Origin of the sequence: Candidatus Uabimicrobium amorphum, assembly GCF_009002475.1 — a bacterium.
GTDB lineage: Bacteria > Planctomycetota > Uabimicrobiia > Uabimicrobiales > Uabimicrobiaceae > Uabimicrobium > Uabimicrobium amorphum.
This window is the reverse complement of sequence record NZ_AP019860.1, coordinates 5,280,172-5,337,842: the sequence shown is the minus strand read 5'-3', so window position 1 is coordinate 5,337,842 and position 57,671 is coordinate 5,280,172. Positions and strand designations below refer to the sequence as shown.

Sequence of the window (57,671 nt, the reverse complement as noted above, 5' to 3'; positions counted from 1 at the left end):
AAATTATGTATCGCCAAGGACAATTCATCTTTTGATTTCTCCGAAGAATTTTTTTCTTCCGTAGTAGAGTTTTGCTGTGTATCTTCGGAGACACTACTATTGCCATTAAAGAAAACTTGCCAACAAACGAAAAATAGCAGCATAAAAACCGCGCCACTCATTAGGAAAAAAAAGTTATTTATTTTGACTCTATTACGTGCAATTTTATGGGAAAGGCTTTGGCTCATCAACTGGGTTTGTGAAAGTTTATTGCGGCGTGCACCATATACCTTGCCAAGGTCTATTGCCATGCGCTTCGCAGAGCTATAGCGATTTTCTTTCTTTTTTTCGATCGCTTTTAAGCATACGTATTCTAAATCTGCCGATATGTCTTTATTCATCTCTCGTGGGTTTTGCGGAATTTTATGGACAATGTTGTATATCATATCCACAGATTCGCCTTCAAAAGCGTTACGCCCGGTAATCATTTCATAGAGCATAATTCCTAAAGAATAAACATCAGAACGAGCATCAACTTCTTTGGCCCTACCTGTTGCCTGTTCCGGAGACATATAGCGAAGTGTTCCCAGTATTACACCCGTCTTGGAAAGTTCTTTTTGCGTATCCAAAACCTTGGCAATACCAAAGTCCATGATAAGTGGTTCATTCCTGTCGTCCACAAATATATTATTCGGTTTTAAATCACGATGAATAACACCACGAGAATGCGCAAAATGAATTGCGCGACATATTTTGTCTATTAGTTTTACAACGACGCGTAGGGAAGGTTGCGCTTCGCGAAACCAATCATTTAAGGGTTGTCCCTTCAACATGGGCATTGTGTAGTAAAGAAAGCGCGTTGTCTGTCCGGCCTCATATATTTCGACAATATTTGGATGTTTCAATCGGTATGTGGTTTTAATTTCGCGGATAAAACGTTGTATCTCTACCTCAGAGGAAGTACCTTTGACAATACACTTCAATGCAACAGCTTGTCCATCTTTCGTAAAGGCACGAAAGACTTGTCCCATGCCACCTTGCCCGAGAAGACCGGTAATACGGTAAGGACCTATATAATCACTAAAATTTTGCTGCGTTGGTGCATTTGAATACTCCATTTCACGCTCCTAATGGCTTTGATTTCAAACATATTTTTCGTCATTGACATACAGTATCAAATACCCACGTGATGTATATTTTTTGCAAGAATTTACGGGATACCCGCTTTCTGCAAGTAGTGCAATACTCTTTTGAAAAATTTGCCGTTCGCCCCAATTTCTCAAGTACAGGCTCTGTCGATATGCTTCTTTCCAACCACAAAAAAAGTCATGCATTTTTTCACCAGCAACAACACACTCTATATAATTTTTAGGGAGTACTGTTTGAAAATTTTGAGGGTGAAATTCACAGCGGAAATTTGTCGAAAACACTACTGCTTCTTGTTGTAAACAAACATGATGCTTACGAAATAAGTTGGCTACCCAGATACGTCCTAGAGGATCAGAAGTTCCTTCAATGAGAATACCACCTTCGGTAAGATACGGTAACATCGCGCTGTAAGCTTTCGTCACCTGTTTCTTTTCATATTGGCGTAGAACGTTAAAAGCGCGTATGACACTCGCACGCTCACTTTGTTCACAGAGCGGAAGATTAAAACCCCCATGGCGAAAATCAACGTGTTCTTTTTGGAAAGAAGAGGCTTTTAAAACGCGTTCTTTGTCTATTTCGACACCTACGATATATAAGTCTTTATTCACCCCGTGAAAGCGTTGTGCACTTTCTATTGTGGTGAAAGGATATTCTCCATACCCCACGTCAACAAAAACATTGCGATATTTAGAAAATCGTTTTTGCAACAAACTTTTTGTGTACATGAGAACAAAGTTGTCTACACGCCGTAAACGGTTGCGTGCGGTTTTCCCTCTTGTTTCATGTCCTTGAGGACGTGTAAATTGATAATGTCTTTTGTCTACCATATTGTAATAATTCACTTGTGATGTGCAAATATTTTCTATAGATGTGTCGTTATTTATCATTTGTTATTGATATTTATTTATTCGATTACGGTTTACGGTTACGGTTTACGGTTACGGCTACGGTTTACGGTTACGGCTACGGTCACGGTCATGGTCACGGTCACGGTCACGGTGTTAGAACGTATACTTTACGACACTTTGAGACGCAAGCGTTTTATTGTACTATGCAGTGTTGTCGGCGGAATACCCAATATTTCGGCTGCTCCCCCTTTGCCTGAAATTTTTTCATCACTTTCCGCCAATGCTAGCATAATCTCGTTTGCCATGGCTCTCTCTAAACGATTTAAATCTTCGGGAACATTAAAGTTTTCTAGATTTACAGATGGCGCAGTATTCATTAAAGTCTTTTTATCACCAAGTTGTAAATACTGTGGCGTTATGTGTTTCCCGCGCGCTAGGATTGCTGCTCGTTCGAGAACATTGCTTAACTCCCTTACGTTACCCGGCCACGAATACGTTTCAAGAGTGTGCAGCGCTGCCGTGGATAGTTGTAAATTTGGCATTGACCAACTTTCTTTTAACTTTGCCAAAAAATACTCGGAGAGTAAAGCAATATCTTCCATACGTTCACTCAAATTTGGTAAATGAATGGGGAAGGTGTTCAAACGGTAGAATAGGTCTTCGCGAAATCTTCCTGCCGCAACTTCTTGTTCTAAATTTTTGTGTGATGCTGCCACTAAACGTACATCGGTACGCAAAGTGGTGCTTCCGCCAACACGTTCGAATGTTTTTTCTTGGATAACTCGCAGTAATTGTGCTTGCGCTTGTGCGGGCAAATCGGCAATTTCATCGAGAAACAAAGTTCCACCATGAGCGAGTTCAAAGCGCCCTTCTCTGCGACGATTTGCTCCGGTAAACGATCCTTTTTCGTGCCCAAATAATTCGCTCAGTGCTAACTCTGGTACAATCGCAGAGCAGTTAAGTGCAATAAATGATTTTCCTGAGCGCGTTGACCATTGATGGATGGCATGTGCTACTTGCTCTTTTCCTGTTCCTGTTTCTCCAGAAATAAGAACATTTGCGGGCGTAGGCGCAACTAAACGTACTTGGTTGACGACATTTAACCATGGTGTAGATTGTCCTACTAGAGCAACTCCCTTTAGCGTGCTACGTAAATTGGCGTTTTCTACAGCGAACTTTTCGAGATTACGCGACAAGTCATTTGCACGTTCCTCTTCGTACACAACTTTTGCGGCAAGATGGGCGAACCCCTCGATAGATTTGATGAGATCTTCACTAAAAGCGTCACACGTAACAACATCGATGGTCAGCGCACCTAGAAGTTTTTGATCAATGCGCAAGGGAGCTACCATACATGAATGATCTATGGGCAACGCCATAACATCAGAATATGTATCTTTGTCATTGTTTTCGTGCTCTTTATGAACCAGTACACTTGGTTCTTTTAGAAGAAGAGCTTTGCTTAGGCTAATGCGGTCGTGTAAGGAAACGCGCTTATTTTTTAACTTTGGTGCGTTTAACGGCCCAGAAGAGGCTAAGACAACTAAAGTGTCTTCGCTCTCTAATTTTAAAATAGCGGTTAAATCGGCGCGGATCACTTTGTTTAGTGCTTCTAAAATTTCGTTTAATGTTGTTATATTCATTCATTTGTCCTCACCTGTCATACTTACGATATTTAGCACTATACGATATATAGTCAATTATATGGCGATATATCGTTAAAAGCGAATATTAAAAAAAATTTCATCGCATATATGGCGAAATGTCATTAGACTTTTTAGTCGAAAAATCGAGGCAAGTACACGCGTATTGCGCATGCAAAGACAAATCATCTTTACAATTAAATTGTCACACACAACATTGGCACGACATATGCACATAGTGTACCGAAGTTAACGAAAAGAAATTTCCCATCCTAATTTTTTTGGTGGTCTGTACTTTTGTCGATTGAATGCTGACCACCAAATCTATTAGAGATAAAAAAATTTCACCTATAGAATACTTATATGTACTAAGCGAGGATTAAAGATGCAAAGATACTTAGTTTCATTCATGGTTTTTTGCCTGTTGATCGGATGTGGCAATCAAGAAGAAACACCAAAAACAGATACAGGAAAAAAAACAGCGGCGAAAAAAACAGATCCACGAGCCAAAAAACTTCAACAAGAAGCGCTGTCCTTGTTTGGTGTTTTACCAGACAAAATGCCCGGTAGTGAAAACGACACACCAGAACTCGTCGCACTGGGAGAAAAATTATACCATGATAAAAGACTTTCAGAAAACGACACCAAGTCTTGCAATAGTTGCCATCGTATAGATAACAACTTAGCAGGTGTAGACAACCTTCCGACCTCACCGGGAACAGAAGGGAAAAATGGAGATCGCAACTCTCCGACAGTTTACAACGCGGGTTTTCATATATCACAGTTCTGGGACGGCCGTGCAAAAGATTTGAAAGAACAGGCCAAAGGACCAGTACTAAACCCTGTAGAAATGGCCATGCCCAGCGAGGAAGCTGTCATCGAGAAATTCAGTAAATTAGAAGAGTACAAGGAACCATTTAAGAAGGCTTTTCCTAAAGAAGAAAAGCCACTTACCTATGACAACATGGCTCACGCCATAGCTGCATTCGAAAGAACTTTGATCACCCGAGATCGTTTTGATGACTTTCAAAAGGGAGATCTTACAGCTTTGAGTAAAGATGAGCTAACAGGCTTGACTAAATTCATCAAGGTTGGATGTGCAACTTGCCACAAGGGACCTTTGATGGGCGGTGATTCTTACAACAAAACAGGTTTGTTAAATCCATATGAAAACACCACAGATATGGGTCGTTTTAATGAAACCAAAAAAGAAGAAGATAAGTTTCTTTTTAAAGTTCCATCGATGCGCAATGTAGCACTGACAGCTCCTTATTTCCACGATGGCGCCTCCGCGACTTTGGAAGAAGCTGTGAAAAAAATTGCATACATGCAGTTGAACAAAAAACTGAATCCCATCGATACAAAATATATTGTTAAATTTTTAAACACTCTATCTGGTAAAAATTTGGTTGCTGGACCAAAACCGGAAAGCGAAGAAACCAGCAAAAAATCTAGATAACAAAAATATAACAAGTAAGGTAACAAAAATTAAGTTAACAAAATTAAAAAATACACACTTCTCCACAACGATGAGAAGTCTACATTTGCGAAATAGAAAAACCTGTCAAATAAACTTTCGTTTTATGACAAACTCTCTCTTTTTTGTTTTTTCTTTGTTTTTTCTTTGTTTATTTCTATTGCCAATGTAGATTCCAACATCGAGAGTGAAACGTAAATTTTTAGATCAAACTATGCAAAAAAAAACGGACTCTAAAATAAGAGTCCGTTTTTGATATCATAAAAGTTTTATGTTGTGCGATTTTCAGCGTCAACAAATTCTCTTAAATTTGGACCAGTATATATCTGGCGAGGTCTTGCAATTTTTCGTCCTGGATTTTTTAGCATTTCACGCCACTGAGCAATCCACCCAGGTAAACGTCCGATTGCAAATAAAACGGTGAACATATTGGTAGGGAAACCAATCGCTCGATAAATAATACCGCTATAGAAATCCACATTTGGATATAGCTTTCGGCTTGCAAAATATTCATCGCTTAGTGCGGCTTCTTCTAATTCTTTTGCTATCTTCAAAAGAGGATCATTCACCCCAATATTGTTTAGAATTTCATCGCAGCTTGCTTTAATAATTTTAGCACGAGGATCAAAGTTTTTGTATACGCGGTGTCCAAAACCCATTAAGCGGAATGGATCACTCTTGTCTTTGGCTTTTGCTAAATATTTTTGAGAGTCGCCACCATCGCGCTGTATATTCATCAACATTTCAATAACCTTTTGGTTCGCCCCACCGTGAAGAGGTCCCCAAAGAGCACAGATACCAGCAGCAATACAAGCGAATAAGTTCGCCTCGCTACTTCCCACAACACGTACAGTCGTCGCGGAACAGTTTTGTTCGTGGTCTGCATGCAGAATAAAAAGTTGATCGAGGGCTTTGGCAATGGCAGGTTGAACTTCATACGATTCACAAGGAACTGAAAACAACATATGCATGAAATTGGAAGCATAATCAAGACTATTGTCCGGGTAAACAAAAGGTTGACCAATAGATTTTTTGTATGCATATGCCGCAAGTGTCGTAATCTTTGATATCAAGCGTACAATTGTCATATACACAGCATCTTCATCATTTATGTCTAATTCATCCTGGTAATATGTAGACAAGGAGCATATTACAGATGAGAGAAGAGCCATAGGGTGTGCTGTACGAGGAAAAGCCTCGTAAAATTTACGGATATCTTCGTCCACCATGGAGTGTCTAACAATATCAGAAACAAATTTATCGCGTTGATCTTTAGAAGGTAGTTCACCATAAATCAATAACCATGCCACCTCTAAAAAGCTAGATTTTTGGCACAATTCTTCGATAGCGTAACCGCGATAACGCAAAATACCTTCTTCCCCATTGATAAACGTAATCGAGCTTTGGCACCCTCCGGTGTTTGCAAAACCTTCATCTAAAGCGATAAGACCTGAACCAGCACGAAACTTTCTAATATCAATCGCCTTTTCGCCTTCACTTCCTTCAATCATAGGAAGTTCATAAACCTTATCGCCAACTTTTAACTCGGCATTGTTTGACATACTCGTTGCCTTCCGTAAATGCTTTTGTATTTCCCATTAGAGTATTGTAGATTCATCAGTATTTACAGCGTAGATATCGCTAACAAAGAGTAACAAAATTGTTACATATCTGTTTTTGATTGATGACACCTAAGACAAATACAAAATAACCGTGTTCTGCCTAAAGGAGATTGTGTAATATCTACACAATTCGCAAAGCTAACATGATAGCTTTTTCTTACAGTAGTGTCAAGTAAGGTTATTTCCGTGTAGAAATTATTAGAAAATGGTCAGCAAAATCGTTTATAATAACGGCGAATCATATTTTTTTTCCATCCTCATTGCAGGATATGCTTTGATAACTCATAATTCATATAACTCGTAAAATACAAGGTTTAATCAGTTAACTTACGTTTTCTCTCTCCACCTTAAACAAAATTTAATTGATAACACCTAACTTTCTCTCCAAAAAATTTAACAAAGGATAATGTGATGAATTTCAAACACATTTCATACTGCATTTTGTTTTTTTGTAGTGCTTTTATTGCAGCAGATGTCGACATCTATTTTGCTCCTAATGGAGGCTTTGCCGAAAAAAATAACACGCGCAAAATTACAATGGTAGACGGCAAAGAAGTCAATGCCAACTTGAACAATGCTCTACTTGACATGATCCAACGCGCTCCCAAAAACGGGCAAATCAAAATCGCCATGTACGCTTTTAGCCATAAGGAAACACAAGAAGCGCTCATCGCAGCAGCACGCGATCGTGGTATTAAAGTAAAATTAATTTTAGATGCCTGCGCTTCTTGGACAGTCGAAATTCGCGATGCATTTAAAAAAATGATTTCTGCGGAAATGGAAGCAGCCAAAAAAGAAAAACGCAGTTTCGACTTTCAGTTAAAAGAAATCTATCCCGATGTCATCAAAAGACGCGAAAGAACACGTGTGTTAGAAGATGGAACCGTCATTTATGGTACCATGCATGAAAAATTTGGTATATTTTATAACCCGGCAAGTAAATTACCTCTCCACGCATTTTGCGGTAGTGCAAACGTCTCATGGGGTGCGGGACACATGTTCGCGGAAAATCGCGTCATTTTTCGCAACGAACCTTACATCGGTCTGCAACTAGCAGAAGAGTTTTCGCGCTTATGGAACGAGTATGGAACGGACGTCACCAAAAACTGCGAAAGCGAACGCCACCTACCTATTGATTCGCAGTGGAGTGCCGTACAAATTGTTTCCAACTCAAAGCCTATCGACATCGAACACTATCAAAGAATAGATGACACTCTCAATAATATACTACGCCAAGTCGAGTCCGATGGTGGAACCATTGATGTTGCAATGTTTAGTTTTACCCATTACAATCTAGCAAATACTCTTTTGTACATCGCACAGAGAAATCCTAAAATTAAAGTACGTATCCTTCTAGACCAAACGCAAATAGAAGATGATGAAAACCATCGTGGCGTGATGGGTCCTTTTATGGAAAAACGTGCCTACATGCGTAAACTCAAGAATTTTGAAATTCGCTACAAATGGCGCTCCAATGCATTTGGTTGGGACAAGGACAGTAAAACAGCCATGCTGATGCACCAACGCAACTTGCTACTACATCACAAGTGTGTTGTTGTCAATGGAAAATTAATGGGTTTGGGAAGCTATAACTGGTCAGAATCCGCAGAAGTCCGCAATTTCGAAAACATTATGGTTTTTGATGGGTCTACCCCCGAAGCACAACAGGTTATCGACCGTTTTATGGCAGAATTCAATTTTATGTGGGACCGTGTACGTCCAAAAGAACCCGGAAAACAAACCTTGAAAAATCCTCAAGTGATCGAAGGATACCGTGGGCGTTACTTAAAAGAAAAAATTATCAAAGCGTACAACAATCCGGTGTGCCGTAAAGTCATGAATGTAATGCATGATAGTCGTTATGGCTGTGACCTGGAAAGACTGACAACAAAAACCAATATTAGCGAAGAAAAGATTCTTCCCATACTAAAATGGTTAGAAGACGTAACTTTGATATATGGCGCAGAAAAAGACGGAAAAATGACATATCATCTTTCTGACTAGTACTTTGGAACATTAATTTGTGAAAGTTGCTTAAGTATAGATATTCCCTGTACTTGGTACCCCTACAGCCGGCGATTAGCCGGCAGGAGGGCACCAAGTACCATTGAAAATACTATACTTTAGAAAAGTCTCAAAACTTAGTTTTTTAGTTCAAAAAAACAAACGTTAAGATAAAAAATATGAACAATAAAGAAGATATACTCATCGGAAAAACGGCCGTGGCTTTTGGGTATATAAACCCTGTGCAACTTGCCACATGTATTCAACAACTCCAAAAAATACGACAGCAAAATACCAACTGCTCGCTAAGCCAAATTTTTCTTCGCGAAGGACTACTCAGCCAGGCACAACTACAGGCTATTGAAAAGCAAAGTTTTGGTCGCTATCGTATTGAAAAAGAAATCGGACGTGGAGGGATGGGACGCGTTTATCGGGCCTATGACCCACAGCTTGACAGAGTTGTGGCTTTAAAAACGCTTCTCTCACAAGAACAAGGCAACGCCGTAGATCGATTTTTGCGCGAAGCAAAAACAACTGCCAAACTAGAACACCCCAACATCATCAAAGTTTTTGACATCGGGACAGAAAGTGGCATGAACTTCTTTGCCATGGAATTCATCAACGGTGTTACTTTAAAAAAAGCGATCCAAAATAAAATGTCGACGCGCTCATTGATTGAGCTTATGATCAAAATATGCCGCGCAGTAGATTATGCACATCAAAACGGTGTGGTGCATCGCGACATAAAATCAGTAAACATAATGCTTGACGCCAATAATATTCCCTATGTTATGGACTTTGGTTTGGCGAAAGTAACTCAGGTGAGTAAAGAACTGTCTCGTAGTGGCACCATCGTCGGCACGTTAGAGTATATGGCTCCGGAGCAAGCTTCAGGAAATACACGCGAAGTAGACGCGAAAAGTGATATCTATTCACTGGGAGTAGTCCTTTATGAAATATGCACAGGACAAACACCCTTTCGCGGCAAATCATTCGCTAATTTAATCCGCCAAATCAACGAAGATGAACCACGCTCCGTGACAGAAATAAAACCACGTCTGTCGAAACACCTCGATGCTATTTGTAAGAAAGCAATGGCCAAAGACAAAAAACGTCGTTACAAGTCGGCACAACTCTTGGCCCAAGATTTGGAAAAATTCTTGAGTGGTGAAAAGATAAAAATAAAAAAAATGTCACCTTTTCATACTCTGGCGCTACAAATCAAAAAACGTAAGTTTACCTTCGCGCTTACCTCCGCCATGCTCATAGTGTTTTCATTTACAATATATCTACAAAATGACCAACTTCAAAAATGGAAGAATACCGCGATACGCTATAAAAACCAAGCTCATCAGTATGAAGAGAAATACAAAAACTTTACTCGTTCACGTATGAATAAAAAGCAGATAGTCAAAACCTTACGGGCTTACCCACAACTTCCAAAATTTGAACAAGATTTACGCACATCGGAAATTTTGCGTATGGCCTCACCGCAAGACCTTACGGCAATTATGCAAGAATTCCCAAAGTTTAAAATGTTATTGATTAACCTGCTTGGACAAATGTCGCCTGACAATGACAATCCTTTGCTTATTGATGAATTGCAAAAGGTCGACGCCGTTACCAACCCCAAACTTGCAGAAACCATTATTTTAGCATTATCGCGTTGGTTACACCCTAAGGCATACCCACTTATCAACAACCTGCGTAATCGTTTCCCAACTATGCATCCCCTACGTTGGCGAACAAAAAACGCTTTTAACTATCTAGCAAAAAATACCGGCAAACCACAAGATAGGGATGCCATCACAAATATGCGACTTACCAATATCACCGATAGTGCTCTTCTCGCAACGGCTATGCCTAAAAACAAGGTACGTATTGAACTGAGTGTTACTTTCCGGGGTGATGGAACTATTCTCGACACCGTTGGTGTGGCCTCTGCGGCAGAAGGCGCTTGGAACTTACGTGTTTCCGAAGAAAAGATTATTTTATCTGTTTATTTTGCACAAAGTGGCCCACGTGATGTACGCGGTTGGACCAATATTGGCCTGTATGCTAGGAAAAACAGAGAACACCATGTAGTTATCGACGTAAAAAACAGCGTCTACCAATTAACTGTTGACGGTGAAAAAAGTAAGGAGTACCAACGTGGTCCTCTAGCACAACTACCTGTTTATCTCGGAGATTATCCTCGTGATAACAGCAACACGTATGGAGCGATCATTGGTAACGTACAAGTTTTATACATAGGACAATAGCATGGATACACCGCAAGTTTTAACAAAAGAACAGGTGGCAGATTTTCTCCAAGAAATCCAACAGAAATCATTTCCACAATTAAAAACATCACTTTTATGTGTGGCGATCACTGTTGTCTACATAGCTAGTTTTTTTATGCCACTATTTATAGGTGTCATTACCTTATCTTTTACCATGACAATGTTTATTGTTGTTACTCACGAATGCGCGCATCTTTCTCTATTCCGTAAACGCATCGTCAACGTCGTAATCGGGCATATTGCGGGTATCTTTTGTTTTATGCCTTTTCCGACCTATCAACGCGGTCATCGTGCGCACCACAATTGGGTAGGGTCAAACCTTGATAAAGATCCGACACCTAGTCCCAAAGAACAAGTTCCCCCTAGTTTGTATTTAGATGTTTTGTTCAAATTACGCATTCCCGTACTTTATTGGTATGGCGTTTTTTTTCCATATTTATTTTACGATATAAACCCCACCGCCAATAAACGCAACGTCAAACACATCTTACAATTCACGACGAGTTTAGTATTTACAATCGTGTTGCATTGTCTGGCAGCACGCTATGTCGGAACAAGTCATTACCTAATAGTTATTGGCTGTGGATTTTTCGGGAGTGGAATTATTTACGAACATCTATTCACGATGACACAACACCTTGGTTTACAATCGTTACCAGAAGACAAAGAGCGCTATTCTTACCGTGAACAAGTAAACTTTTCACGTTCCGTACGTCTTCCCGCGTCTACGTTATTTTTTCATTTTAATCTTCACAAAGAACATCACCTCGCTCCAGGACTCAATTATCAATATCTCCCCGCCCTACACAAAAAAATACTCTCTTCGCGTCCTGATATTTTTCAATTTACCAGTAGTGAAATACACCCTTTTGCTACACGCAAAAAACCTGTTCACGAAGTTTTGTCAGCCCACAAAGGAGATGACGTTGAAGTTTGATGTCGTATTATCTTCACCAAAATCGCTACCTCAAGACAGTAAGTATAATTCCATCATAGATATGATTTTTTCTACGCCAAACAGTGAAAATACGTCTATCATTGTCGGAGCAAATGCCGTTCATGACAATCCCATTCACCTTCACGATATACAAAATGCCGTGTACCGCACATACAACTGGTGCCGTGCAAAACAAATTCATCCCGGAGATACCGTCGCCATTCTTCACTTTCCTCATACATCGGAAATTCCACTGGCGATGTGTTTATTGGCCTTCCTAGCATGCAGAGTACGTGTATATCTTCCACAACATAATCACCATGTAGACTTTGCCCTTACCGCGACAAAAGCTATCATTGGCGTTTTGCATGAATATACACCGCAACAGCGACAACAACTGAAAGACCGTTACGATGTAGATTTATATTGTGCTCATCGCGATTTAGATATATTTTCGCCAACAAATCGCATCACTATTCCGCCCAACGATAATGATGACGAAGCTATTGTGTTCTCTACTTCAGGAACGACCAAACGTCCTAAACTAGTCTGTTACACACACCGTGCATTAATCAACAGCTGTAAAGCCTGGGAAGCTGCGGGGCTCTTCGCAGAACAGACCACCGGAGGAAATTCATTTTGCCCTACATTGAGTCACACCATGGGCGTTCGCAATTTACTCGGAGCGCTGTGGACCCGAAAACATACGCTATTCATTTACCGCGAATGGTTACAAAACCCAGATAAAATCGAAAAATGGTTGCTTGAGTTCCCCCCACAACACATTACTTGCGGCAGTGCACTATTCTTAATGTTACATAAACTAAAAGAGCAAAGTTCTGCTCTGCGTAGTACACTCAACATTCATTTGCGTTGTATTGTCGCCAGTGGCTGTGATATTGCCACAAACCTAGAAAAGTTATTCCCCAATGCACGCGTCGCCAATGCTTTTGGGACAACAGAAACCCAACAAGTGATGAACACCCTTTTACAAAATGATGCCGACAACAAATCATTGGGAGAAATTCTTCCCGGAGTACAAATCGCCATTCGTCATACAAAGAACAACAACGGCCAACTTTTTGTGAATAGTCCATTTGCCGCCAAAAAATACCTAGGTAGTAAACTTTTTTCGCCATGGATTGCCACAGGGGACATTGTTGAACACAATGAAAAGAAGGTATATTTTGTTTCACGTGAAAACGACACGGTCGTCAACAGTGGCCTGGGAGTGAAATTACCTTTGGCAACTATTGAAAGTGAATATAGTAATATTCTGGCACAATATCCTAAAATATTTTATACCCATCCCAAAAATATTGGTATTCTGGCTCTTGTTTTCACCACGGCAAAAAATATCGAAAAACTCAAGCGTCAAGCCCAAAGTGAACTACTGGCCTGCTACCAGAAAAATGAATTTTTACGGGCAAATACACCTTTGCGTGCCATAGGCATTATCGATGACGATGTACCTCTTAGTGGCGTAGGTAAAATAGATCGTTCACAAATACAAAATCGTTTTGTTGATTTTTGTGACCTTGTTGCCGATGAGGAGCGACATTCTCCTTGTAAAATATATTTACAAGACGAACAACATGCATATAACACCCACATTCCTTACCTGGGTAATCTATTGCACACGCTGCGTTTAAATCGCGTTTATCAAAGTGCACAAGGCAATTATTTGTACACCCACAACGAAAAAATTCTCGACTTTGTCGGTGGGTTTTCGTGCAACCTTTTGGGCTATCATCACGAAATCATAAGTAAGCTCTTACAAAATTCACCACCATTTTTTTTTGATCAAGGAAACATACGCCACCACGCCACGTTACTCTCTCAAGAACTCACAAAAATTATGGCGCACATTACCGGAAAAACTTACGTCGCGTGCTGGGCATCCACAGGTTCTGAAGCTGTCGAAATCGCCCTCAAACATGCCTGGTTTGAGCAGCAAAACACTTGGCAACATATTCAAAAAAAAATCCAACAACTCTTTGTTCCACAACACATAAAACGCAAATGCCTACAAAGCTATGAACAAATAAAACAACCTCCGGTGCTCATTGCCCTCAAAGGATCTTTTCACGGAAGAACACTTGGGGCCATGCAAGTTTTACACGAAGAGAAACAAGGCGTATTTTCCAACCTCTTTGCCACAAAAACGATATTTATCGATGAGACAACTGACCTACCGCAAATAAAAAAACAACACGAAATGGAACTCCTTTATCCCAAATTTTCCCAAAACGGCTGGACATGTGCGCCATTTATCACAAGCCGCATTTTTGCCATCGTTGTAGAGCCCATCCAAGGCGAAGGAGGGATTCGCGAAATCTCCACGCAATTACTCAACGATTTGCAACAGTTCACCGCACCACTCATCATCGATGAAATTCAAAGTGGACTAGGACGTAGTGGAAGTTTTCTCGCATCTAGTCCCGTTGTTGCCGATTACTACATACTCGGAAAGGCTTTAGGGGCCTCTGCCGCCAAAATTTCCGTAACTCTCATCGAGAAGTCACACTACCAAGAGAAATTTGACCTACAGCGCACATCCACATTTTATGAAGATGCTTTTTCGTGTTCCATCGCTTTGAAAGTACTACAAATTATACAACAAGACAACATAGCCCAGCGCTGTCTTACCATTGGAAAAATTCTGCGCGAAAAACTACAAGTACTACACAATCGTTACCCAAACGTTCTTTGTGAAATTCGCGGCCGTGGTTGCATTATGGGAATCAAACTTCAATATAGTGGAAATCACTATTTATTTAAACAACTTATCGCGCAACAAATAGGCTACTTTGCCTCTTCTTATCTGTTACATCATCACTCGATACGGGTATTACCCACCTCTTCTGCCCCTGATGTACTGCGCATACAGCCCAGTGCTTACACAAGTGAAGATGAACTCGATCAACTGATAAACGCTTTAGAGAACTTGTGTGAAATTTTACAACAAAGCGCCGTAACAAAACTCGTCGGTCACCTCGCGGACCTTCCACAATATTCACTTGAAGTAAATTCACCTTCCATACAACACGAAGTAGCCGCAGAAAATAGCCAACGTATTGCCTTTATCCACCACCCTTTAAGTATAGTGCGCGAACTGTTAGCTCAATTCCCACAATGTTCCAAACTTAAAGCACAAGAAAAACGCCAGCTGAGCACAAAACTATGTGAATTGTTCCAGTTACGGCCACTAGAGACCTTTCGCAAAAATATTCACAATAGTAAACTATGGCTAACAGGCATTGCTTTACCAGCACCACCAGCGTTTTTCAAGCACTCCCTACTCAACAATGAAATACAACTCATTGAAGAGCGCCTACAACAAGCAATAGATTTAGCAGTAAAAAACGAGTGCCGCACTCTTATTCTCGGAGCATATACCAGTATTATTGCCCAAAGAAGTGACAAAATTCACGTTCCGCAACACGTACAAATTTCTTCGGGGAATACCTACACGCTGTCTTTGGCATGGAATGACTTAAATATTGCCCTTGATAAAAGCAAAAAAGTTTTACAAGAAAGTACAATAGGTATTGTCGGTGCTTTGGGTAATATTGGTCGTGGCTATTGTAAACTTTTATATAAAAATAATTGTGCAGACTTACTTCTGATAGGAAGTCCCTATTCCGCAACACGTTTAGAAAAGTTTCGCGACGAACTCGGCAGTGGCCAGATCACGACCGACTTATACGCTCTGCGCGATTGTGATATCATCATTGTTGTGAGCAACCACAATGCTCCTATTGTATTTCCACAACATATCGCCACAGATAAACAAGTTTTACTACAAGATTTATCACAACCAGCCAACAGCGACCGCAGTATTCGTAAGTGCGTTAATGTAAATTTTCTTTCCCCCGGCCTAGTTCGTTTACCACACGATAAAAATTTTCGCTTGAGTTTGTCTTTACCTCGCGGTGTTTGCTTCGCATGTTGTGCAGAAGGAATATTACTTGCTCTCTCTGGTCATAAACTAAAACCTTCCTGGGAAATTGATCCTCAGGATGCTGTAAAGCTATTAGAAGAAGGTAAAAAACAACAACTGACGACAACAGTGCCTTCTTTTTTCTAGCGGAAAGGATTCGTATGTTGGTTTTTGAACTAAATGAAAACGGAACTACAGTAAAAAGTGAAGTTTTTGCCGGCCTCACCACATTCCTGACCAAGGAATTGTTTGGAGTTTTGTATGCTACACCTTACTTAAAGTAGTTTCGGGAAAGTATCGCGAACTGCATCCCATGATGTATATCATTACTCTTCTGTCTGCGGTCATTATTTTCATGGAATATTCACATTAAGGTATCCCGATGTTTGAAAAAAAAATATTTACCCACACTCTACTGGACAAAGATTATTTGTTGTGGGAAGCGATGTTACCTAAAGATTTACAATTTGATACGGACAAATTTCAAAAATTATGGCAGATGCATCCGCAAAACTACCACGAAATAAAAATGCATGGTCGCGTCGTAAAAACACCGCGTTGGCAACAAGCATATGGAAAAAATTACAAATACACCGGTAGCGTCAACAACGCGCTTCCCATCCCTCCACTGCTACAAGACATTATGTCGTGGTGTCAAAAGACCATAGATCACCGCCTAAACAGTATGTTGCTCAACTGGTATGACGCAAAACTTGGGCATTACATTGGAAAGCATCGCGATAGTACTCATGACATGATTCCCAATACTCCGATTGTCACCGTTTCCTTTGGAGAGGAACGCGTTTTTCGTTTACGTCCTTGGAAGCAAAAAGGTTATCGTGATTTTTTAGCAAAAAATAACGGTATTTTCATCATACCATACAATACCAACGAAAACTGGACGCACGAAATTCCCAAAAGTAGCAAATATAGTCAAAAGCGAATTTCGGTAACTCTCCGGGCATTTCACACCACAGCGAAAGGTGTCACCGATGACGGCTAAACAAAAACTATTTTCTTTTTTGTTCGTATACAGCGTACTACAAATTATTTTACGTGTCGCCATTTCCGATTCACTGTTACCTGACGAGGCAGAACAAATCATCAACGCACATAGTGGATTTGAATGGGGCTATGGATCAGAGCCACCGCTTTACACATGGGTGCAATTGATATTTCTGTATCTCATTCCACATAAGATACTCGCACTATCTTTGTGCAAACATTTATTTTTAATTACCGCCTATATATTTATGTTTCTTGCCGCCAAAAAAGTGGTAGAGGACGACCTTCTCGCAATAGCAATCACTTGTTCATTGTTCTTCATGCCAGTAATCGTTTATGAAGCGCAACGCGACTTAAGTCATTCGGTGCTACTTTTTACAATATCCTCCCTCACTCTATATCTGTTCTTAGAATTGATTGCCCATCCACAAACAAAAATATACCTATTTATCGGTATTTGCGTTGGTTTAGGATTTTTGTCCAAATATAGCTACATACTTTTTATCTCCGTACTCATTATTTCGTGGCTATACGACCGCGATTTCCGTCGCGTTTTTCTCGACAAAAGAACAATACTTGCGATACTTATTAGTTTGGTCATTGCTTGTGGACATATAGTATGGGCTTACCAATTTTTAGGAGACTCCAATTTTACACGTAAAATACAAACGGTGAAAGAGTTCTCTTTTCTCGTCTCTTTTGGCAGAACAATAGTCACTTTCCTGTCTTTCACTGCCATCTTTATCGCTGTATTTTTGCTATTTTTTTTCAAAGAACTACGCCATAGTCGCGAAATAAAGTGGAATAAATTTTTGAGTTTCCATCTCGTATCTTTTGCCGTTTTGCTATTGATTGTATTTGTTTTTGAACTCAAAAAAATCAAGACACGCTGGTATCTGCCATTTTACTTCTGTTTACCACTCTATACCTTCATCCTAATACAAAAAGATCTTCTGCGCAAAAAGTTAAAATGTTACATCGCCGCAGCGATTTTGGCGGCCATTTCTATTCTATTTGTGTTTATTTTACGCACCGCCATTCCAGATATTACCGGAAGGTATAGGCGTTTAAATCTACCCATGCGTAACATGGCAGAGTTTTTTCTACAAAAAAAATATGATAACTTTTTAATTATTGTTGAAAATCGCTCTATGGCGGGTACATTACAAATGTATATGCCCAACAGTAGGGTTATTACACCAGAAATTCAGTGGAAAAACCTACCAAAGCACGGCGGAGTTTTAGCTATTTGGGAAAAGGACGAAAAAATCGATATTGAAGGATTTTTAAAAAAATTACCACCACATATTTCTCAAAAAGTAAATGCTAGTTTAAAAACAAAAGTACAACAATTTTCCGCGAATTATAAGTATAGTGAAAAAAAAGCACATTATGAATACAGTGTTGCTTTTCTTGGCAAACAAAAGCAACAAAATGAAAAATAACTACTTCGACAATAATGATTTATAAATTCATTCTTGACAATCTTCATAGGAAAGTTAAACTAAACAATCTTATAGAGTTTAGAATGGGAATTTATGCCCTGTAGGGATGTACAGAAAAGTAATTTATAAAATTAAATCGTAAAGTTGTAAATTGCTTTCCTGGACATCCCTTGAGGTTTTCTTGTAATTTTGTTTTTTACACAATTCTCATTGTAATATGTAGATCCTTATAGAAAGGTAGGTTTTTAGTATTGGCACTTATCTCAGTTAAGAGCTTACTTGAAGCAGGAGTACATTTTGGGCACCGTGCAAGTCGCTGGAACCCCAAAATGGCACCTTACATCTTTGGAAAACGCAATTTAATCCATATCATCAATCTAAGAGAGACTGTAAGAGGCCTGGTTCGCTCGTATCATTTTTTAAATAAATTAACTGCAGAGGGACATCAGATTCTCTTCGTGGGAACGAAGAAACAAGCGAAATCAGTAATCAAAGAAGAAGCAAGCAAGTGTGGCATGCACTATGTTTCTGAAAGATGGTTAGGCGGAACTTTGACAAACTTCACAACCATCCGCAAAAGACTTGCGCGTTTAGAAGAATTAGAACGCATGGAAGAAGACGGTTCGATGGGTAAATTGAGTAAAAAACTCGCCTCTTCACTACGTCGTGAAAAGAAAAAAATCCACCGTAACCTCGAAGGTATTCGCAAAATGAATCGCCATCCTGGCGCAATAGTAGTAGTTGATCCTCAAAGAGAGAGAATAGCGGTATTAGAAGCAGCAAAGCTAAACATACCTGTTATTGCTCTAATGGACACCGATAGTGATCCAAGTATTATAGATATACCTATCCCTGGTAATGATGACGCAATGAGATCTATTGAAGTCGTTTTGACAAAGCTTACAGAAGCCATCCAATCCGGTAGAGCTAAATGGGAAGAAAACAAAAAAATACAAAGTAAGCAGTCAAGAGAAGCAAAAGGCGACGACAAAAAAGATGACAGAGCCAAAAGAAGAAAACGTGGTGGAAGAAGACGTCGTAAGCCAGAAGGTTCAGAGGATTCTCAAGCAAAAACAACTGCTCCTAAAGAACAACCAAAAGCAGAAAAAACAAACGCTGCCCCTCAAGAAGATAAAAAATCTAAAGAATAATCAACACATGAAAACTGTATAGTGATATACAGTTTTCCGTTCTCCCAAAAGTCCCTCCTCGGTAAAAATTTCAATTATTTTTTTCTATTTATATTTGCAATTAATGTTGCGCTTTACCATTTTTTTATTAAAATTAGGGACAAATCGCTGCGCAATAATTGTGGGTTTGCGAATTAGGGACATCCCCTAAATTTAACTTCAAAAAGCGTTTTACATATTTGCTTTAAAAACGTATCCATCTTGCTAAATACCATGTAAGTATTTAGTCATGTGTTTTTTTTGGAAACGTATCATTTTCATCAAAAATTTTAAGGAAAGTTTTATGAGTGTAACAGCTTCGCAAGTTGCTCAACTAAGAAAAATGACAGACTGTGGAATGAGAGACTGCAAAAAAGCATTAGATGAATGCGGTGGTGACATCGACAAAGCAGTTGAGTGGCTAAGAAAAAAAGGTTTATCTTCTGCAGCTTCCAAAAGTAATCGTAGCACCAACGCTGGTCGAGTGTTCTCTTACATCCATTCAACTGGAACAGTAGGGGTTTTGCTTGAGTTGGCTTGTGAAACCGACTTTGTAGCAAATACAGAGCAATTCCAAGAGCTAGGTAAAAACCTATGCATGCACGTTTGCGCAACATCTCCTGCAGCTTTAAAACGCGAAGATATTCCTGCTGAGTTGGTTGAAAAAGAAAAAGAAATTATGCGCGAGCAAATGAAAGATAGCCTTGAAGGCAAATCTGAAGAGATGCAAGAAAAAATCATCACTGGTAAGATGAACAGATTCTACAAAGAAAATGCTCTAATGGAACAAATGTATGTAAAAGACGATAAAAAGAGCATCGAAGATGTTATCAAAGAAGGTATCGCTACCTTAAAAGAAAACATTACTTTAAATCGCTTCCAACGTTTTCAAATAGGAGCATAACATGGAAGGTTCCTCCTCCAATAAACCGTATCAAAGAATTTTGCTAAAAATTAGTGGTGAGAGTTTTGGAAAAAACAATCCCTTTGAAATGACATGGATCCATAACATAGCAGAGGAAATAAAACAAGCCCATCTTGCCAACAAAGAAATAGGTATAGTTGTTGGAGGGGGGAACATCGTGAGAGGCTCCGAACTCATAAAACATGGAATAAAGCGTCCTATTGGTGATTATATGGGCATGTTGGCAACCGTAATCAACGCTCTCGCATTGCAAGATATTTTGAGCGATTTAGATGTAGAAGCGGTGATCATGACAGCACGTGAAATAGAAGGGGTGGGCGAAGCATACCACTACCAAAACTGCCTACAGCACTTAAACAGTGGTAAAGTTCTTATTTTTGCAGAAGGAACGGGAAGCCCTTACTTTACGACAGACACTGCCGCAGCCTTAAAGGCAGCAGAAATTGGCGCTGAAGTCTTCTTTAAAGCCACAAAAGTAGATGGAGTCTTCGATAAAGACCCCGTAACCAATCCGGAAGCACGTAAATTTGAATCTTTGTCTTACGAAGATGTGCTTCTCAATCGTTATAGAGTAATGGATTCTACGGCAATTGCTTTTTGCTTAGACAACAACTTACCCATTTTAATTTTCAACCTCACCAAAAAAGGAAATTTTTTGCGAGCTTCTTTGGGTGAAAATGTTGGAACTGTGATAAAAGGTTCAGAGGCGTAAAACAAGTTTTACCTATATCAACTATAAAATATTGATAGGATCAAAAAATGTCATACGAAGAAATACTACTAGAAACAGAAGAGAAAATGGAAAAAGCAGCCACTGTTTTTTCTGATGAGTTAAAAGGAATTAGAACTGGTAGAGCAACACCAGGGCTCATAGAGAATATTCGCGCCGATTACTATGGTTCACCTACACCTCTAAAGCAAATGGCGAGTATTTCGGTTCCTGAGCCAAGAATGCTGGTTGTAAAACCTTTTGATGTTTCCGTCATTAAAAGTATCGAAAAAGCGATTCTCAAAAGCGATTTGGGTATGACACCAAACAGCGACGGCAAGATATTGCGTTTACAAGTACCTGCTTTGTCAGAAGAAAGACGTAAACAAATTGTCAATCAAGTAAAAGATCTTGCCGAAAAAGCGAAGATTTCTATACGAAATATCCGCCGAGATTCAAATCGTCAGGCCGATCAGCTAGAAAAAAAATCAGAAATTTCTGAAGACGACTGCAAATCCCTAAAAGACGAAATACAAGAACTTACGAAGAAATTTGAAGACAAAGTCAATGAGTATTTCGACAAAAAACAGAAAGAAATTTTAGAAAAATAAAAAAAAGGTATTGACTTTCAAAAAATAAGTATTATACTCTTAAAACACAACTGGGGGGCGTAGCTCAGTTGGTAGAGCAACAGCCTTTTAAGCTGGTGGTCGAAGGTTCAAATCCTTCCGCCCTCACAAATTAGCTCCACATCTAATGTGGAGCTTTTTTTATGTCAATTTAAATTCTCTTATATTCCATTTGAATGAAGAGTAAATTCATCCTCCTGTTGGAGGCTTATCATGCCAAAAACAATACCACTAATAGTATTTATCACCATCTTTATGACAAGTTGTTGTGTAAAGCGCTATATCAGCGTCAAATCCGACCCACCTAATGCCATCGTCTTTCTCGACGGAAAGAAGCACGGAAAAACTCCCACAAAAATTCCTTTTGATTTTTATGGCACGCGCGAAATTACCTTGATAAAAAAAGGTTATCACATCGCAACGCATCTGGAGAATATCCCAACACCACTTTATCAAAGATTTCCGATAGACCTTTTTGTCGAGTTTCTCGTACCAGTTCCTGTAATAGATCAACACGATTTTTTCTACACTCTAAAACCATATACTCCCGCAAATACACAACAAAAACAATTATTGCTTGAAAGAGCTCAACAACACGAAAAACAATGAGGGTAGTTTTATGAAATTAAAAATGAGTTGCTGGCTGACAATCATCATGTGCTTCACATTTTCCGACACCCATGAAAACTGGTTGGCCCAAGGGAAAAAATACATCACAAACAAACAATACACGAAGGCTGTGGAGTGTTTTCGAGAAATTACACAACAAACGCCCGATCACTTCGATGCAAACTATCACTTGTTTGAGTGCTACGTACAGCTGTCACAAAATAAAAAGGCCATTCTCCATCTGCAAAAAGCTTGTGCAAAACAACCGAGTTACAACCTTTACTGGAAGCTCGGCAATTTTGCCGAAAAATCTCGCGATGACATAAGTGCTGAAAAAGCTTATCGAAATTGTTTGCTGTACGGCAACAACCCTTTGGCATATCGTCGTCTATCGATCGTTTTAGATGCACAGGGTAAACAACAAGAGGCGTGGAAGTACCGCGTCCAAGGTGTAGAGTTGGAACTTCCCAAGGTCAGAGGTTTTTCTTTTAAGAAACACACGCCCGCAGGCGTAAAAAACCGTCAACAGCTGCAAAAGTTTTTAATGACAGAATTGGATAAGGAGCTATCAGCAAAAGATGCGGAAACATACATGCTCACCTTGTTGGCTTTTGATATGATTCCAAAACCTCTCGACATAAAATCTTTGTACATATCTCTCCTTACCGAGCAGGTAGGTGGATTTTACAATCCCGAAACAAAAAAACTTTATTTGATCGCGGAAAACAAACAACCTTCTATTTGGGAACAGTGGTTTCCATTAACGCGAAACGATGCCAACGACCGTATGGTCCTGGCTCACGAAATGACGCACGCCATCCAGGATCAGTACTTTGACCTTATTGCTTTACAAAAAAAAGCCAAAAGCGATGATGATATGAGCCTAGCTCTCACCTCTCTCATCGAAGGTGATGCCACTATTGCGATGCTAGACTACAATCAATGGCCAAAAAGAGTAAAACCCGAGGACGGACCTGCTTTTCGCGCTACTTTTCAATTTATGACGTTTCTCATGCCATTTATGGGCGGTGATCAACTATCTAAGTGTCCACGAATTATGCGCGAAGGTTTGATGTTTCCCTACATGGACGGTTTCTTCTTTTGTTTGCACCTACGACAATCTTCGTTGTGGAAACAAATTGATGCGGCGTATTTAAATCCACCAAAGTCCAGCGAACAGATACTACACCCTCGTAAATACGGTATTGATGAGCCACTGGATTTCGTTATTGACCACAGCGAACTCGAAACTTCGCATTGGAAAGTTCGCGCCAGCAATGTCATGGGAGAGTTCGGCATCCGTTGTTTTCTTCAAGACTTGAAGATAGATAACTACGAAAAAGTTGCTGCAGGATGGGGTGGAGACCGCTATTTTCTCATGCAAAATTCGCAAGACAAAACAACAGCTCTCGTATGGCTTACCGTCTGGGACCACGACAACGATGCCGTAGAATTTTTACAAGCATTCGAGAAAATAAATAGCAAAAGCCAAAAATTTGCTACAATATATAGAGAGAAGTTTGTTTTTGTCACAAAAAATATCACACCACAAATACAAGCTTCGCTGCAAAAAATAATACAAAAACAAAATAATACAAAAACAAAATAATACAAAACGAGAAAGTGTTCTCTAGAACTACAAAACTCCTTTAACTGTGTCATCCCTGACTTGATCAGGGATCCAGGCGTCTCCGAGTCAATTTTCTATTGTGGATTCCTGCTTTCGCAGGAATGACACTTCGAGTATAAACGGTTATTCTAGTACATAACACAAAATACCAACTCAAAAATGATGGATAAAAAAACTATGTCTAGATTTACACACATTTCACTCTTAATTCTGTTAATTCTGTGTGTTGCCTGTACCGAGCAAACATCTAATCCCGAGAAGGACAACACACAACAACAAAAACAAGAACAGCCAGTGGAGGTAGGACAACCTGTACATATAGATCCAGTAAAAACGGGAACCATATCTTCCTATTTAATTTCTAGCGGTACAATAGAATCAAATAAAACTGTAGAAATTTTTCCCAAAGTATCTGGGTATGTCACCGAGGTCTTGTGTAAAGAAGGTGAATTTGTCAAAAAAGGCCAGCCACTAGTGAAACTCGATCCACGTGAATGGGAAATCGTCGTCTTACAGGCGCGAATGGATATAACAGAGTTAAAACAGCAACAAAAACAAGAGAAACTCAACATCGAGACGTTGCGCAAAAAAATACAGCAGGCACAGCTCAATATCTCGGAATTAGAAGAACAAATGAAACAGGTCAAGCTTGATCAAACAAAAACGAAAAAAGATCTAGATCGCGGCAAAGAAAGTTATCAGCAAAATATTATCTCTGAAGGAGATTTGGAAAATAACCGTTACAATTACCAAAAAAGTCTCCTAGCGGAAAACTCATTGACAGTGCAAATTAAACGTTCCAAAGTGGCAAAGGAAGAAGCCGAATTAGAATTGACCAAAGCAAACAGTGCTATTCAAAATATCCAAGTAAGTATTCGCAAAGCAGAAAAAGTAACTCTACGCGATGCTCTTTTAAAGCTAAGCTACGCGACAATTACCGCTCCTTTTTCCGGGGTACTTATTGAGCAGGCCGTTACCGAAGGACAACTCATTGGAACGTCAGCAAAAATATTCACCCTAGTCGACTTGAAAAAACTGATACTGGTGTTAAACATACCAGAACGCGAGTTGACCTTACTCAAGGAAAAGCAAAAAGTAATTCTCCGCAGTGAAAACTTTCCCGATATGGTTGCAGAAGGACGCGTAGAGTCGATTTCTCCCGTCGTCAATAACCAAACAGGCACCGTGGCTGTAAAAGTCGCTGTACGTCCAGACAAGAGCATTCTACGTCCAGGTATTTTTGTACAGGCATCCATTGTTCTACAACACAAAACATCTGTCGTCGTTATTCCGCGTGCTCCCATACTCTACGACAATAACCGTTCATTTGTATATGTTGTTAATGATGAAAACAAAGCACAAAAGAAATTTGTCGAACTTGGTATTCGCGAAGGAGATCAAGTGGAAGTACTCTCAGGAGTAGAGCAAGACGAAAAACTTATTGTAAGCGGTCACCACATCGTAGAAGATAAACAACTTGTAGAAATCATTGAACGTGAAGAAAATCTAGAAAGTAACTAGGGTGTATCATCATTTAGTGTATGGGAATAATAGATATCACTAAAATATGGCTCCAAAAAAAATTTCGAGCCCGAAGCTCTTGTTTTTGAGTTTTTATCTACTTGATGAACATCAGATGTTCACAATTGAAGTTGTTCATCTTATCTCTTTTAGAAGATTTTTGGAAACGGGCTCGGGCTCGAAAAAACTTTGAATGATGACAGGCCTAAACACATGAAAAAAATTCTCAAGAGTATCGCAGCAATCCTACTGTGCATTTTTTTTATACTCAGCATAGTGGGATTCACGAAATTAAATCTAAACACCAACGTTTTCGCCTTACTTCCTGAAACTCCAGGAATCAAAAATCTAAAAAAATACAATGCGGTATTTGCCTCTTTAGAAAAATTCTCTTTTTCTGTGGTGAGTCAACAACACGACTTAGAAACTTTGTTTAGCGCATCAGAATACGCCGCTGCCGCTCTCAACAAACACCCTTTTTTCCGTGGAGCATCTCACCAATTTAGTTTACTATCGGCATCAGAAGTAAAAGAATTTTATGACAAACAATTGCCCAATCTCTTGTCTGAAGACGATTTACAAAAAATAGATACCTCCTCACAATTTATCAACTCTCGCATAGAGCAAATTTTCGAGCAGCTCGTAGAAATAGGTCCTGCGCCAGCGGAAATTCGCAGCGATCCATTACAATTTTCGCATGTATTCTGGCGTAAATTACAACTTGGTAATTTAAATAGCAAAATAGTACGTGGTGCTGTGGTTGCAAAAGATGAAAAAGCATTGCTGCTAAATGTTCCCAGTAGCGAAATGCGCATTTCAAATGAGAAAGCGCAACAACTGTGGACATTTCTCTACGATTTACAACAAAGCGTCGCCACAAAATTTTCGGGAATTTCATTAGTGATTATCGGTGGCAAACGCGTCATGCTAGACAACACATCCGCGATCTGGCGCGACGCGCAACTCACCTCTTCTCTAGCCACGGCGGCTCTGGCTATTCTGATGCTGCTTACATTGAAAAATTTTATATTATTTCCCCTACTGTTTATCCCTGTTGTCTTCGGTATCTTTGTGGGCATTGGCATCAGCAGTCTGTTTGCTCCACAACTTTCTTTAATCACATTAGGGCTCGGCGCAGTGCTTATTGGTGTCAGTGTCGACTACGTCATTCACTATTTAGTGCATTTTGAAAATGCCCCGCAACAATTTAAAATATTTAAGCCCATGAGTTTCGCAGCTTTTTCCACATGCGGTGCTCTTTCTTTTCTATTTTTTTCCGACTTCCCCGTACATCAAGAAACGGCATGGTTCGTCGCCACGGGTATTTTCAGCAGCTTTTTGTTTGTGGTCATTGTATTTCCCACAATGTGCAACAAACTTCGCAAAACAAAACGCGAGCGCTCAATAGTGGACCTTCCAAAAATTTTGCACCGTAAGGAGAGTTTGCTCACCAGTATTGCATGTGTATTGCTTTCCCTATTTTTCACAATCGCTGCGCTGTATTACATTTTCGAATTACAATTTGTCGCCAACTTAGAACAATTCAACTACACAAAACCGCAAACGAAACAAAACGAAGACACCTTTTTCTCGATTTGGGGAAATCAAAAAGGAAAAATTGCCGTCGTGGTACATGCTCCCACGTTAGAGGAAGCGCTCCTCAAAAACGATGCACTACACAACAATCTCCATAAAGTTCGTGAAGTGAGTGTCTTGACCAAAACTTTTCATCTACTGCCTTCTCTCGCACGCATGCAAAAAAATCACGAAGCATGGAAACGTCACTGGACAGACGAAAAACAACAAAGACTCTCGCGTTTATTTACAGAGACTTGTAAAGAGTACGGTTTTTCTCAGAGAGCTTTTTCGCCATTTTTTGAATCTCTACATAAACCAAATGCGCCACAACAAATCGCACCACTACTCGAAAACAAGGTATTTGCTCAATTTCTTGCGCATGGTGTACAGCAACATAATAACAAGTGGTACATACAAAACATCGTACAGATGACCTCGGATGAGGCTTTAAAAAAATTGCAACAGCACCTAAATGATCCCGCGATTTTTATTGTACACCGACGACAGATACTTAGTGAAGTAAGTGAAATTCTACTGAATTGGGCGTGGACAGCGATCATTGTCATTGGTATATACATTTGCGTATTATTTTTCGCCTATTTTGTTCACATTGAACTTGTGATCATTGGGCTAATGCCTCTGGCTCTCAGCCTGTTGTGGATTTTTGGGGCCATGGGATATTTTGGCATACCGCTCAACTTGTTCAGCGTACTGCTCATCGTTTTTGTACTTGGTCTTGGTGTTGACTACTCTACTTTCTTGGTGACGTCTTATGTGGAGGAAATTGGAACACAAAACGCCCTCCTTCCCACGACGCGAAGTGCCATTTTACTATCGGCAATGACAACGCTAATTGCCTTTGGCGTACTCATTATCGCCGAACATCCCGCATTAAAGAGTCTAGGTTTTTGCGTATTATTTGCGATGAGTGCCGTACTGTTTAACACCGCGTTTCTCGCACCTATTGTTCTGCGTTATTTTATTCCACCACAACGCAAGTCACACCCAGTGCGTCTGATTACCGCCCTCAATAGCCTCTTTTGTTTTATTCTGTATTTTGGCGGCATTTTACTCCTTACATTGGTAATTTTTCCGGTAGTTGCCGTAGTAGAAAAGATCTTTCGCTACGACACACGACGCTTTTGTCTATATCTCATTGAAATCATTAACCGCAATATTATGTATTTGTCTATTGGTAGCAAGATACATTTTGACAATTTCCCCAAAGATATGCGCGGTTACATTGTGGTGGTCAATCACACCAATACAGTAGATATTCCACTGTTTAACGGCATGCCATTTACCAAGGTAACGATGGTCAAGTGGTTTTGGAAATACCCACTTGTCAATTTCATGCTCAAAAAAGCTGGTTTCTTGCGTGCCCCTTCGCCACAAGATAAATTTCATGCCCATGAGTGGGAACAAGAATGCCGCGAATTACTAAACCAGGGATACAATATTTTATTTTTTCCCGAAGGAACACGTGCAAAAAGTTTTAAAATGAGTCGTTTCCGCATGGGAGCATTCCGCTTGGCGACATCGACAAAAGCCCCGGTTTTACCCGTGTGTTTCCATGGAACAAGATGGGTGATGGACCGCAAGAGATTCGTAGTTCGCGACTGCACTCTCTATGCCAGTGCACTTCCCGCCATTACCGCAGAAACGGAAATATACCAACAAGGACCACGTCCTCTGGCGCGCCATGTGAAAAAATTGCTGCTCGAAGAATACGAACGTTTGTCAGAAAAAGAGTTTGCCAGTAAAGTACAAATAAATCTCATCCGCGATTGTTACCGCTATATAGACTCGTTCTTTGATGTATATTTGAATTTCAAATTAAAACTTGATCGCAACTATACACAAGTTGTCACTCATATTCCACGTAGTGGCAAAATACTAGATCTTGGGTGTGGCATAGGCTTTTTAAGTCAACTAATGGTATACTCTGCGGAAAATCGTCAAGTTTGGGGGGTGGATTACTCCGCCAAAAAAATCGACATCGCCAATAGAAGTCGCATTAGTTACACCAAAGATTCACTAAACTTCATCCAAGCAGACATCAGCAAAAATCTCCACGAGCATTTTTCCCACAACTTTTTTGATGCGGTGTTATGCTGTGATGTCTTACATTATTTAAATGAAAAAAATCAGCGGCAACTCATCGTTTCCATTTTTGACTACTTACAACCCAAAGGGACGTTAGTCATTCGCCAAGATATCAGTGAAAAAGGCATTTGCCGACGCGCCAAATTTGAAAAATGGGCAAAAAAAATCGGTTTCAATCACTTCAGTGAAAGTGTACTTTTTTATCCGCAACAAAGTGATTTACAGGAAATGTTACAGCAAGCAGGCTTTCAATTGGTGGAATCAAAATGTCAAATACCCGGACAAATAACCATTACCGCACAAAAAACATAGTATACGTTTCTCGCGAGCAGCAAATTTGGACAGGTCAACGCGGCGAAAACGCACGCGTAGAGTGTCTCGCGATTGATCCCCAAGGAAAAGTTTGTTTTTGTGGAACGCAACAAAGCTACACCGAAAAATTTGCTTCTCCTGCAGAAATACACGAAGTACAAGGAAGTATAACTGCAGGAGGCATTGATGCGCACAACCATTTTTGGTTTGCCTTACTCGGTGATATCCCCTGTGTTTCCCACTTGCAAAATGCACAACAACTAGGTGAATTTCTACAAACCTACGCGCAAACTTGCCCACACGACATCGTTTTCATTTGCAACGTTAACAATACTCACGAAATATCGCAAACACTACTCGATTCATGTCCCAAACCCGTCGTAGCAATACACCGTTCTTTTCATAAAGCGTATTTAAACAAAAAAGCACAGCGACTTTCGCAAATAACGCAAATTCCACAACAAGATATCATCAACAACTGGCAGGTAAAAAACTGTGCGATGCACTTACTGCGCAGTGAAGTATTTGCCGAAGAGTATTTGCAAAAAGCGATCGTCAACTTTGCCAAGAAATTACTACAGCAAGGTATTGTGTGTATACACGACATGTTTATCTACGACGTAAACTTTCTGCCGATGATACAAAAGATCCCCATACCTTATCGTTTGTATGCGTCGCGCAACGAACTACAAAAACGTCCTGACGTACAACAATATTTTACGGGAGTGAAGTCATTCATCGATGGTGCCATAGGAACACAAACCGCTAAATTTCACGACAACTATGCCAACACGTCACAAAACGGTATTTTTTACTCTAGTATAGAACAGTTATTAGAGGACATAGATTTTGCCATAGAAAACAGCCTCCAAACCTCATGCCACGGTATAGGATCTTTGGGTATAGAGAGAATTCTCGACGTTTATGAAATGCGCAAAGATAGTTTAATAAAGCCACGGCTCGAACACTTTGAGTGTCCCACAGAAAGAGATATAGACCGTTTACACCACATAGGTGGAATTGCTTGTCTACAACCCAACTTTTCACAGGATAGTTATGATTACGCTACGATACTAGGAGAGCGTCGAAAAATCATCAACCCATTTCGTCAGCTAATCGACAAACAAGTGCCTTTCGCTACCGGATCAGATGGCATGCCGAGTGGATTGCGCGAATGCTTGCTGTGGTCTATTAAACCACGCTATGAAGAGCAAAGAATGACATTACAAGAAGCCATGCACTATTCCACGGTGGCCACAACGCAATTGGCGGATCATGAAGCGGGTTTATGTGTCGGTAATGACGCCAATTTTGTGTACTTCTCTAAGCCTTTAGATGAGCTACATAACTACCCGAATGAACGCATTACTTCAAACTGGACAGAATTACGACAGCAGTTAGATGAATTGCTACCCATCTCAGGCATTTATTTACAAGGAAAATGTGTGGGAGATAACGATGAATAAAAGCGTCACAAAATGCTTTTTTGATATGGCGGAAGGTAATAGCAACCGCGTATTGAGTGTTCCACCGCGGTATCGCTGGGAAATAATCGATGCGAAAAAAACACTGATCGCCGACTTTCCCGCTTATCGTGATTTATTTAACGGTGGGTATAATTTACCGTTAGCCCACGCGACTTTTTGCCCATTAAAGGAAAGCGAAAGCGTAACGCCTTTGATCGTAAAGCCTGCGGTTACTGCTTTGGTCACCAATGCGTCACAAACAAAATTTGTTCTCACCAAACGCAGCAATAAATTGCGGTTATTCCCCAATATGTGGGTGTTTCCCGGTGGAAAAATAGATGATGGCGAGAACTGGCGCGAAGGTGTTTTACGTGAGATGCAAGAAGAGATAGGTTTAACAAGCGATATGATCGGAAAAATAACACCTATCGGCTTTTGGGAATCGATATTTCCGATACATCGCCGTTTAGGAGAGCCACAAGCGTGTAATGTGGTGTTATATGTTAAATTACAACTACAAAGCGATTGGAAACCAACACTACAAGCGACAGAAGTTTCCGGGATGAGCTGGATGGAGTTAGACCATCTACAAGAACTATTGTCCCAAGATGCAAATCGTAGTGAAATTCAAATGGAAAAGTTTTGTGGTGGGAAAATCAGCGTACCTTTAGATGAATTTGAATGCAAATTGACAGAGCATCATGGTATTACGGAAGGAACATTGTTTGCCTTGGTCGAGGCCTTTTCTTTACAGAAAGAGTTATCATGATGAACGATAAAAAAAGCAATACACAGCAAACATTGGTGGGATTTTCCAGCATATTTAGCTCACTGAATGCCACCGTGACAAACGAAAGTTTTGAACGTGAAACACAACTCCACGAGGATCGCTATGAGGTTATTGAAAAAATTGGTAGTGGTGGCATGGGCAGTGTATGGAAAATTTATGATCGCGACCTACAACGCCATGTCGCGGTAAAGCAAGTCGGCAACCACAAAGAAGGCGACAACTACACTGCACGACTACTCAAAGAGGCACAACTCACCGCACAACTAGAACACCCCAATATTGTTCCCATATACGATGTCGAGGTAAATGAAGACCAACAACTTTTGTATACCATGCGCCTTGTCGAAGGTGTTTCCTTAAAAAAAATACTCGATGGTTTACGCAACAAAGATCTGGAAATTTCCAAGGCATGGTCATTAACGCGTTTACTGCGTGTTTTTATCAATGTGGCCCAAGGAGTTTCTCTTGCGCATACACGCGAAATTTTACACCGCGACCTCAAACCAGACAATATTATGCTCGGAAAATTTGGACAAGTCCTTGTCGTGGATTGGGGACTTGCCATTTATTTGCAGCAACAAAACGAAAAAAAAGATAATGATATTTCGGGAACGCTGCATTATATGTCACCAGAGCAACTCGACGGCGAACAAAACCTACAACCACAATCCGACATTTATTCATTGGGCGTCATATTATACGAAATGGTAGCTTTAGAGCGCCCCATAGAAAGCAATCAACCTGCAGAAATTATGTTTAAAACCATTCAAGGTAACTTACGCCCCATAGAAGAGATCGTTCCATGTGTTCCTGCGGAACTCAAAGCAATTATCGACAAATGTTTGCAGCTTTCCGCAAGCGAACGCTACAAAAACGCACAACAACTAGTAGAAGATATAGAGCTATTTCTAGATGATCAAAATCTAAAATACGCTCAGGTTCCCTTTTGCGACAAAATTTTAGGGATTTACACAAAGAAGGGTTTTAACATTCAACAATTGGTGGTGATAGATTTGAAATTCATGTGCTGGGGCGCTTCGATGTTGGCGATATTTGTGTGCATGCTGTTTCCCGTGATTACGCGTTTTGGTTGGTTGGCTCTGACATTGGCAATCATATTTTTTATGCGCCCTATGTTCAAAATGCTGACGGCGCAAAAGACACAAAGATATAGTTGGCATGGGAATAATATTTCCCAAGAGAAAAATGCATAGTAGTATGAACAATGCCGCGATCAACCTAAAGGAAATGGAACAATACGAAAAGTCTATCGACTACTCTAACAGGCGTGTGAAATGGCAGAAAAATAAATGATTCACTTGAAACAGCTCGTACTTTGAATAATTTAGGCAACATCGCCAAAGAACAACAACAATTTTATGAGGCAAAAGAATACTACCAACAAGCGCAAGAGTTTGCGGAGTCAGCGTATAATTCAAAGTTTCTTGCAGCTGGATACCCTCAATCGAGCACAAACTCGTTCTAGCGCAAGAAATTTTAACGGAGTATAAAACTCTCATCGCAATGAGAGTTTCACAAAAAAAACTTAAAGTAACAACCAGAAAAGACTTAAAAACAAAAATGCAAAAAAAAATACACCTTTAATACCCATTAATTTCACCCTGTTATATTACCCCTTTTTATTTTTTCCATTAAAAATTGATAATATTTATCAAAAAATCATTATTCACGTTTAGAGCAGAAATATTGTGGAAACGTTTATCTATCTGAATTTGAGGGAACGGGCTGACACTAGGTCAGCCCCTACAACGCACTTTGTGATAGATTTATGTCCATTATGCGATTTTTTTGTGGGTGTCCTTGTCATTGATTCAAATTCGTTTCAATATTTCTATAAGTTGTGTTATTCTTAAGGGCAATTTATGCGTTGTGGAGTGACGTTAATCAAAGCCTCCACCAAATGTAACATAAAAACATAAAGGACAATCCATGAATGTAATCAAATTTTTATGTTTCTCCATTATTTTTCTACATCTCGTTCTCATTGCCGATGAGGACCCTTATCAATGGTTAGAAGAAGTAGATGGCGAAAAGGCCCTCAAATGGGTTACTGCTCAGAATGAAGAAACTACCGCTCATTTGAAGAAAAACGAGCAGTTTAAAACGATATACGACAAAGTTCTTGGTATTTACAACTCCAAGGAGCGCCTTAAGTATCCTTCAATTACTGGGGATCATTTGTACAACTTTTGGCAAGACGCCAACAACAAAAAAGGCTTATGGCGACGTACTAAACTTGAGAGCTACCTCAGTGCAGAGACTAAGTGGGAAATATTGCTGGACGTCGATAAATTGGCGGCAGCGGAAAAGGTCAGTTGGGTATTTAAAGGTGCGGTAGGTTGTGCGCCGCAGTTTACGCGTTACATGATCCGTTTATCTCGCGGTGGTGGTGACGCAGTGGTCATGCGCGAATTTGATTTAGAGAAGAAGGAATTCGTCAAGGACGGCTTTCGTCTCCCTGAGGCAAAGGGTTCTGTTGCATGGGCCGATCAAGACACCTTAATCGTTTCCACCAATTTCGGTGAAGGGACTACAACGACTTCGGGGTATCCAAATATCGTGAAAGTTTGGAAACGCGGACAAAAGTTATCCGAAGCGAAAACGGTCTTCACTGGTGAAACTACGGACGTGGGAACATGGGGAAGTGTCATGGAAACGCCACAGAGAAACTATCAAGTTATTGTGCGCGCCAAAACTTTCTATACCTATGAAACACACTTTATTGAAAATGAAAAAACCGTCAAAATTGATCTGCCAGAAGACGCGGAAGTGAATACCATTTTTCAAAATAAACTGCTTGTGCAACTTAAATCCGATTGGAAATTGGGCGATGCTACTTACAGGCAAGGGTCATTGATTGCGATGGATTACGATAACGCAATAAAAGGCAAAATGGAAGTAGAGGTCATTGCCGTTCCTACTGAACGTTCTAGTATTTCTTCGTTGGCCACTACCAAAGATTATGTGTTGGTTGGAACTTTAGAAAACGTACGTGGTAAGTTACACAAGTATTTTATCAAAGACGACAAATGGCACAATGAACGCATTGATGCGCCTGATTACGGGAGCATTCGCGTGGTGAGTACGAGTGCGTTTAAGGACTTTTTCTTTTACACCTACGAAAATTTTCTGACACCAGCATCATTGTACCTCATGTCGGGTGACAAGAACACCAAGATGAAAAGTCTACCGCAGTTTTTTCCTGGCGAAAATTTTGTGGTCAATCAACTAGAAGCGACTTCTAAAGATGGTACAAAAATTCCCTACTTTATCGTACATGGCAAAGACGCCAAGAAAGATGGTAGCAATCCAACTTTGTTGTACGGTTATGGTGGATTTGAAATTTCACTTCGCCCGTCATATTCGGCAACCGTTGGTAGTGTTTGGTTACAAAACGGTGGTATTTACGTCCTAGCGAATATTCGCGGCGGAGGTGAGTTTGGTCCGAAGTGGCATCGCGCCGCCTTGAAGGAAAATCGTCAACGCGCCTATGATGATTTTATTGCGATTGCCGAAGATTTGATTGCAAAAAAATATACCTCTGCACAACATTTGGGCATCATGGGGGGAAGTAATGGTGGTCTACTCGTCGGAGCAGTGTTCACTCAACGCCCTGATTTATTTAACGCCGTAGTTTGTCGCGTACCACTTTTAGACATGAAGCGTTTCAACAAACTACTCGCAGGAGCAAGTTGGATGGGAGAATACGGAAACCCTGACAAGCCAGAGGAGTGGAAGTACATCAAAAAATACTCTCCATACCACAACCTATCTGCAGACAAAAAATACCCGCATGTATATTTCAATACCTCCACACGCGATGACCGCGTACACCCCGCGCACGCACGTAAGATGGTGGCGAAAATGAAGGACATGGGACACAAAGTTTACTACTACGAAAATACCGAGGGTGGCCATGCTGCGGCAGCTGATAACGAACAGCGCGCTTTCAGCAGTGCACTCACCTATTGTTATTTACTACAACAATTGAAGAAGTAGTACTTTCTACAGAAGCTGTGAAAACGGCTTCTGTATATTTTCCCATCGTTTAGGAGTAAAAATGAGCTCTTTTGTTATTCTGTGTTTATGTAGCATTGTTATCTTAGTAACATTTTTACCTTTTTTCAAAAAACCGTATAGTAGAATAGGTCGGGGAACCTATGCCTTTTACATTTAACCAGATTTTCTATTGTACAAATGACACTTATGCGGATTAGGTAAGCCACACTTTTTGTAAAAACACATATACAAATTTTTTATTGCCTGTGGCTTATTGCCCGCCGAAAAAAATATTAAAAGGACCTAAGATGCCTATTTCGATTGTACGTAAAGAGGAAGATCAACTAACACTCGATGAAAATGCACAAATCGCCACTCTACTCGACGAATGTTTCCCCGATACCTTTAGCGGTCGTACATACTTTAAACAACTACCTACGTTTCGCTTTGTCGCGGTACAACAAAATAAAATTGTTGGCCATGTTGGAGTAGTGTATCGCATGATACGCCTCGGACAAAAACCACAGCGTATTTTTGGTGTTGTCGATCTATGCGTTGCCAATTCCCATCGACGCCATGCCCTGGGACAAAAACTAATGGAAGCGATCACTTGTGCCGCACAAAAAGCTCATACTGACTTTGTTGTTCTTTTTGCCGACGATCATCGTTTATACAAGCGCCTTGGCTTTTCTTTACAAGCCAACCCATGTACTTACATGGCCATTGATGAACACCAAACACTAGGTATTCACAACAAAGTTTTCAAAGATTGCTTGATGATAAAAGCCATAGGCAAATCCCCGTGGCTACCAGATGTTGAAATGGATATGCTAGGATGGCTTTTTTGAGTTTTAATACGGCATCACGCTTTTGATTCGTGGCTCAAAAACGTTAATCCGTCAGTATTTGAGAGAACGAGCAAGAAAAACAACCAGAACTTACGACTTGTGCTAGTTAAAATTGTCATAGAACTTTGTACTTTTACCTCGAACTATTATCTTTTGTTTTTTATGATTAGTTTCCGATAAAATTAGATTATATCAAAATACTAGATCTAAAATAAAAGGGGAACACATGTACAAATTTTTCATTGTAGTTTTCATCACCTGTGGCTTGTTACTCGCCGAAGAAAAGCCTTCATTTGCTAAAAAAATCGAAAAACTCACTACATCAACATGGACAGTCGAAATAAATTTCCCACATCAACTTATTGGTCCCATTGTCGGAGGCGGCGGATACCAAGGTCCTGAGCGCATCATGTCTGTGCACTTTAGTCCACAAAAAGGCTTTATCGCTATTTTTCACAACGGGGAAACCAAAACTAAACACACATGGTTGTGGAGAAAACAACGCAACACATTGCATTATCTCACGGAAACAAAAAAAACCAAAACAGGAGTTAAATTACTACTGCCGGAAAATATCAATACCTTAACACAAGTAAATGCGATCCTCAAAAAACACCATCCCCAAGTTTTCGAGTTTGTCACTGCAACAAAAATCTCCGCAGCCGGCGCTCGTAAAAGTAAAACAGTACCCATTACCTCGGTATTTCCGCATATTTTTATGCGCGATATCCAAAAGCAATTTACTGGTAAATTTTATCAAAACAATATGCACGAGGTTGTTTTTAGTAAAAAAGGGAAAACAACAGGTATATTCCACAATGCGCACAAAATACTTTACATCGATAAACGCGAACCAATTTTTGTTGTTGTTGGTGAAAAAAAGCACCAACATCTTCTTATTTGTATTTACAAATTCCAAGAAGAAAATCAAGTTGATATGAACAGTGATGAAATAGACAAAAACTTCGTAGATTTTGCCATAAAAACTTTGGAGGTCACCAAGTAGGTAAAGCAGAGAGGGATAAAAATTTTTGTGGTAGGAGTTTATCAATTTAGATTGGTGCCCGAAGGCACCAATCTGAAAATAGTAATTAGTCTTTCTTGTGAATAGGACGTATTGGCTTTATTGGTTTTATCTTATCGCGTGGGATAATGTAAAACTTTTTGATAAGTTTATAGTACTTATGTGGTAATTTATAAAATAATCTCTGAGCTTTTACCCACGCAGCAGCATATCCAATTTTATTACTGCCATAGGAAATCCACATATAACCACGTTCTGTACCATATCCACCAGTACTTCCCCATCCAGTTCCCCAAGAGTTTTTAATCAACCACGCTTGTTTGTTGTCATCCCAACCGATGAGGGTGACACCGTGATTCACTCTTCCCGTATCACTTTCATTAAAAACTCCACCAGTGTATGCCTGGAATCCAGGGGTAACGCGAACCGCAACGCTTAATGGACCATATTGGCACAGAGCGTTCTTTAATGCGGCAACATTAGGTACGGAACTACTAGAACCTACATATCCCCAAGTTACGGCTTTGTAATAACGAGTACCTGCTGGCAAATTACATGGATCATCACGTGAAGTGTATGGGTACTTAGACTCCACAGGAACACCTCTACTGACAAGGTAATCAAATGCCCACCAACCACCACGACAGGTTCCTGCACCACTACAACTGAGCAATGCTTGTTCGGAAAAATCTAATTGAAAACCATTGCGCAATGCAAAGTTTCCTTCAAAAGATCCTAAAGTAGCAAATGCCCAGCAACTACCACACGCACTTTGGTTGCGTACACTTGTCACTTTACTTCTTTTGCGCCAGTCCCACGATCTCGCATTGCTAAAACATCTAAAGATATACTTTTTACGAATAAGCGCCCATTTTTTGGGGTTTATTTTTTTGTAACGTTCAAAAGCTTGGTTATCGATAGCTAATAATTGCTTCGCTTTGCTATTTTGCTTTTGCATCTTTTGCGATAGATCACCTGGTAATCTTAAAGTTGCCAGTTGCGATATTTTAAAATCCATCGCCGTAGTGTAACCTACCGAAAATTTCATTTTTTTACGGGCAATATTTTGGCGTAAAAAAATTAGGTTTTGTTTTATCTTTTTATTGGCTTTTTGTTCACGATTGCGATAGAAGCTTTTATCCGCTTGGAGTGTAGGAAAAGTTACCATGAATATGATAAATATGCTTAGTATTTTTTTCACACCATTTCTCCTCATTTGTCTTTTTGAAAGTAGGTGTTTCATCACTTAAACTTTATTCATGGTCTATTCTTAGACGTTAAACAAACCATAAATGATGATACTCCTAGTATATTTCACTATATCTATATAGGAATGTAGCAAAAGACATACCAAAAAAAATATATTTTTAAATATCTGAGAAGAAAGGAGATAGAATTTTTTAACACAAGTTAACATTGTAAACACATTCGTTGGTAGCTCATCTTATACATTAGTAAATGTTATACGCAAAGACTTGCTGTAGGCGTCGACGCGGGAACATGCTTGGCGTTACTCTCACAAAGGTATTACGCAAATGCATCAATACTAAATTGCGTATGGTAGCAATCTTACCCACACGCCATGATGCGGTAGTGATTTGCCGTGTACGCGGTAAACGTAATGCTTGGTAGTCCTTTAAAGCTATGGCAATATCTTTATGATACTCAAGACAATGCGCAAGAACCTCCGCACTCTCAATCGCCATACATGCCCCTTGCCCTAAGTTAGGAGTGGTCGGATGTATCGAATCTCCTAATAACACGACACGATTCTCGTACCACGATTTAGAAGAAACGCGATCAAACAAATCATTGCGCAGAATAGCACTTTCTTCCGTACTAGATAAAATTTGCGGAACAGGTTTACACCATTTTTGAAATACACCTAACAATTGCTCTTTACCAACAGGTATTTCGCCATGCCCTTTGTTTATTGTGCAAAACCAATAAATTTGCTTTGCGTTGACACGCACAAAACCAAAACGCGCTTCCCTACCCCACACTACGCAGTAATGCGGCGCATCGATATTCTCTCCTTCACAAATACCACGCCAACACATTTGTTGAGCATCGCGTAGCGGTTGTTTTCCGTGCATTTGCTTACGCACCTGTGAATGAATACCATCACTTCCGACTAGCAATTGTCCTGCTGCCTGTCGCCCACTCGCGAAAGTGGCCATGACTTGAGAATCTTGTTGTTCATATGCGACAAATTCTTCTCCTAGCTGCAAAGTGTTTTTGGGAAGTGCTGCGACGAGTATATCATGCAAATCCGCACGATGAATGGTAATCGCCGGAACAGCAAATTTTTCTATCAATGGACGAATATCCACGCGATTCAAAATTTTTCCCGCGGGTGTTTTTATGTACATTATTTGTAAACGATTGCCACGCTTAATCACTTCATCGGCAATGTTAAGTTTACGAAGTACACGCATCGCATTGATTCCCAAACCAAGCCCTGCCCCCACAGGTTGCAACTGTGGGGTTTTTTCAAAAACGCGCACGTTAAATCCACGTTGTGCCATCGCTACTGCGCATGTTAAGCCACCTATTCCACCACCAATGATTATAGTGTCTGTCATAGTTACTCTTTCTTGAAGTGTTTACAGTGGTTTTTTCGCCACTGGATAAAGTTCACCTTTTTTATAATCCCAACGCTTGGCGATCTCAAATCCAATTTTTTCGTTTGAATTCGCATTTTATTTACATTGTTTTAACCTTTTATCGATTTCCGCATCTATAAAAATAGTACATCGTTCACAAAACTATTTTAAGGAGCCACGTATGAAGACTGTTTTTGCGATATTCATTTTAACTACCACTGGACTTTGCGCCAATCCCCTAACCATCGAAGATAAATTTTCGTGGGACAAGGTATATCTTGAGCTAGAGTACACAAGTCCACAAAAACTAAGTTTATGGATCATCAATGATAATAAACTAACCCACAAGCTTCGCTACAAAACAGCGTTTCGCATAAACGGAATAGTCCTTCGACCTAAAAAGTCGAAAATATATCGCCAAATTATTTTACCTGCGCAGCAAAGAATTCTCGTCGAAGAACTCAAACTCCGCACATACACTTCATATATAAAGGCGTATCTCAGAGTTCATCGTAAGAAAACTTTGGAAACGCAAAGGCAAATAGACTCTCGGAAAAATAAGGTGGTCATCACAGAAGAAATGTGCCCTCCGAATGGATCTGCATACCCTCAAACAAGAGCCGAACGAAATTCGCGTCTCGATCGTCGTATTTGGCAACGCAGACAAAACCAACGTCAACAACGTACAAATCGTAACAAGACCAAATAATCACTAATTCCTTTTCCCTCGTTGTTATTACGAGGGAAAAAATATTTTGTTGGGAACTTTTTGCGATAGATGCCTACTAAAGCAATAAAAATAAAAAACAAACTACATTCAAAGGAACAAAACATGAAAAAGTTTTTATTCGCTGCACTAGTATCTCTATTGATCATTCCCACATACGCAACAAAAATAATGCCGAAAAAACTATCCGAGCTTGTCAAAGAGTCTGACCACGTCTTGATCGTTAAGATAGAGAAAATCACAATGATCGATGGCAATGGCAAAGAAATCAAGAATCTCGATGCACGAACCGGCCCAGGCTTAAAAAATCAAATCCAATATCATGTAGTTGTTGAAAAAAACGGTGTACTCAAAACAAACGCCAAGAAATCTCCACAAAAACTTATCGTTGGCCTATGGAGAATGTGGCATTCGAGTTTGGGCAGTCACCAAGATATGAAAGACAAAAAAGTAATTATGCTGCTAAAAGGTAAGAATTTTGAGAGAGTTTACCACGGCGGGTTCATACGTAATCTGGATGAAAAGAAAAAAATTGAACAATTGCTTGTACAAAAAAACAAAGCACAAAAATAAAACCTGAAACCAAAGCGAAATGCTGGGACGAACCTTGTGTCCGTCCCAAACAACTAGACCACTCATTTTACAAATAAATACCTACGGATTATGATGATCCCGCCCCAGAATGAATATCTTTCACCAAAACAGTTCCCGCGGCAGTACCATCACTTTTATACAATTCCCAGCCAAGCTTTTTGGTCCATGCTTTAAACAACAGCACACCACCCACGTTAAACATGTTTTTCGGATTGGAATGGTTAAATTGCCCTTCAAAGATATCTTTCAAAAAAATGGTTCCCGCTTTTGTGCCGGAACTTTTATGTATCTCACTGCCGTGAATACCATCATTTGCGCGGAAGAACACATCGCCATTCACATTGGTAATCGAATAAGGTCGTGAACTTTCAATACCAGGATAAATATCTTTTACCATCATTGTATTTTTTGCGGTTCCATCTGTGCGATACAACTCCGTACCATGTACACCATCACGCGCCGTAAAGTACAGGGTTTTACCAACCATTTTGAAATAGTTCGGATAGGAATTTTTACTTCCCGGATAGATATCTAACAACATACGTGTACCACTGGCAGTACCGTCACTTACATAAAGTTCGGCCCCATTTACCAAATCATTGGCACGAAATAAAAGTTTACCATTTACATTGGTCAGTTGATCGGGATATACGTCCCAATTGTTTCCCGGTGTAATATCTGCCACCATTGTCGTTCCGTTTGCCGTACCATCGCTTTTATACAACTCGCGTCCATCGCGGCCATTTTTTGCGGTAAAGTACAAAGTTCCGTCAACATTAGTAAAAGACCGTGGTTCCGAACGACCTTGCCCCACAAAAATATCCTTTACTAAAACAGTACCTTCTGCGGTGCCATCGCTTTTGTATAGTTCCGTGCCGTGTATTCCATCTTCGGCGCGAAAGAACAATGTCCCGTTTACATTTGTCAGCATAAACGGCGAAGAATGCCCGCCATGAAAAATGTCTTTCACTAAAACAGTACCTTCTGCGGTACCATCACTTTTGTATAACTCGGTACCATATCCACCATCTGCCGCGAAATACAAAACGCCATTTACGTTGGCAAACGAACGTGGGTAGGATTTTTCTTTACCAGGAAAAATATCTTTCACCATGTAAGTTCCTTCCGCGGTGCCGTCGCTACGATATAATTCATAGCCATGAACGCCATCGTCAGCGCGAAAGAATAAAATATTATTTATATTGATGAAAAGTTCGGGTTTGGAGCTTGTACCAACACCAATATTCTTAACAAGAACTGTTCCCTCTTCTGTCCCATCGGTTTTATACAACTCATAACCATGAACGCCGTCATTGGCAGTGAAATACAATGTATCTCCAATCGTCGCACCGTAAAAATGCTCGTACCCCTGAGCTTTTGGAGCATCCGCAACGACCAACGACATGATAAAAACCACCACACAACAAAATCTCATCTCTGACCTCGCAATAACATTTGTATTTGTTTTAAGAAAAAATAATAGAATATGTTAGCAAATTTTTCACCAATATTCAACTTTCACAGATTATGGGTCATCTGCTATAATAAAATAAATACGGTTTATTACCGAAACGTTTATCAATCTGTGTTTGAGGGAAAGGGCGGACACTAGGTCCGCCCCTACATTTCCAATTTCCCCAAAATGTCAAAACATGGTTCGTCTACCTCAAAAATACCAGGAGAAAATATGGGAAGATTACATCTATTTGAATTCAACGACCAAGATTGGCTCCCACAATCAATGCGCATTACCCTCATGGAACTATTGATTGGAACCTACTCTTTGCTAAAAATATTCCAACCTGTTTTTCCCAAAGTACATCAATTTATAGAGGAAACCAACACCCAACGTTTACAGTTACTTTGTGCAGGTGGCGGTGGTCCGGTGATTGATTTCGCTTCATACCTAGAACAAAAGACATCCAACAAAATACAAATCACTTTATCCGACAAGTTTCCCAATATCGAACGCTACAAGAAGCTACAGCGCGAAGGAAATGTTAGTATCGACTACAATAACACCAGCGTCGATGTTTTTGATTTACCAAAGGAAATGGAAGGTACACGTGTGGTTATTAATGCAGTACATCACTTTAAACCACCACAAGTGGAAAAAATTTTACACGATGCGGTCACTGACAATGCCAATATCGTTTTTATGGAACCGGTACAAAGAACGCCGCGTTGCTTCGTCAATATTCTTTTTGCACTGCCTATATTCCTCTATCTAGGAATTTTTGGTATACGTCCTTTTCGCCTACGACGCTTTTTTTGGACAGTGTTGTTTCCCGTGGTGACGATCATTACTGTTTTTGATGGGCTCATTTCTACCCTAAGGGCTTACAAACCCAAAGAGTGGCAGCACATGGCAGAGAAAATAGACCCCCAACAACATTACCATTGGCAAATCGGTATCGCCAGTACTCCTCTGACCAAAGTCACGTATTTGATGGGAACTCCAAAAACACCAAAATCGTAGTTACATTTTAGACGGTAAACTCTGTAAGCCACTTCTCGATATCCACCAGCTCCAAACCAAGGCTTTTGAGTACATCAACGTTGATAAACCAATCTTTTTCGATACCGTAAGGAGAATGGTTATCTCCGTGGTGTTTTTCGGCAATCACCGCTTTTTTGTTGTATTTTGATTCGATAATTTCTAACAAACGCTTTAAAGAAACAGGTTGTGGACTCGCGACGTTAATCGCTCCGCTAAAATCATTTTTTCCGAGAAAGTACAACGCTTTTGCGGCGTCGTCTGAGGTAATAAAAGACTTTCGCGCTTCCAAGTTGGGAAAATACATCTCTTTTCCATCGCGAACGCGCGACAAGTGAAACGCAAAACGCTCGGTGTAATCATCGCTACCGATCACTACCGGTATACGCACAAAAGTGACCGGAAAACTTGCCCATTTTGTAAAAGCTACTTCGGCCTGGCGTTTTGCTTCTTTGTAGTTTTGCATATAATCGTGAATTTCTTTACTAAACGTATACGATTGTGGATTGAATTTATCTTCGGTCAAATCTACACCGTAATCGTACACCGACACCGTAGAAGTGTGAATATACTTTGTCACTTTACCCGCAAAAAGTTCTGTCGCCTCTTTGGCATCTTTGTGTGTATAGCAAACTTGATCAAAAACAATATCCCAGCACGTACCGTCTAGTGCGGCTTTCATCGCACTATAGTCAGTGCGATCACACACAATACGCTGCACGAGATCTCCTAAACCATCGTCCACACGTCCGCGATTTAGCAACGTGACACTGTGATTGTCTTCCACGAGAAGTTGTGCAAGTTTTCTTCCGAAAAAACGATTTCCACCAAGAATCAATATATTCATGTTTTTTTATTCCTATCAAGGTACATAAATGATCACGAGATTTCAACTTGACAATATACATTTTGATGCTTTAGACTTTTATAAAAAAACGAAAAAAATACATGGTCGCAGCATTTTATCTTGGTGAAATTTCCGAACAAAATACAGATTTATTTTTCATAAACCGTATAAAATATTTTCATTCCCCCCTCATCGTTACCACCAACATACACATACGGTTTTGTGGAAGTAATGTCCCAGTTATTTTGTTTTGAAAGGTAAAAGGTTTTTTGACCGACAAAATCTGCACCTTTGACATAACCTTCTTTTGTGATAAACGGTGCACCCATTCCATCTTTTTCCCAGGCAACACATTCAATTTTAATAATGGTTTTATCGGTGATTGTTTTTGTAACTTTTTTATTGAGTAGAACGGTTTCTTTACTATCTGCTTCTCCTTCGGAAACGCCTAAATTTTGACCATCTACTTTAATGAGTATGTACCAGTCTCCACTTCCAATTTCAGCGTCTGTTGTGATGACGGCCTGGGTAAAGTTTATGTGAATTTTTCTCGTTGGCGGTGGAATAAATCGCCTTTTACGAAATTGAATAGTGATTTTATTCGATTTCGCATTTTTGTTGTACATGCCTACTAGCCATACTTGACAACTATAGTTAATGTGGGTTTTATCCATTACACTTTTCATATTCGCAGCGTCTGCTTTTGTAAAAGAAACGACTGTCCGCCATTTGTTTTTGTGTTTTTGGAACATCGGAGTTCTTAGGTCTTTTACCTTTATTCCATTTTTAGATTGCCAATATAAGATAAAGTCTTTGGAGGACCTACTCGTGTACAATGTTATATTCCACGAATCGCTAGCGAAGAGATGTGCACTTCCTCCTTGTGATAGAACCATACTCTGCGGCAGTTTATTATTTTTGTATACATATCCCTGAGTCGCTATCAATTTGTATTTTTTTTTGGTAGCGACCTTCTGTTCTTTTATTGTTACCACATTAAAATATTCTTTGCGCGAATTACTCCAATATAGTTTTAAAGGAACCGTTCCGACCTTTTTTGTTTTGTATATATATCCTTGTAGACCTAGATACTTATATCCAGGTATTTTTTTAACTTTTTCGCTCGCTGCACAAAAATAGTCATTATTCTTAGAACTATAGTACAATCTTAGGGCTACGGTGGTTTGCATTGGCTTTTTGAGAATAAATCCCTGAGTTCGCAAAAAAACATAGCCTGGTATCTTTATGATATTTTTTGAAGCAAAACTATAGTGGTCTTTATGTTTGTCACTCCAGCAAAGTCTTAGGGGGACCATCTCTAATGAATATATATTGATAAGAACAACTAAGCTAAGGAGAATTAAAATACGTTGCGGCTTCATATACAACCTCCCATATAAAATTTTGATATTTAAATTAACAGTGTTAATTTAAGGCACGGTCAATCTCTAACTTGTAAATGCTAGAATATTTACTCCGAATTCGAGCTCGTTGTAATATTCATCAAATTTGATGCCAGCCGTCAAGCTAACCTTGAATTAGTTTTGAAAAGTCCTATTCCCTTTAAAACTTGAGCTTAAAAGGATAAACGATTTTGTTGGAACAGAAGCTTGGGGAGAGTTGGCCCTTTTTATTCTCGCTTTTACTTTTTCGTGTTACTTCTAGGCCACAACTTGGGTTACAATATACGGAAAAAATATTTTATCTTCGCGAAATTCTCAAAATATGTACAAGGAAAACAAAATGTCAAAAGCCAAAGTTTCACTAAGACCAATCACCAAAACAAATTTCCAGGAATGCATCGCACTTGATGTAAAACAAGACCAGCAAGAAATGGTGGCAAAAAACGTACAGTCTCTGGCATTGGCATATGTCAATAAAAACCTCTACCCTCTGGCTATTTACGATATCGCCGCCCAAGGGTGGGAGAACCCCAAACTGCCCATGGTTGGCTTTGTTATGTATGAAATAGACGCGGCGGTTGGTTTTATTGCGCGACTCATGATCGGTCGCGACCACCAAGGCAAAGGCTATGGTGAAGCGGCGATGTGCGAAGTGATTCGGCGGCTAAAACTTTACCCGCAAGTAGAAATTATTGCCACTAGTTACCATCCGCAAAACTCCGCAGCGGCGAATCTTTATCGTAAATTGGGTTTTGTTCCGTGGGAAGAGGAGTGGCTAAAAGAAATTTCAGAAGAAACAATCGTCAGACTCAAAGAGCAAATTTGATAAGGGAAAAAAGCGTGCAAACCATCAAGAAAAAATCTCTACAAGACGTAAAAAGTAATACTCGTTACCAAGGATGTTCTTTTTATCTGAACCGAAAAAAACGTTACAAAGTGGAAAATACGATTTTTGATAATTGTAGTTTTCGCGGGGATATTGTATTTCGCAGTTTAAAAGGAACAGAATTTCACAATTGTGGTTTTTCGGGAAAATTGGGATTGCGCCTTGCCAATATTGAAAAAATTCCCGAATATGTTTTTTCTCTTAAAGACCTTCAGTACTTGGATCTTTCGGGAAATCATATTACAGAAATTCCTCCTCAAATAAGCAACTTAACTCTTCTAAAAGAAATGGACCTGTCGCGCAATCGACTGACTTCCTTGACGGCAGATATTGCCCATGCGAAGTACCTCACAACACTGCACTTGCACAAAAATCAGTTACGCAGTTTACCTTTAGAAATGAAAGAATTACAAAATCTTTCACATATTTCTTTGGGGCAAAACAGTCTCACAACAATTCCCTTATGCATCACAGAACTCAAAAACCTCGAAAATCTTAATCTTATCGAAAACCAAATTACGGAGATTCCGCCACAAATAGGACAGCTCGTAAATCTCCGTTATCTTAGTGCCATACGTTGTCCTCTTCAACAAATCTCTTCTCAAATAGGACAGCTTGTCAATTTACGTTGTTTGAACTTAACAGAATGTGAGTTGCAAGGTATCCCCGACGAAATAGGACAGCTTGTCAAGCTAGGTAGACTGCACATTGATTTCAATCGAATCACCCAGCTCCCGGCAACGATTGGCAATTTACAAAATCTTTTCGAGCTTACATGCTCCAGCAATCGATTAACTTCTATCCCACCCACGATTGCCCATCTCTCTGAGTTAACGCACTTATCATTCAACAATAACCAACTTCAATCTTTACCAGTGGAATTTGCACAATGTAAAAAACTGGTTAAATTAAATCTTGGCGGAAATCGTTTTTCGGTATTTCCTGTGGAAATCGCGTATTTATATACTCTTCAAGAACTATCGTGCTCACACAATGACTTATCTTTTTTGCCCCCAGAGGTTGGACAACTTACGAACCTCACAAAGTTGTCTTTGGCCCACAATAACTTACAAACGCTCCCCCAAGAAATTGCCCACCTTCACAAACTGGAAGATATAAGCATTGCCAACAACAACATAACAGAGTTTCCCACACAAATTACGCAACTGCGCAATCTGCAAAGTTTAGGCTGTTCGCACAACAAATTATCTTCACTACCAACGGAATTGGCAAAATTGAAAAATTTAAATTACCTTTATTGTGCACACAACGAACTGACAACAATACCAGTAGAGATCGCCAAACTTTGCCAACTCACCTATATTTATGCTTGTGGTAATCCTATCGAATCTCTACCCCAAGAATTCACGCAAAACAAAAAGCTTTATGTGTCTCGTTAATACTCATACCGTAACGGAAAATAAGCCTTTTTACATTCATAGGTTGCCTTTTACTTGATGAAATGATTGACGTTGGCTTCTAATAGATGATAGAATTTGAGCTGCGGTATACACATAATAGTAATGATGGGAAACAGGAATGAATACAGATTTTTTTGATGAATTCGAGTATATCAAACAACTCCCGGAAGACTTTGCCTATGAAATTAGGGATAAAATAGGTGAAGGTGGTATGGGAGAAGTGTACAGGGCGTTAGAAAAAAATTCTCAGCGCATCGTGGCGATCAAGTTTATCACAGCAACACATAGTCAACAAATCACCCAGAAACGGTTTTTACGTGAAGCGCAGTTATCCGCACAACTCAACCATCCAAACATTATCAAAGTACACAATGTGGGCTTTATACAAAATCACATGTACATTGCCATGGAGTATGTACATGGCAAAACCTTAAGTAGCTGCCTACACGAATTGTCCTTACAAAAAAAATTGATTATACTCGAAAAAATCGCTCGTGCATTGCATTATGCCCATAGTAAGGGAATTGTCCATCGCGATATAAAACCTGACAATATTATCATTACTCAGGAAATCGAACCAATTGTTATGGATTTTGGCTTGGCGAAGAGCATTTGCATGAGTGACTATGATGTCACAAAAACAGGTGAAGTGATCGGAACGCCTCGTTACATGTCCATTGAACAAATGCAAGGTTATCATCAAATAGACGGTCTTGTAGACGTGTATGCACTCGGTGTCATTCTATATGAGATGATCACGGGCGAACATATGATTGCCGGGGATACGCCTATTGAAATTTTATATAATTTACAAGCAGCAAATATTATTCCCCTATCGCGTTATCCATCGGTGGCGAAGGATTTGCAAAGTATTTGGTTAAAAGCCACTGCTGCGCATAATAAACGTTATAAAAATGCCAAAATTTTGGCAGATGACATACGCAAGTTTTTGCAGGAAGAAAAAGTCTCGGCACGATGGTTTGGTTTTTACCATCGCTTAAAAAATGTGCGGCGCATCGCTTCTATTGTACTTGTTTTTATTATTGTCATTGCGGCCCTTTATCGAAATTTCTATCGCGATAACAGCATCAAAATTCACATAACACCTCTTGTGACAGCGGAGATACTCATCAATCAAAAACTATACGCCGCAGCGCAAGAGCAATTGCAAAAAATAAAGACACAAGACGAAGTAGACAAGTTAAAAATATACCAAAAGCTTGTTTTTACCCACGTGAAATTAAAACAATACCTGAAAGCGCAAAACATATTTCAACAACATTTACAAAATCAGCCACTCGATCCCCTCACAGTTTTGGCTATTTTGGAAATGTATTACGCCAAACGCGATCTTTCGCAAATACAAAGTTTACAATTTGATACGACAAATCGTAGAATCAAAGCACGGCATTCCTATTATCAGGGTCTCATACTTTATCAAAATAAACACTACGAAGAGGCCTTAAAATTCTTTGCCGACGCCGATGCGAATGCCAATGCCGCAAAAATTTCCATAAATAAAAACTGCAAACTCTTCATTGCGCGTTGCAATTATAGAATTGTCAAAAATGGCTTTGCCGATGAAGCATCGCTAAAAGAAACTATCACCCTATTAAAGAACACAGTAAAAGATTTCCCAGGGGATACAAGAATTCTCGGTTACTTAGGTGAATCCTATTTGATGTATCATACGCTTTCTAGTCCCTCCCCTGCCAAAAATTCTGAATACTTGTCCCTTGCAGTAGAATGCTTTAAGACGTGCATCGCCCGTTCAAAAAGTAGCGACTATTACGCTTTGCTTGGGAAGGCATATTTTCGCCAACAAAAATACATCCCTGCCTATAAAGCACTCACGAAGTCTATTGAAATTGGAGGAGCAAATCTCGCAACGGCAGATACTTTAATGCGCGTGTTGCTGCGCAAACCGTCTTTAAACGAAAACAGTATGTTTTTCTTAACGCATGTTACCGGTAAGGTTACGTCAGTTACCCCACCAAATTTATTCACCAATAAGTTTCTCGAAATACAAGAGACCTATCATAGCGACTACGCCAAAAGGCGTGTTGCCATGAATAACCTCACGATGAAAAATAGAGGTGGTATAGCACCTCATCTAGAAAAAATAGCTGAAATAGAGCGCATGCGTGTAGATGAAAAGTCACTTTCTCGGCACCAAATGAAAATTTACGATGATGCCATTAGTGGTCTAATGAGTTTGCGCTATCACCCGCAACTACAAGAAAAAATTATGACTTTGGCGCAAAGCTTTTCATCAAAAAAACGCTCTCGGGTAGAGAATATTTGGCATAGTATTGAACGGGAGAAGACACGTGAAAATAGGCATGCTCTTTATTACCAAAGCGTACACCTCGCTCTACAAAACAATGAAGAAGTCATCAGCGAAACAGATCGTGAACTTCTTAAAAAAATTGCACACAATCGAAAACTGGATGTCTACAAACGCTATCTTGCGGCCAAAGCACTTTTGCAATTGCTTGAGTTTTCAGAACTAGAAATTTTATCGGAAAGATTCAAGACACAACATCGTGATTTCATAGGTTCGATGATTGCCGTTATCGTTTTACGCGAAGCTCGTATTCGTAAAGAAACCGACGTCTTTTCGCACATCAAAGATGTCCATCCGCAAACCCCTGGCTATGAATTTCTCTGCGCTCTCGTCGCCAAATCAACATTCATTTACCTTGTCAACTACCAAGATAATATTCAAAGAGAGACATGGCGTTCACAGAACGAGGCACTGTTGCAAATTCTACACTACCTCATGAAAAAAGATAACAAACCACGTGTCCAGTTATATGCTGCGGCAAGTGCTTTTGCCATTAGCAAGGACAACGAAGCCCTGAAAATTTTAAAGGAAAATATGACGCATTCGTCGCCAAGCCATAGAGTATATGCTCATTATTATTTTTGGAGTGCCCCGCATATACCTGGCCAAGCGCAAAAATTCATGAAAGAATACCGCCAAGGCCTTCGCGACAAAAACGAAAAAGTCCGAGCAACTGCTCTTTACTTTCTCCACTATTTCAATGATATTGATACGCGTTATTTTGCAAAAGATTTAGAGTCGCTTATCGATACCCCCAACAATATAGGTCTGCGTGCCATATTTGGGTATTGCAACAAGAGCCAAAGCTATGCAAACATAAAAGAACGCATTATCATGAAAAGTAACCGCCCTTTCGTACAGGTATATACATATATCATTGCCAATTTTTTGCGCATATTTGATTTAAAAGGTAAGGTACACAACATCTCAAGATTCAACAAAATGCTAGAAGAATTCCCCTCTATTCTGCAAAACTCATCACCCGCTTTAAGTCAATGGGCTTGTTGGTTTTTTAGTTCTTTAAACTACTATCGCTTTGATCTAGTGGAGAAACACAAAAAACTAGTGCAGAATTCAGTGTTGGTCTTTATGAGGCAACCATACCTGCGTTTACCTTTTGTCGATGTTTTTTTAAAACAATCTACGACCAGGGAAAAATTAAACTTTATCAACAAATGTTTAGAAAATTACCCTTCGCTGCGCGAAAATGCCATGGCCGCAAAAGTATTGCTGTCGAAAAAAAATCGCAACCGTTTGTACAAACAAGCTCTGCGTTCGAAAAACAAAAGTATAAAGCGCGGTGCTGCCATAGGCTTCTATAGCATACTCAAATTTCACATTAGCCAGCCGCAAATTGTTATGCAACGGTATATTCACAAAAACGCAGAAGACCACTATGGGGAATACATAGAGATATTGCGTCGCCGTGGAAAACAACGTCTATTTGGAAAATGGTTGACCTACGCGATTGATTTGACAAAAGATTTGGATCTTTCCCAAAAAATGGTTGCAACGCAAATGGCAAAGTTTTACTACGAAAGAGCTGTTATCTATCGTTCACAGAATAACATTGCCCAAGCAGTGAACGATTTACAAAAAGCAATAGAGCTACTCCCCAAATACCCACGTTATAGAATAGAACTCGCCGAATTGTACCATCAACAAAAAAATTATGATCAAATCGCTGCGACATTACCTGGCCTGGAAAAGTCATGCACGACAATGTTACTTAACCGCCAAGCAACATTATACCGAAAAATAGGGCTCGATAAACAAGCGCAGGAAATATGTAAGTACTTATTACTAAACGCTCGGGGAGATTTTTATGCACTGTTTTTGGCACGACATACCCTAAGTAGGGCGCAAAATGATACAAATCTCACCACAGACGAGGCAAATCATCACAGAAAGTTGGCGCGCAAATATATACTGTATGCTGTAAAAGACAATCTACGGCGACGGCTTGATCGTGGTCGACGCAATGGTTTTTGGATTACGCGAAATTACATACACAAAAATTTTCCCAATTTACAAAAGATCGCAGCACATCCACAGATACATCGTCAAATATTGCTTATTGAAAAGTATAGTGGTCAAAAGTAATTTGTGACGGTCACGGTGACGGTCACGATCACGGTGACGGTCACGGTCACGGTCACGGTGACGTTTACGATCACGGTGACGGTCATGGTCACGATTACGGTTACGAAGTTGATATAGGAGAAAAAAATGGATATAGTTCATCACAATAGTGGTGCTTGGGATCAGCAATCTAAGCAAGGAAGTCGTTGGAGTCAACCCGTCACATCTAAAGAGATCGAAGCCGCCCGAAACGGTGAGTGGAATGTCATTCTAACACCCAACAAAAACGTACCTCATTGTTGGTTTGATTCACTACCGGGAAAAAATTTATTGGGTTTAGCTTCTGGTGGTGGACAGCAAATTCCTATACTGAGCGCTGCGGGGGCACGGGTGACGAGTTTTGATAATTCTCAAGAGCAATTGGACAAAGACCAAAATGTGGCCCAACAAAATTCATTAGAGATAAAATGCATTCGCGGTGATATGGCAAACCTTTCTGTTTTTGCGGACAATCATTTCGATATCATTTTTCATCCCGTATCTAATGTATTTGTTCAAGATTTACGTCCGGTGTGGCAAGAGTGTTTTCGCGTCTTGAAAAATGGTGGCCGTTTGTTGTCTGGTTTCATGAACCCTTCTTTTTTTCTTTTTGATCATAGTCACGCTGACAAGACAGGAGAACTCAAAGTAAGGTTTCGTTTGCCTTTTTCAGATATAGACGATCTTAGTGAACAAGAAGTACAATCTCTCGTTGATAAAAATGTGCCTTTAGAATTTGGCCATACACTGGAGCAACAAATTGGAGGACAATTACAAGCGGGATTCCTGCTCAAAGATTTTTATGAAGACGACTGGGATGATGAGAGTACACCACTCAACAAATACACCACCACAACAATAGCCACATTGGCCATTAAACTACTTTAGAAAGACCTATTATGCGCGTACTCATTACCGGATTTAATTCATTTGCCAACGTAGATACCAACCCTTCACAGCTCGTCGTGGAAAAAATCGATACCCAAAAATTTTTACCTGAAATACAAGTAACGACAAGAGTATTACCTACAGAATACAATAGTGCAAGAGACATTTTGCAACAACTCATTGCGACAATATCTCCACAAATTATTTTACTTTTAGGTGTGGCAGCTACAAGAAACGTAGTAAGTCTCGAACGCGTGGCATTAAATCTAAATGACTGCTCGATCCCAGACAATGCCGGTTGTACGTACCAAGGAAAACTTATTGAAAAGCAAGGCCCATTGGCGTATTTTGCAACACTACCATTACAAGACTTGCAAGAAAAGTTGTTACAAAACGGTATTGCTACAGAAATATCCAATCATGCGGGAACCTATGTTTGCAACCATATTTTCTATTTGGCTCTACATCAGATTCAGCAAATGCAATTAGACACAGCATGTGGTTTCATTCACATTCCACTTGTTCCGGCAGATGGCTGCTTTGTGGGCATAGAACAAATGAGTTTGCAAAAACTCACGTACGCTATCGAGTTATCAATAAGGTTTTTATCAGAGTCGAAATAGTTGGGACGTGACACGTACTAGGATGTGACACGCCCTAGTTTATGATGGTACTTTCTGGAGTAATTTTCTCGCTTTTGCGAGGAGTAGCCCCAAGTTTACTTCCAAAGGGCAGACGATGACGAGCACAGATCGCGTAGCATGTGGAAAACGTGCAAAATAGTGCACGAGTTTTTTCGAAGTAATCACAAATTCTTTAAAGTAATGACCTGTATTTTTCGTTCCACGCATTGAGCTGAAAAGGTTTTCTATTTCGAGAACGCGATCACCCTCAAAAAGATCTTTTGTTGCCGCAGCCACCAAATCCATTACTTCTTGGGGATGTTCATTTTTTGTATAAATCCCCAGTAGCATACCAGTTTCTAAATCAATCACCGATACCGCCAATGCTTGTGGTATTTTTTCTAAACACATGTTTATGTAATCATCAACATGGTCTTCAATATCTCCTTGCGGAGTATATTGTTTTTCTTGTAGAGAGAAGCGTTGTTCCTTGGCAAAGTGCGGCTTTGTATCGTGCGCAATTTCCGAACTTTCCAAACTACCATTTACGACTTCTTTTACATCGTGATAAAATTCCTTCATCGTAGCGTAGCGAATTCGTTTATCTTTGTGTATCGCTTTTAAACATATGTCATTGATATCTTGTGGAATTTGTTCGTTGATTTCGCAGAGGGGACGTGGTGACATTTCGGCAATGGCAACAAACAGTTCAAACTTGTTTTCACGGCGAAAAGGGTGCTCGCGCGTTAGGGCTTCATACATGACAATTCCCAACGAGAAAATGTCGCTTTGCTCATCAAGAGGTAAACCACGTATTTGTTCGGGAGACATGTACATAGGGGTTCCAATCATATCTCCTGATTGTGTTAAATCGTAGTTCTGTTCGACGGACTTCGCTAGTCCGAAGTCAATAATGCACGGCACATCATTTTCGCGAATCATGATATTCGTTGGTTTTAAATCGCGATGTACAATATTTTTTTCATGTGCATAAACAAGAGCTTCGGTAATTTGCAAAATAATTTCCATCACCTTTTCTGTACTTGGTTGCTTTTGCTCTATGTAGTTATCTAATGTCAATCCTTTAATGTATTCCATGGCTAGAAACAAATAGCTGTTTTCAGAACCAATATCGAATATTTTGGCAATACCGGCATGCAACATCTTCGCGGTTGCTTTGGCTTCGGATATAAATCGCAGTTTTCCCTTTTCCACTGCGTAGTTCTGTAAAATCTTAACGGCAACGATACGGTCTAGCTCAGGGTCATATGCTTTATATACTTCCCCCATAGCGCCACATCCGAGTTTTTCTAATACTTCGTAACGTCCAAAAGTTTTCGGCGCTGTCTCTGAATTTTGCAAATTTTCATGACCATTTATGGAAAAATTTAGTTGTGACATTTCAAGTGTGGCTTTATTGTTATTCAAGTATTTACTTGCTTTAGAAACATATTCTGCCAGTGTTTCTTCATCGAAGACCTCTTCAATATCAACATCATTAAAAACTTTACTGTCTTCAATAACAATCAAATCGTCAAGACAATCCAACGTTTCGTAGAAACTTTCTAATGAAATCTCGCAATGTTTACACAATATGTCGAAGAGATCATTTTTTTTCACGCCATTGGCAAAACAGCTAATGAAACCTATAAAATCTTTTATAATGTCACCGTGTTGCTCCACAAGTTTTGTATAATCTTCATTCATCGCGTTTATCTCTCACTTTCGGCAGAGAAATCTTGATAGTAATCGTAGAGTTCCTCAATGAACTCATCTAGAGTTTGATAACGCCTTTTGATTGGATACGCCATCGCTTTTTGGACAATATTCTCTAGTGCTTTTGGTATCTCCATATTGATAGACGTCAAACTTTGATAACTGTTGGTCATTTTAGCCGCCGCTATCTGCAAAATGTCACTTTTTTCTTCAAAGGGCGCTTTCCCTGAGAGACAGTGATACATAGTCGCCCCTACCGAATAAATATCCGCTCGAGTATCAACATATTTCGCTGATTGAAATTGTTCAGGAGCCATATAGCAAGGACTACCTTTTCCAGAACCTGTTTGGCTAAGATCGCAATCATCTTTGATTTTCGCCAAACCAAAATCGAGAATCTTGATTTGCTTGTTCTTCGTAATATATATATTTTCGGGCTTGATATCGCGATGGATCACATTGTTTTGCGCGGCATAATTTAAACCATTCAGAACACTAAAGATGATCTTGATGGTTTCGCGCGGTGGGAGATAACCTTTTTTTTCAATAATTTTATCAAGTGTTTTGCCAGGAAAATACTCCATGACCAAGTAATAAAAATTTTTCCAATGTCCTTGGTCCAGTAACCCCACAATGTTCGGATGTTGCAATGTTCTTTGTATCACGCACTCGCGCAGAAAAAAATCCAGGTCGATTTGCAGCGGTTTTTCTAACACTTTTATGGCAACTTCTTTTTTTTCTTTTGTTTGCGCAAGATACACATAGCCAGTACATCCTTCCCCTAACACTTCTTTTACAGTGTAGGGTCCTATTTTCATAAAAATGAGTCGCCCACATACCCGACAATTTATTTTTGCGAAAGCTGTGTCTTCATCAATTATATAAGAAATATTATCTTTACATTGACAGCTTTGCTCATTTTCCGTGCTCATCGATTTCTCTTATATAGTGGAATGTCTGTATTCGTAGATTATAAACAACTTAAATACTATGTTTTAAATTGCTCTATTATTTTAAATTCAATCGCCATTTTCAAGTAATTTGTGAGATAAATATCAATAATTCAAATACTTTCGTAAGACACTTCAAAAAACCGTAAGTTTTTCGTATTTTAATCGGCATTTTACCAAATATTACTGTATACTGAAAATAACAACACGGTACTCCCTAATAAGGAAGAGTATTCCGTAGAAAGCTTTACTATTTGATGAATTAATTGGGCTGAAACACACAATAACACAAAATAAAAATTTTTATTCTGTCGCTTGTGGGTAAGAGGACCTGTGGCTAAGAGGATGCATGTTAGAATAAAAAATTATCCGTTG

General features: G+C 39.7%; 40 protein-coding genes, 1 tRNA gene and 1 pseudogene (1 of these 42 running past the window's edge). 31 read left to right on the top strand and 11 right to left on the bottom strand.

Annotated elements, in window-relative coordinates; all coding sequences use genetic code 11:
• The 3 genes from UABAM_RS19335 to UABAM_RS19325 form a co-directional block, all read right to left on the bottom strand.
• Window positions 1-1,097: the 5' end (the start) of a serine/threonine protein kinase gene (locus UABAM_RS19335; protein ID WP_151969646.1), read on the bottom strand. 1,147 nt of this gene lie to the left of the window's left edge; 1,097 of the gene's 2,244 nt are visible here — the first part of the coding sequence; it begins with the start codon at window positions 1,095-1,097; its stop codon lies off the left edge, out of view.
• Window positions 1,098-1,121: 24 nt separating this feature from the next.
• Window positions 1,122-2,015, bottom strand: a complete 894-nt coding sequence (locus UABAM_RS19330) for a hypothetical protein (RefSeq protein ID WP_229759278.1) — start codon at window positions 2,013-2,015, stop codon at window positions 1,122-1,124.
• Window positions 2,016-2,143: 128 nt separating this feature from the next.
• On the bottom strand, window positions 2,144-3,619 hold the full coding sequence (locus UABAM_RS19325; protein WP_151969644.1) for a sigma-54-dependent Fis family transcriptional regulator: 1,476 nt from the start codon (window positions 3,617-3,619) through the stop codon (window positions 2,144-2,146).
• 502 nt (window positions 3,620-4,121) lie between these two features.
• On the opposite strand from UABAM_RS19325, the pseudogene UABAM_RS19320 reads away from it, so the two are divergent.
• Window positions 4,122-5,078, top strand: a pseudogene (locus tag UABAM_RS19320) (cytochrome-c peroxidase); the annotation flags it as partial.
• Window positions 5,079-5,365: 287 nt separating this feature from the next.
• On the opposite strand, the gene UABAM_RS19315 reads toward UABAM_RS19320, so the two are convergent.
• Window positions 5,366-6,658 carry a citrate synthase gene (locus UABAM_RS19315; protein WP_151969642.1) on the bottom strand — a complete coding sequence of 431 codons (1,293 nt, stop codon included), beginning with the start codon at window positions 6,656-6,658 and terminating at the stop codon, window positions 5,366-5,368.
• 471 nt (window positions 6,659-7,129) lie between these two features.
• Between UABAM_RS19315 and UABAM_RS19310 the strand changes: the two genes are divergently transcribed.
• From UABAM_RS19310 to UABAM_RS19205, 22 genes are all read left to right on the top strand, one after another.
• On the top strand, window positions 7,130-8,722 hold the full coding sequence (locus UABAM_RS19310; protein ID WP_151969641.1) for a phospholipase D-like domain-containing protein: 1,593 nt from the start codon (window positions 7,130-7,132) through the stop codon (window positions 8,720-8,722).
• Window positions 8,723-8,901: 179 nt separating this feature from the next.
• Window positions 8,902-10,983, top strand: a complete 2,082-nt coding sequence (locus UABAM_RS19305; protein ID WP_151969640.1) for a serine/threonine protein kinase — start codon at window positions 8,902-8,904, stop codon at window positions 10,981-10,983.
• 1 nt (window position 10,984) lies between these two features.
• Window positions 10,985-11,941 carry a fatty acid desaturase family protein gene (locus UABAM_RS19300; protein WP_151969639.1) on the top strand — a complete coding sequence of 319 codons (957 nt, stop codon included), beginning with the start codon at window positions 10,985-10,987 and terminating at the stop codon, window positions 11,939-11,941.
• Complete coding sequence (locus UABAM_RS19295) at window positions 11,931-16,031, top strand: aminotransferase class III-fold pyridoxal phosphate-dependent enzyme (RefSeq protein WP_173013431.1); 4,101 nt, start codon at window positions 11,931-11,933, stop codon at window positions 16,029-16,031. The genes UABAM_RS19300 and UABAM_RS19295 overlap by 11 nt, the downstream gene beginning before the upstream one ends.
• Window positions 16,032-16,266: 235 nt before the next feature.
• Window positions 16,267-16,887, top strand: a complete 621-nt coding sequence (locus UABAM_RS19290) for an alpha-ketoglutarate-dependent dioxygenase AlkB (RefSeq protein WP_151969637.1) — start codon at window positions 16,267-16,269, stop codon at window positions 16,885-16,887.
• The gene (locus UABAM_RS19285; protein WP_151969636.1) at window positions 16,877-18,334 is read left to right on the top strand and encodes an ArnT family glycosyltransferase; all 1,458 of its coding nucleotides are present in this window, start codon (window positions 16,877-16,879) and stop codon (window positions 18,332-18,334) included. The genes UABAM_RS19290 and UABAM_RS19285 overlap by 11 nt, the downstream gene beginning before the upstream one ends.
• 251 nt (window positions 18,335-18,585) lie before the next feature.
• Window positions 18,586-19,485, top strand: a complete 900-nt coding sequence (gene rpsB, locus UABAM_RS19280) for a 30S ribosomal protein S2 (RefSeq protein WP_151969635.1) — start codon at window positions 18,586-18,588, stop codon at window positions 19,483-19,485.
• A gap of 322 nt (window positions 19,486-19,807) precedes the next feature.
• Entirely contained in the window at window positions 19,808-20,407 is a 600-nt protein-coding gene (locus tag UABAM_RS19275; protein WP_151969634.1) for a translation elongation factor Ts, read from the top strand.
• A gap of 1 nt (window position 20,408) precedes the next feature.
• A complete protein-coding gene (gene pyrH, locus UABAM_RS19270) occupies window positions 20,409-21,140 on the top strand; it encodes a UMP kinase (RefSeq protein ID WP_151969633.1) in 732 nt (243 codons plus the stop codon).
• Window positions 21,141-21,187: 47 nt separating this feature from the next.
• A complete protein-coding gene (gene frr / locus UABAM_RS19265; RefSeq protein ID WP_151969632.1) occupies window positions 21,188-21,748 on the top strand; it encodes a ribosome recycling factor in 561 nt (186 codons plus the stop codon).
• 53 nt (window positions 21,749-21,801) lie between these two features.
• Window positions 21,802-21,874: transfer RNA gene (locus UABAM_RS19260), tRNA-Lys, on the top strand.
• A 105-nt stretch (window positions 21,875-21,979) separates the two neighbouring features.
• Window positions 21,980-22,375 (top strand): PEGA domain-containing protein, encoded by a 396-nt coding sequence (locus tag UABAM_RS19255; RefSeq protein WP_151969631.1) that lies wholly within the window; start codon window positions 21,980-21,982, stop codon window positions 22,373-22,375.
• Window positions 22,376-22,385: 10 nt separating this feature from the next.
• Window positions 22,386-23,984 carry a tetratricopeptide repeat protein gene (locus UABAM_RS19250; RefSeq protein ID WP_151969630.1) on the top strand — a complete coding sequence of 533 codons (1,599 nt, stop codon included), beginning with the start codon at window positions 22,386-22,388 and terminating at the stop codon, window positions 23,982-23,984.
• Window positions 23,985-24,182: 198 nt separating this feature from the next.
• Window positions 24,183-25,526 carry an efflux RND transporter periplasmic adaptor subunit gene (locus tag UABAM_RS19245; protein ID WP_173013430.1) on the top strand — a complete coding sequence of 448 codons (1,344 nt, stop codon included), beginning with the start codon at window positions 24,183-24,185 and terminating at the stop codon, window positions 25,524-25,526.
• Window positions 25,527-25,739: 213 nt separating this feature from the next.
• Window positions 25,740-29,522 carry a trifunctional MMPL family transporter/lysophospholipid acyltransferase/class I SAM-dependent methyltransferase gene (locus tag UABAM_RS19240; RefSeq protein ID WP_151969628.1) on the top strand — a complete coding sequence of 1,261 codons (3,783 nt, stop codon included), beginning with the start codon at window positions 25,740-25,742 and terminating at the stop codon, window positions 29,520-29,522.
• Entirely contained in the window at window positions 29,477-30,988 is a 1,512-nt protein-coding gene (locus UABAM_RS19235; RefSeq protein ID WP_151969627.1) for an amidohydrolase family protein, read from the top strand. Before UABAM_RS19240 ends, UABAM_RS19235 begins: the two co-directional genes overlap by 46 nt.
• Complete coding sequence (locus UABAM_RS19230) at window positions 30,981-31,757, top strand: NUDIX domain-containing protein (RefSeq protein ID WP_173013429.1); 777 nt, start codon at window positions 30,981-30,983, stop codon at window positions 31,755-31,757. Before UABAM_RS19235 ends, UABAM_RS19230 begins: the two co-directional genes overlap by 8 nt.
• A complete protein-coding gene (locus tag UABAM_RS19225; RefSeq protein WP_173013428.1) occupies window positions 31,754-32,992 on the top strand; it encodes a serine/threonine protein kinase in 1,239 nt (412 codons plus the stop codon). The genes UABAM_RS19230 and UABAM_RS19225 overlap by 4 nt, the downstream gene beginning before the upstream one ends.
• Before the next feature lie 122 nt (window positions 32,993-33,114).
• Window positions 33,115-33,264, top strand: coding sequence for a tetratricopeptide repeat protein (locus UABAM_RS34235; RefSeq protein ID WP_173013427.1), 150 nt, complete (start codon window positions 33,115-33,117; stop codon window positions 33,262-33,264).
• A gap of 464 nt (window positions 33,265-33,728) precedes the next feature.
• Entirely contained in the window at window positions 33,729-35,798 is a 2,070-nt protein-coding gene (locus UABAM_RS19215; RefSeq protein ID WP_151969624.1) for a prolyl oligopeptidase family serine peptidase, read from the top strand.
• A gap of 308 nt (window positions 35,799-36,106) precedes the next feature.
• Window positions 36,107-36,646: a GNAT family N-acetyltransferase gene (locus UABAM_RS19210; RefSeq protein WP_151969623.1), complete on the top strand. Its 540-nt coding sequence runs from the start codon at window positions 36,107-36,109 to the stop codon at window positions 36,644-36,646.
• A 226-nt stretch (window positions 36,647-36,872) separates the two neighbouring features.
• The gene (locus UABAM_RS19205) at window positions 36,873-37,652 is read left to right on the top strand and encodes a hypothetical protein (RefSeq protein ID WP_151969622.1); all 780 of its coding nucleotides are present in this window, start codon (window positions 36,873-36,875) and stop codon (window positions 37,650-37,652) included.
• A gap of 85 nt (window positions 37,653-37,737) precedes the next feature.
• On the opposite strand, the gene UABAM_RS19200 is transcribed toward UABAM_RS19205, so the two are convergent.
• Entirely contained in the window at window positions 37,738-38,871 is a 1,134-nt protein-coding gene (locus UABAM_RS19200) for a C1 family peptidase (protein WP_173013426.1), read from the bottom strand.
• Between the two features lie 250 nt (window positions 38,872-39,121).
• Complete coding sequence (locus UABAM_RS19195; RefSeq protein ID WP_151969620.1) at window positions 39,122-40,255, bottom strand: FAD-dependent monooxygenase; 1,134 nt, start codon at window positions 40,253-40,255, stop codon at window positions 39,122-39,124.
• A 202-nt stretch (window positions 40,256-40,457) separates the two neighbouring features.
• On the opposite strand from UABAM_RS19195, the gene UABAM_RS19190 reads away from it, so the two are divergent.
• Window positions 40,458-40,985: a hypothetical protein gene (locus UABAM_RS19190; RefSeq protein ID WP_151969619.1), complete on the top strand. Its 528-nt coding sequence runs from the start codon at window positions 40,458-40,460 to the stop codon at window positions 40,983-40,985.
• A gap of 123 nt (window positions 40,986-41,108) precedes the next feature.
• Window positions 41,109-41,576, top strand: a complete 468-nt coding sequence (locus tag UABAM_RS19185; RefSeq protein WP_151969618.1) for a hypothetical protein — start codon at window positions 41,109-41,111, stop codon at window positions 41,574-41,576.
• 88 nt (window positions 41,577-41,664) lie between these two features.
• Here the strand turns inward: UABAM_RS19185 and UABAM_RS19180 are convergent, their stop codons facing one another.
• Window positions 41,665-43,032 carry an ELWxxDGT repeat protein gene (locus UABAM_RS19180; RefSeq protein ID WP_151969617.1) on the bottom strand — a complete coding sequence of 456 codons (1,368 nt, stop codon included), beginning with the start codon at window positions 43,030-43,032 and terminating at the stop codon, window positions 41,665-41,667.
• A 252-nt stretch (window positions 43,033-43,284) separates the two neighbouring features.
• On the opposite strand from UABAM_RS19180, the gene UABAM_RS19175 reads away from it, so the two are divergent.
• Window positions 43,285-44,076 (top strand): hypothetical protein, encoded by a 792-nt coding sequence (locus UABAM_RS19175; protein ID WP_151969616.1) that lies wholly within the window; start codon window positions 43,285-43,287, stop codon window positions 44,074-44,076.
• Between the two features lie 7 nt (window positions 44,077-44,083).
• On the opposite strand, the gene UABAM_RS19170 is transcribed toward UABAM_RS19175, so the two are convergent.
• Complete coding sequence (locus tag UABAM_RS19170) at window positions 44,084-44,941, bottom strand: NAD-dependent epimerase/dehydratase family protein (RefSeq protein WP_151969615.1); 858 nt, start codon at window positions 44,939-44,941, stop codon at window positions 44,084-44,086.
• Window positions 44,942-45,090: 149 nt separating this feature from the next.
• Window positions 45,091-46,323: a hypothetical protein gene (locus UABAM_RS19165; RefSeq protein ID WP_151969614.1), complete on the bottom strand. Its 1,233-nt coding sequence runs from the start codon at window positions 46,321-46,323 to the stop codon at window positions 45,091-45,093.
• Between the two features lie 361 nt (window positions 46,324-46,684).
• On the opposite strand from UABAM_RS19165, the gene UABAM_RS19160 reads away from it, so the two are divergent.
• From UABAM_RS19160 to UABAM_RS19140, 5 genes are all read left to right on the top strand, one after another.
• Window positions 46,685-47,170 (top strand): GNAT family N-acetyltransferase, encoded by a 486-nt coding sequence (locus UABAM_RS19160; protein WP_151969613.1) that lies wholly within the window; start codon window positions 46,685-46,687, stop codon window positions 47,168-47,170.
• 14 nt (window positions 47,171-47,184) lie between these two features.
• A complete protein-coding gene (locus UABAM_RS19155; RefSeq protein WP_151969612.1) occupies window positions 47,185-48,630 on the top strand; it encodes a leucine-rich repeat domain-containing protein in 1,446 nt (481 codons plus the stop codon).
• Window positions 48,631-48,769: 139 nt separating this feature from the next.
• Window positions 48,770-53,101 (top strand): serine/threonine-protein kinase, encoded by a 4,332-nt coding sequence (locus UABAM_RS19150; RefSeq protein ID WP_151969611.1) that lies wholly within the window; start codon window positions 48,770-48,772, stop codon window positions 53,099-53,101.
• A gap of 126 nt (window positions 53,102-53,227) precedes the next feature.
• Window positions 53,228-54,007 carry a class I SAM-dependent methyltransferase gene (locus tag UABAM_RS19145; protein ID WP_151969610.1) on the top strand — a complete coding sequence of 260 codons (780 nt, stop codon included), beginning with the start codon at window positions 53,228-53,230 and terminating at the stop codon, window positions 54,005-54,007.
• An 11-nt stretch (window positions 54,008-54,018) separates the two neighbouring features.
• Window positions 54,019-54,630 carry a pyroglutamyl-peptidase I gene (locus UABAM_RS19140; protein ID WP_151969609.1) on the top strand — a complete coding sequence of 204 codons (612 nt, stop codon included), beginning with the start codon at window positions 54,019-54,021 and terminating at the stop codon, window positions 54,628-54,630.
• 39 nt (window positions 54,631-54,669) lie between these two features.
• On the opposite strand, the gene UABAM_RS19135 is transcribed toward UABAM_RS19140, so the two are convergent.
• Together UABAM_RS19135 and UABAM_RS19130 are read right to left on the bottom strand one after the other, a co-directional pair.
• A complete protein-coding gene (locus UABAM_RS19135; protein WP_151969608.1) occupies window positions 54,670-56,337 on the bottom strand; it encodes a serine/threonine protein kinase in 1,668 nt (555 codons plus the stop codon).
• 5 nt (window positions 56,338-56,342) lie between these two features.
• Window positions 56,343-57,278, bottom strand: a complete 936-nt coding sequence (locus tag UABAM_RS19130) for a serine/threonine-protein kinase (protein ID WP_151969607.1) — start codon at window positions 57,276-57,278, stop codon at window positions 56,343-56,345.
• Window positions 57,279-57,671 lie beyond the last annotated feature (393 nt).

Coding starts and splice junctions, on each gene's coding strand:
- UABAM_RS19310 (WP_151969641.1), top strand. CDS start 7,130: ATGAATTTCAAACACATTTCATACTGCATTTTGTTTTTTTGTAGTGCT.
- frr (WP_151969632.1), top strand. CDS start 21,188: ATGTCATACGAAGAAATACTACTAGAAACAGAAGAGAAAATGGAAAAA.
- UABAM_RS19185 (WP_151969618.1), top strand. CDS start 41,109: ATGAAAAAGTTTTTATTCGCTGCACTAGTATCTCTATTGATCATTCCC.
- UABAM_RS19300 (WP_151969639.1), top strand. CDS start 10,985: ATGGATACACCGCAAGTTTTAACAAAAGAACAGGTGGCAGATTTTCTC.
- UABAM_RS19215 (WP_151969624.1), top strand. CDS start 33,729: ATGAATGTAATCAAATTTTTATGTTTCTCCATTATTTTTCTACATCTC.
- UABAM_RS19190 (WP_151969619.1), top strand. CDS start 40,458: ATGAAGACTGTTTTTGCGATATTCATTTTAACTACCACTGGACTTTGC.
- UABAM_RS19205 (WP_151969622.1), top strand. CDS start 36,873: ATGTACAAATTTTTCATTGTAGTTTTCATCACCTGTGGCTTGTTACTC.
- UABAM_RS19285 (WP_151969636.1), top strand. CDS start 16,877: ATGACGGCTAAACAAAAACTATTTTCTTTTTTGTTCGTATACAGCGTA.
- UABAM_RS19325 (WP_151969644.1), bottom strand. CDS start 3,619: ATGAATATAACAACATTAAACGAAATTTTAGAAGCACTAAACAAAGTG.
- pyrH (WP_151969633.1), top strand. CDS start 20,409: ATGGAAGGTTCCTCCTCCAATAAACCGTATCAAAGAATTTTGCTAAAA.
- UABAM_RS19235 (WP_151969627.1), top strand. CDS start 29,477: ATGTCAAATACCCGGACAAATAACCATTACCGCACAAAAAACATAGTA.
- UABAM_RS19330 (WP_229759278.1), bottom strand. CDS start 2,015: ATGATAAATAACGACACATCTATAGAAAATATTTGCACATCACAAGTG.
- UABAM_RS19170 (WP_151969615.1), bottom strand. CDS start 44,941: ATGAATATATTGATTCTTGGTGGAAATCGTTTTTTCGGAAGAAAACTT.
- UABAM_RS19275 (WP_151969634.1), top strand. CDS start 19,808: ATGAGTGTAACAGCTTCGCAAGTTGCTCAACTAAGAAAAATGACAGAC.
- UABAM_RS19290 (WP_151969637.1), top strand. CDS start 16,267: ATGTTTGAAAAAAAAATATTTACCCACACTCTACTGGACAAAGATTAT.
- UABAM_RS19145 (WP_151969610.1), top strand. CDS start 53,228: ATGGATATAGTTCATCACAATAGTGGTGCTTGGGATCAGCAATCTAAG.
- UABAM_RS19225 (WP_173013428.1), top strand. CDS start 31,754: ATGATGAACGATAAAAAAAGCAATACACAGCAAACATTGGTGGGATTT.
- UABAM_RS19255 (WP_151969631.1), top strand. CDS start 21,980: ATGCCAAAAACAATACCACTAATAGTATTTATCACCATCTTTATGACA.
- UABAM_RS19165 (WP_151969614.1), bottom strand. CDS start 46,323: ATGAAGCCGCAACGTATTTTAATTCTCCTTAGCTTAGTTGTTCTTATC.
- UABAM_RS19305 (WP_151969640.1), top strand. CDS start 8,902: ATGAACAATAAAGAAGATATACTCATCGGAAAAACGGCCGTGGCTTTT.
- UABAM_RS19195 (WP_151969620.1), bottom strand. CDS start 40,255: ATGACAGACACTATAATCATTGGTGGTGGAATAGGTGGCTTAACATGC.
- UABAM_RS19160 (WP_151969613.1), top strand. CDS start 46,685: ATGTCAAAAGCCAAAGTTTCACTAAGACCAATCACCAAAACAAATTTC.
- UABAM_RS19180 (WP_151969617.1), bottom strand. CDS start 43,032: ATGAGATTTTGTTGTGTGGTGGTTTTTATCATGTCGTTGGTCGTTGCG.
- UABAM_RS19210 (WP_151969623.1), top strand. CDS start 36,107: ATGCCTATTTCGATTGTACGTAAAGAGGAAGATCAACTAACACTCGAT.
- UABAM_RS19245 (WP_173013430.1), top strand. CDS start 24,183: ATGTCTAGATTTACACACATTTCACTCTTAATTCTGTTAATTCTGTGT.
- UABAM_RS19175 (WP_151969616.1), top strand. CDS start 43,285: ATGGGAAGATTACATCTATTTGAATTCAACGACCAAGATTGGCTCCCA.
- UABAM_RS19240 (WP_151969628.1), top strand. CDS start 25,740: ATGAAAAAAATTCTCAAGAGTATCGCAGCAATCCTACTGTGCATTTTT.
- UABAM_RS19315 (WP_151969642.1), bottom strand. CDS start 6,658: ATGTCAAACAATGCCGAGTTAAAAGTTGGCGATAAGGTTTATGAACTT.
- UABAM_RS19230 (WP_173013429.1), top strand. CDS start 30,981: ATGAATAAAAGCGTCACAAAATGCTTTTTTGATATGGCGGAAGGTAAT.
- UABAM_RS19135 (WP_151969608.1), bottom strand. CDS start 56,337: ATGAATGAAGATTATACAAAACTTGTGGAGCAACACGGTGACATTATA.
- UABAM_RS19150 (WP_151969611.1), top strand. CDS start 48,770: ATGAATACAGATTTTTTTGATGAATTCGAGTATATCAAACAACTCCCG.
- UABAM_RS19130 (WP_151969607.1), bottom strand. CDS start 57,278: ATGAGCACGGAAAATGAGCAAAGCTGTCAATGTAAAGATAATATTTCT.
- UABAM_RS19140 (WP_151969609.1), top strand. CDS start 54,019: ATGCGCGTACTCATTACCGGATTTAATTCATTTGCCAACGTAGATACC.
- UABAM_RS19250 (WP_151969630.1), top strand. CDS start 22,386: ATGAAATTAAAAATGAGTTGCTGGCTGACAATCATCATGTGCTTCACA.